Source organism: Butyricimonas synergistica DSM 23225, from assembly GCF_000379665.1.
In the GTDB taxonomy this organism is placed as follows: Bacteria; Bacteroidota; Bacteroidia; order Bacteroidales; family Marinifilaceae; genus Butyricimonas; species Butyricimonas synergistica.
This window is the reverse complement of the sequence record NZ_KB903360.1, coordinates 576,712-634,382: the sequence shown is the minus strand read 5'-3', so window position 1 is coordinate 634,382 and position 57,671 is coordinate 576,712. Positions and strand designations below refer to the sequence as shown.

Sequence of the window (57,671 nt, the reverse complement as noted above, 5' to 3'; positions counted from 1 at the left end):
TACATATTACCATATCGATTCGAAAATGAATTTATAGACACTTGGAGAGATTCTATTCATGCTTCCCAAACGATGAATGATGTTATTGCTCATGCTGATAATATCAAACACGACATTTTAAAAATGTCGCAATACATTGAATACCAAAAGCATGATTTGATTTTTAATCGAAGTTTCATTAATCAGTTTCTTAAAATCGATTTTACAACTAATTGTTACGAATCCTATGCCACACGCCTATTCCAATTTCGCACATTAGGTATTCCTGCAGCATTAGATTACATACCATTTCATCCCAATCGCAACGGTCAACATTACTGGTGTACAATTATTACTTCAAACATTCAAAACGGGAACAAAACTTTATTCGTAAATTACAAAGCAGCTAAAATTTACAGGCTCACGTATTCACGAAATAACGATATCAATTTTTTAGAAAATGAATATATTCCTGAGATATTTCGAAATCCTTTCATCAAAGATGTCACCTCTACTTATCTAAATACCAGCAATATTAAAGTAAAAGTAAGAAAACAGATTCCCCAAAAACCACACTACTGTTACTTAGGTGTATTCAACAATTTATCATGGCAACCAATAGAAATTGCTAAATTTGAAAAGGACGAAATTGAATTTAAAGATATGGGTAAAGATATTGTTTATCTACCTCTATATTATAAAGGAAATATTCAATATGCATTCAATTATCCCTTTATACTAAACTCCCGGGGAGAAATAAAATATTTAGCACCGCACCCCCAAAAAACACAAAATTTGACTCTAACAAGAAAATATCCATCAAACGAATTATTACTCAAGTATTGTAAAAATTTGAATGGTATAATTATCGAAGCATCAAATAATCCTCAATTTAAAAAAGAAACAAGAGATACCATCCTTACGCTAAATTTTACAAACTTAAATTACATAACACAAAACACAAAAAAAAATAAATCATTCCAATTTTATCGAATTCAAGGGAACCCAAAAAAGACATTCGATATTGCAGAAATTAAGTTTATAGATGAGCATGATCATATTCTAAATGGTACATGTAAATCACAATTTCAAAAAGCATTTGACAATGATCCTCTCTCGTATGCATCCATATCAACGGAAGAACTCATCATTGATTTTGGAAAACCAGTTAAAGTTTCTAAAATCATCTGTATTCCAAGAGGAGATGGAAATGGCATATACCCCGGCAATAGATATGAATTATTCTATTATGATATAGATGGATGGCGCTCCTTAGGTTCACAAAGAGCTATCGATTACTTTCTCGAATTCTCCAATGTACCAGAAGGCGGTTTATTATGGCTACGCAACACAACTTCCGGAACAGAGGAAAGACCATTCACTATTGAAAATGGAAAAATTCATTTTTGGTAATTAAAGTACAAAAAACTATCATTCCCTTTGATTCGGCACGATAAACAACACGCAACACGTCCCAATTACCCCTAATGCCATTAATAATATCCGAACGTGGAGATTCTCGAGCACCGCGAAAGCCGAGATACTGATCATCGTCCACATACAAATGATTGAAACCGCTTTCGTTTTCCAGCCTACTCCTTTCTTCTCTTGAAAACGCCGGATGTAAGGTCCCAACCACTTCGAACGATGCAGGGCATCGTGCAAACGCTTGGAACTATTATAGAAAAGCCACGAACTCAATAATAAAAACGGCGTTGTCGGCAAGCCGGGCATGAAAATACCAATGACCCCTAACACCACGGAAATACAACCTATTATGATATATATCGTTTTCTTCATCCGGGATTATTCCTCATCTTGCCCCGCCACGAAAGCCCGCACGAGCGCCTCGTTATACTGGGACAATTTATTACTCTTGTGGATCTTCTTCAATATCTTCCGGTCGGTCAATGGCATAAAATACACCCAAAATGTCTTCATCTTCATCACGAGCTGATGTTCTCCCTGCAAACGCTCGGCGTAAGCGGCAAGCAACTCATCATGGAACAATTTGAATTTCCGGAACCTTTCTCCCGAGGTCAATTTCTTATCTTGAACGTATTCCATCGCCAACGCGGGGTTTGCCAATAATCCCCGACCGACCATCACTCCCTCCAAACGAGGGAAACGAGTTGTCACCCGTTGAATATCTTCCACGGTCAATAAATCCCCGTTGTAAAACAAAGGATGCTTACATTGGTTATAAAACATCTCGAAGGCATCCATGTTGACCTCCCCCTTGTATTCCTGCGTCCCGACACGGGCGTGCAAGATGATCGCTGCCAAGGGCGTTTCATTCAACACGGGAAGCAATGCCAGACATTCTTCCGGGTTCTCCCATCCCAAACGCATCTTCACGGAACAACGGATTTCCGGGTATTCTTTTACCACGTCCATCAATTCCCGCACCCGTTCGGGATAAGGTAATACACCCGCTCCTTTTCCTCTCCTCGCAATCATCGGGAAAGGACACCCCATGTTAACGTCCACCCCGGTATATCCTCTCTCCCCCAGCATCTCCAAGCAAACGTCCAATTCCATCGGATCACCTCCCAAGATTTGCGGGATCAACCGCTGCACGCTATTCAACTCGGGATCGCAGTCTTTCATATCCCGAGAACGAAAACTATCCCCTTTCTCCACACGGATGAACGGGGTGTAATAAGCGTCAATACCTCCAAAATGTTTCTCGTGCAGATTCCGGTACGTCCAATCGGTGTGCCCTTGCACGGGTGCAAAATGTATTTTGTATTTCTTCTGTTCTTCCATATCGATATTCATTGGTGGAAATGTTTTAAAACAACAAATATACCGTATTTCTCCCCGCATACGAAAAGAAATGAATAATTCCGATCATTTTTCCTATCTCACACGTACAATTATCAACAATAATCAGTAACTATGCCTTAAAATTTTAGAATATGCGATTTTTACTCTGTCCACAATGCGGCATACGCCGATTTCACGTGAAAGACGCACAAGGTAATAAATGCCTCGTGCAAGTAACCACGGATTACGTGGTTGTTCCGGTCAACGAGAATGATTCTTTAGAGGGATTCGATACGACAACCCTCTATTGTCTGGGTTGCTCGTGGAGCGGCAGCCCGAAAAGCCTGAAACGATATTAATTTAATTCAATCCAATATGAAACATTTAACTCTGATATTACTATTATTCATGACTTGTTCTTGGGTTCAAGCCCCCGAGGACGACAGGGGATATCTCGTGAAAGTGGGAGATAAAGCACCCGACATTGAATTAATCTTCCCCGACGGCACAAAAAAGCAACTGAAAGACTTGAAAGGGAAAGTCATCATGCTGCAATTCACTGCCAGCTGGTGCGGTGTCTGTCGGAAGGAGATGCCTTTTATCGAAAAGGACATCTGGTTGAAGCATAAAGACAACCCGGATTTCGTGCTATATGGCATTGACCTTAAAGAGCCAAAATACGTCGTAGAGAAATTTGCCAAAGAAACGGGGATCACGTATCCCCTTCTGCTCGATCCGGAAGGGAAAGCCTTTTATTCATTTGCCGCTCAAGGTGCGGGCGTAACTCGCAATATTATCATTGACAAAGAGGGAAAAATCGTTTTCCTTACCCGCTTGTACGAGCCGAAAGAGTTCGAGGAACTGACCAAGGTGATCGATAATTTATTGAAAAAGAAATAAGCCATCGTGGCTTATTTCTTTTTCTTCACGGGTTTCTTGGCTTTTTTCTTTTTCTTCTTGCCCCCGAATTTCTTAATCAAAAAATACACGAGTAAAAACAAGATGACAGCTCCCGCCACGGCGATAATTTGTTCCTTCCGGGTCGGAGGATAGGATTTACCCGGCTGTTTCGGCATATGCTTCAAATGCGAGAGAGTATCCGCTTCCAGTAATTTTTCCAGATCATCCGGCAATTGCGGGAAAAAATCGATACCTGTCATTTTCTCCACCTTCGACACGGGTACAGCAAAACTATTCAACGAACGTTTACTTTCCTCGTTAGGCAACACGTAAGCGATCATCTGTTGTTTTGAGGGGGAATAAAACAGCTTGTAATAATACCCGGGAACGGTCACTTCCCCTTTCCCTATTTTTCCTTTATTGCTTTTAAAAATGGGTCCGGTCACCACGTGCAATACTTCCCGTTTAGCCCGTTCCCGCACGTGTTCTTCCAGCTTCTTCCAAATCCCCCGGTTAAACATCGGCACCTGCGGTGACATATTCGACATATAGAAAGTTTCGCTCATCGCTTTCGAGTTGAACGACATATCGGCGGCAGGGCATAGATGCCCCCGGTCATACCCGCTCCCCTTGTAATCGGCAAGCGTGGCACTCCACTGGCTTAATTTCGGATCGACCCGGAAGTTATCTTTCCGGCTTGCTTTACCCGTGAGATTCTTGGCTCCCAACTCGTAATACACCCAATTCGCTTGTTTGTGTTCTTTGTTAAACCCTAAACAATAATAGGAATACTCAACCAACATCCCTTCGCCAGAGGGAATATAGCGATTTTGAGCAAGACTGCCCAGTGTAAAAAATAGAAACAGGAGACCGATCAGCCTCCCGTGTATCCTGTTCATTCCGGTCATTGTTTTATCGCTTCCTGCAAAGTGTTATCAATTTGACCGATTATCGGGTAAAAACCGATGTCGTCCAATACATGGCGACCGATGAAAGCCTCTATCCGTGTTCTCAATATCTGGTAAGATTCCTTGATCTCCTTGTCATTCCGTTTCAAACCACGGCGAGCGGCATAATTTGCCATGTCGTTCACCAGGTCAAATTTCTTCAAATACCGCTGAATGGCTTTGTAATCTTTCAAGTCCGTCATCTCGTTCCGGTGCTTGTCCATGAAATCAAAGGTGTAATCATACAGGAATTGAGTTCTCGTTACCGCAGCCAGGTAACGGGTAGCCCCGGTAGTATCCGCCGGCACGAAAATATCCGGCATGATTCCACCGCCTCCATACACGGTACGCCCGCCAACAGTCTGGTACTTCAAGTTCTCGTCAAACGTGATACTATCTTTTTGGGAAAATTCGCCATGCAACATACGATTGTATATATCATTATAATATTTCTCTTTTCCTTGGTCATACGGTTTCTGGATAGAACGACCGGAAGGCGTGTAATAACGAGCCACGGTCAACCGTACGGCAGAACCGTCAGACAACATACGTTGTTCTTGAACCAACCCTTTCCCGAATGAACGGCGACCGATAATCAATCCCCGGTCATTATCTTGTATCGCTCCCGCGAAAATCTCACTCGCCGAAGCACTGAACTCGCTAATCAGCACATCGACCCGAATGTCCTTGTAACGTCCTTGACCGTTAGAAGTGAAATCCATGCGGGCACGAGCTTTTCCCTGAGTGTACAGGATCAATTTGTCGGCATCCAAAAACTCGTTAATCATCTTGATTGCCGTTTCCAATACTCCGCCTTCATTCTCCCGCAAGTCGATAATAATCTTCTTCATTCCCGCCTGCTTCAAAGTTTCCAGCGCATTCATAAATTCGATATAAGTAAGCATACCGAAAGTATTGGTTTTCAAATATCCCGTCGTGTCATTTATCATGTAAGCGACATCCACGCTTTTCACGGGGATACTGCCACGGGTAATAGTCTTCTTGATCGGTTGCGGTTCACCCCTTCTCACGATAGTTAAATCGACCTTCGAGCCAAGCTCGCCTCTCATCATTGCCATGATCCGATTCGTGTCCATGTTCACTCCCGCAACAACAGAATCGCCGACCTGGATTATCCGGTCGCCATCCTTCACGCCCGCCTTCTCCGAAGGTCCGCCGGGAACTACTTTTACCACGGTCACCGTGTCCAGATACTTGTAGAATTGTACTCCCACACCCCCGAAATTGCCAACAATCCCCTCGTTCGCCCGCTGCATATCTTTCGCCGGAATATATATCGTGTGAGGATCCAGATCGTTCAGAATGACAGGTATCGAATTCTCTATCAACTCCGTCATATTTACTGTGTCAACATATGAATGTTGAACCATTCCCAGTATCACGTCTAATTTATTACCCACTTGAGGGTAACCACCCACGGGTACGGGAATTCGCGTTCGATCTGGTAAAAACCGGTTTATCATCATCCCGAGCACGATGGCAAGCGCCAACACGATCGGTGTCAATAATGCCCTTAAATTACTCTTGTTCATTACCGTTCAATTTAATCTTTTATCCCTTTATCATCCACTAATTCAATATACTCCACTTCAATACCTGCCTTTTGCAACAACTCGATCCCATCCGTACTCCTGTAATGTTCCGAGTACACCACTCGCCGGATGCCCGCTTGAATGATCAATTTGGAGCACTCGATGCAAGGAGAAGCCGTCACGTACAACGTTGACCCGAAACTACTGTTATTCGATTTCGCCACTTTCGTGATGGCATTCGCCTCAGCGTGCAACACGTAAGGTTTCGTTTTATTATCCTCATCTTCACAGATATTCTCGAACCCGGAAGGAGTCCCGTTATACCCGTCTGAAATAATCGCATCGCCCCGCACGATCAAGGCTCCCACCTGACGCCTCACGCAGTACGAATTTTCTGCCCATATCCGGGCCATCCTCAAATAACGCTCGTCTAGTAACCGTTGTTTAGATTTCTCCATTAACGCATCATTATTATTTCTTCCGATTCCCAATCTCATCCAGCATTTCGTAGAGATCGACTTTTCGTTCCGCCGGAACTTCTATCTTATCCAGAATCTCCCGGCTCTTTGCCAAATATTTCTCAATTGCCGCAAAAGCGACTTCTTTTATTCCCAAACGGTCATATATACGGGTCACAGCCTCCACTTTCTCCTTGTGATCGAAATCTTTCTTCTCGATCCATCCCCACAGTTCCTCTTTCGTTTTCGGGTCAGCTAACTCCAAAGCCTTGATAAGCATATAGGTTTTCTTGTTTGACACGATATCCCCACCTATATTTTTCCCGAATTCGGCAACCTCTCCATACACGTCGAGGTAATCATCCTGCAATTGGAAAGCCAACCCGAGTGATCCCCCGAAATCATACAACGCGTTGTACTCGTGTTCGGGAGCCCCGCCGAGCAATGCCCCGTGACGCAAACTACCGGCAAGCAACACGGCTGTCTTCAAGTAAATCATGTGGATGTATTCCTCCTCGGTCACGTCATTCCTCGTCTCGAATACCATATCGTACTGTTGTCCTTTACACACATCCAACGCTACCTGGTTGAAGAAATCAATCGCCCGACGCAGATATTTATCCTCGCAATGTTCGATACTCTTGTAAGCCGTGATCGCGGCTGCATCACCACTCAAGATCGCCACGTTGCTATTCCATTTCTTGTGCACCGTCGGACGTCCTCTTCTCAAGTCGGCATCATCCATCACGTCATCATGCAAAAGCGTGTAATTGTGAAAGATCTCGATTCCGATAGCAGACTTCAACACATTCTCGACATCATCCCGGTAAAGATTATAAGCCATCAGCGTAAGCATCGGTCGCAACCGTTTCCCGCCATCCTCAAGCATATACAGTATAGGCTCGAACAATGAATATGGCTCTTGCATATACTCTTTTTTCTCCAACTCTTTTCTTATAATCTCTTTTAGTTCATCTAGTGTATACATGTCTTTCACTTTTTACGAATTAGTTCGGCTAAAGTATAAAAAATATTTCTCTTACTCACGAGGTTCGCCCATTTTTATTTCCAACAAGCACTATAGGCGAACAATCAATTTACATCCTGAAGGAATCGTATCCATACCATCTTAATAATCAACAGGGGAAAAACAAGAGATCATCTTTTCTGAAAAAGCCTATAACCAAAAAAGCCTTATCCCCCAAAGAATAAGGCTCTCCACGTACCCCCGGGCAGAATCGAACTGCCATTTAAAGTTTAGGAAACTTCCGTTCTATCCGTTGAACTACAGGGGCGCACCTATTTTGAACCACAAAACTAATTGAAAAAAACATTTCTTCCAAATCTATTCCAAATATATTTCAGCAGGCGCAGAGGCAAGCACTCAACGAGCTTCGGGAACCCTTCCTATGTATTCCCATTTCACAGCATCACCGATTACAATCTGATAATCAGCTGCACCCTTGTCACTTAGCGCAACCTTGCATTTTCCGGGAGTACAGTCAAAAGTACCTAAAGAAATCCACCCGCAAACATCCTTATTGTCTGCCCAAACGACTTTTACATCCCCGCTCGGCAGAGTCACCGTATATTCTTGTTTCCCTACTATTTTAGCATGCCCTGCGGTTTGCAACATGATATTCGTACCTCGAAATTCCGGCAGATACACCAAGATTTCATATTGACCGTTTCTCGTCAGCGTAGCACTCCACTCTAAGGCGGACTGCCCGTTCCCGCTATTCCGAGCCACGAGACTTCGGCAATATTGCCCGTAGGCATTATCTTCCGCCAGTGTTTTCCACTCGTCGTTCAACATGACATAACCATACAAATTCGCGGGTTTCACCTGCTTCGCTGTCACCGTATTTCCGGCAAACCATTGCCGCAAGTTAAAGCGCAGATTCTCAACCACCCGAAAACCATCATCCGTATTATCCACGATAATCTCATTTTCGCCCGGCAAGAATTCCTCCTTTTCCACCGACTTGACATACTCTTCATATCGCTCTATACGCTCGACACTCTCGTCAAAAGCCGACACGATACGAGGGATATTACGAGAAATACCCGTGTTTAAACCCACGTAAGGCAAACTCTCGGGCAAATAGAGGGATACTTTCTTTCCAGTCCTCGCCTTGATAAGGTAGGGTTTCCTAAGCTGTTTCACGCTATATTCTCCTAACGAAGGCGCAATAATACCTCCGGAATAAAAAGGAGACACGGAAGTTTGTAGGCTAATGATACCGTCAACATCACTATCATTAAAAATACTAAACTCCACAAGCATAGCGCATGCGGAATACGGACCATTGTGAAAAACTTTTCGAGCGTGAAAATCCTGAATCAAGTACACGGGAATTCGTGTACCCGTGAAACAAGCAGGAAGCACGCTCTTCCAATCTATCCCGAACTTTTCCCTGAAAGCAGCATTAAAGCGGGAAAAATCCACGCTCTCGAACTGGTGTCTTTTTAAATAACCGGAAATAAACGATTTCAAGTCATCCAGATCTACCCCATGATAGTTAAAATAATTCACTAACTCGAGTGATTTCAATATCAAAACATCCTGCAAGACTTCCGGGGCAAGTGCCCTGTCATCCAACGCCTCCCGCAGGCAATGGCCATCCAAATAATCCAATGCCTCCCAAACCGTCGCTTTCATTCCCCCGATGACATCATAACGAGTGAAAGCACCATCCACGATATATTTATTCATCGCGTTCAAAGCCAGATAATCCTCCGATTGCAAAAAGGCATCATATTCAAAAAACAGGGGATACACGTAATACGGGTTATTCGTGCTTCTCAGGGTGTTCAACAAGAAATCTTTCATGTTCCTTTTAAAAATCATACCATTGATCCAAGAGTTGCAGAGGACTACTTTAGCATTATCAGTCAAAATAGAGGTAAGATTTTTCAAATCTATTGAAGGAGTATATTCAGGCAACTCCTTAAACCTTTCCGGCGAATCGACTTGCCCCGCAAGCCTCTCGGGCAGAAACACCAACTCCGGCTGGACGTATTCACTACTCACCCGTTCTTCCCGGAAATAAGCGGTGAACGACACCGGGGTCTCCACCAAACTGAAAAAGGGGAAAGGATACGATCGTCCTTTGAATTTCCAAAATTCACTTTTTCCTGTATCCAACGAGTTCTCACACGAGTCTATGACATCGAAAAACGAAGAACGTCGACGAAACACGTGCAAGTTACATACCACGGAATCAACCGTCATTGAGCGGGTTTCGTAGTCCCCCATGCAAAGGGAAATGCCCACCATGGGAAGATCGTTACGGAAGGACGTCCTATCCTCACGGATCTCTTTATGCCCCTGGGAGATAACAGTTTTCCCGCCGGGAGTCATCACGTTCAACATATAACGGGTGAAATCCTTGTTTCTCTCGTAAGGTGACGCCCCCACGTTCACGAGAGGCTTCGTCACGGGATACCACAAAACGTCCGGGGTCAGCAAGGTAAAGCGTTCATCCAAGAAAGCGTACCTTTTCCCGAAACGGCAAGTTAGGTATCGCCGCTGCCACGTGTCCCGCGTCACCTCTTCCGGTACATCCAAGTAACAAATCTTCTCGTCAATATTCCCCTCGTATGCTATTTGCAACAGCAGCGAGTCCCCCTGATCAACAGGCTGACTTACCACGATCGCTTGGTGGTCTCGACTAAAAGGCACGTCCTTTTCCTTTGCCCGCACGGAAATGACCTCCAATCCGGGGTTTAAATAAAGCACGATTCCCGGCACCTTCCCTCCTGTTTGATTCTTCACGCACAATCGGCAGCTCACTTCCATCCGGCATCCCGTTTGCTTAAAATCGATATCTTGACTCAACAATGCCAATGGCTTTACACGATTATATTTTTCATACACTTCCCTGAATTTCTGGCGAACAGCATATTCTCCATGATTCACAAGCACGATACCGCACAACATCGCTATTCCCGCTCCCCACGCCACATAGACCGCAATGGTCAACTTGGTCCTTTTCGGCGTGTTAGGTATTCGTTTGAATTTCCTCGCGGACAAAAGGATACACCCCACCCCTATCATCAACCAAGCAAATCGTTGAACCAGATATCGCACAATTCCGGGATGCCCATCAATCTCGGAAAAAGCATTGGGTAGCGTTGTACCCGTGAAGTCGAATATTCCACCCCATTTGTTTCCGACAAAAAATATCGTAATCGTGAAATATAGCATCAAGAGCGTCAGACTCAATACGCGTTGCCTCACGAGGCTTTTTACAAGCAAACAAATCCCAAACGAAAAAACATATGCCGGAAATGTCAACGTGACAAGGTAAAACAAGTAATGCCCAAAGTTGAAAGGGGCATTATTCCCTATTAAATGAATTAACACCCCTAACACTAATGAAGTCATTGCCATTATTATAAATACACACGAATACCCCAATGTTATTCCCCACACGTATTCTACGTTACTTTCCTGGCGATAATACACCGCATCCATTGAATCCAATTTCTCATCGCTTCTCACAAGTGTGGTCACCGAAAAGAGTAGCGGGAGTATTTGAAGCAACGTGAACAAATAGGCATTCATATACGGGATACTACAAGCCAAATTAAATTCCCCGAGGAAAGCATAAAATGCCCATTCGCTTTGCTCCATGACATGAAAAAACGTGATACACACCGTGATAACCAAGAACGACAACTGAAATACTCGATTCCGTAACAACAATTTACTTGAAACACCTGCAATAATCTGTATATTATGCTTTTCCATAAAAAATAGGATTATCAATCACGACAACAAAGCGCACATAAAAAAAACAAAACATCTCCAAAATTTGGATACTTGCAACAACATCCAATCTAAAGTCATGGAATAGAGATGTTTTGAAAATTTTAGTTACCCATTCACAACTATTATTATCAACCTTCAATTACAGCCGGAATTGTAAAAGAAAAAATAGCTTCCCCATTTTCATCTAACAATTCGACTTTAAAAATAAACTGAAGTTCTGGGAGCTCATTTCTAACGTTTAACCTGAACGTGAATTCATGTTCTTGCTGCTCTTGCAATGGTAAAATAAGCCCGTTTGTCACCAAACTTTGATCTACAGGATAAGGGACTGGCACTCCTTTCAAAATACCATACATTCTCAAAGTACATTTTGTACATTTTTTGTTAGAAATAAACTTAACCGTCATATGTTCGTACGTTCCTTTCTTAAAAACAATAGGAGTCGTATTAGAACCTGTCATTGAAACACTAACAATTTTTCCAACTTTAGATCCTGCATCTGAAAAAGGAAGATTTTGAGCCCAAGTACATCCAATACCTATAAAGGCAAATGTCAACAACAATACAATTTTTTTTTCATAACATTTTTCTTTTAAGTTAATAAATAGAATCATATCATGTGCACATATTTTATGATTGTTTCAAAGTTATGAAAAATAAATATAATTACAAAATATTTTTGATCCCAATGGTATAGATACAATGCCCAATAATCTAGTAATTTCATCACCTGCATATTCAAATTATTATCATCTTTCCTTTTTAACACGTTACCACGGCACAACCTAACTTTTCAAGATAACACAAATATACGAATAAAAACCATAAAAGGGAACGCCATCAGGCAAACAGCCGTAAGTCCCCGCAAAAACCTCAATAAATATAGAATTAAATCTGTATAAAACTTGTATCAAACCCATTTACACAATTTTAGTTCACCTTTCATAACCCTTTATGAACACTATTATAAATAGAGTTCATATAAGGTTCATATAAAGTTCATATAGAGTTCATGACGAGTTTAAAACGAAAATAAAATAGGATTCATTTAAAATTCACCATGGTTATCCACGTGATACTCACGCGAAAATCCATCCACTCGCACTCCGGATTATTACTAAAACGACTCAAAAACATCAAAATTGAAAGTTTTGCAATCGATTTTATTAAAAAATTGATATGAAAAATTTTATTTCAAAAACTTATTATTAACTTCGCAACACAAATACATAACAGCGTATATTCACTTTAAAACAGATAAACATGGTTAGCGACTACAAAGAAATTTTATCAGACAGCGCCAAAGGAATGAAGCGCTCTGCTATTAGAGAGTTATTGAAGTTAACTCAAAAACCGGAAATTATCTCTTTCGCCGGGGGACTACCCGCTAAAGAATCTTTCCCTCTGGAACAATTGCAAGAGATTTGCGCAGAAGTTATCGCCACGGATGGTGCTGCCGCTTGCCAGTACGGTTCAACCGAAGGTGTGCCCGAATTACTGGAAATTCTTGCACAACGTTACCGGGATCAAGGTTTAAGCTATGTGACCAAGGAAAATATCACGATCATCACCTCTTCCCAACAAGGTTTGGACACAGTGGGTAAAATTTTCTTGAATCGCGGCGACAAATATATTTGCGAATTGCCTTCTTACCTGGGGGCTCTCGGCGCGTTCAACTCTTACGGCGGCGTGGGTGTAGGTATCCCGCAAGACGAACAAGGGATGAGTGCCGTGGAACTGGAGAAAACTTTGGCTGAAATGAAGGCTAAAGGTGAAAAACCGAAATTCATTTACTTGATCCCGGACTTCCAGAATCCCGCCGGTATGACCATGCCGGAAGAGAGAAGAATCGAGATTTTGGGAATAGCCAAGAAATACGAGATCATGATTATCGAGGACAGCCCTTACCGTGAATTACGTTTCTCCGGTAAACCGCAACGCATGTTGTACGACCTCGATAACGGCGAAGGCAACGTGATTACCCTGGGTACTTTCTCCAAGATTTTCATGCCGGGATTCCGCATGGGTTGGGTATTGGCTCACCCGATGGTAATCGACAACTTCGTGAAAGCAAAACAAAGTACTGACCTTTGTACTTCCGCTTTCTTGCAGAAGATTACCGTGAAATTCTTCCAGAAGAACTACTTTGACGCCAACGTGAAAAAGATCGTTGACATGTATCGCAAGAAACTGGAAGCGATGCTAGGTGCTTTCGAACAATACATGCCAGAAGGTGTTACTTGGACTCGCCCGGAAGGTGGTTTGTTCCTGTTCTTAAACCTGCCGGAAGGATACGACGCAGAAGAGTTGTTCCAGATCGCTATCGAGAAAAACGTGGCTTTCGTTCTCGGAACCGTGTTCTTCGTTAACGGTAAAGGTAAAAACACCATGCGTATCAACTTCTCTTACATGAGCGAAGAAAAGAACATCGAAGGTGTCAAGAGACTTGCCGATTCTATCAAAGAGCTTTACGCAAGACATAAATAATTTAGAATTTAAAATTTAAAATTTAGAGTGGAGTATATAAGCGAAAATGTTTATATATTTCACTCTAATTTTAAAACCTAAATTTCAAATGAAAATCGTTATTCAAAGAGTCACACGGGCAAGTGTTACAATTGAACAAAAAATATTCTCATCTATCAAGAGCGGATTACTCATTTTAGTCGGCATTCAAGCTGATGACACGGACGAAGATATTGCATGGCTAGCTTCCAAGATCGTAAACCTTCGTATTTTCGATGACGAGAATGGAGTGATGAACAAATCTATACTAGAAACCGAGGGTGAAATTCTTGCTGTTAGCCAATTTACTCTAATGGCTCGTACAAAAAAAGGCAATCGCCCCTCTTATATTGATGCCGCACCACCTGCAATTTCTGTTCCTTTATACGAAAAATTCGTATCTACTTTAAACAAAGAACTCCACAAAGAGGTTCAAACCGGACAATTTGGAGCAGATATGAAAGTCGAATTAATAAATGACGGACCTGTAACTATTATAATCGATAGCAAATCTAAAATTTAAATTCTAAATTCAACACCGTGGACATAGCAGAATTACAAACAGCAGTAGACGCTTGGATTAAGACTCATGGAGTCAGATATTTTAGCGAATTAACAAATATGACGATTCTCGTGGAAGAAGTCGGGGAACTAGCCCGGGTGATCGCGAGAAAGTACGGGGAACAATCTTACAAGGAAGGGGAAGTAGACAACCTAGCCGACGAGTTGAGCGACGTGTTGTGGGTACTGGTGTGTTTGGCAAACCAAACGGGAGTGGATTTGAACGAGGCAATAAACAATAATTTTGCAAAAAAAACAGCAAGAGATGCTAATCGGCACAAAAAAAATCCCAAACTCTTAAAAGATTAACCACATTTATCCTACTTTTGCCTACAAATGCGTAAACAATAAAAACATCATGTGGACTAAGATAGCAGGGATTCTTCTTCGTAACCGGATTGCCTTTATTACAGGCATCTTAATCATAACCATCTTCATGGGAATTCAAATTCCCAAGGTGGAAATGTCGTACGAATATGCCAACCTACTACCTGCCACGGATAGTGCTTACCTGGATTATGTCGATTTCCACGAGAAATTCGGACAAGAAGGCAACGTTATGGTTTTTGCCGTCCAGGACAAAGATTTCTACCAATTGGACAAGCTGAACGACTGGATTGCCATGTGCGACAGCTTGAAAACCTTACACGGGGTGATTGCCCTCGTGGATATCACGCATTCGTATAACTTGCAAAAAGATACCGTCAATAAAAAATTCGAGATCCACTCCATCTTCCCGAAACAAATCAAAGACCAACGAGAACTGGATAGCCTAGTCAATATCATTGAAAATTTACCGTTCTACGACGGGACGCTTTTCAATAAATCGAAAGACATCTACGGGATGATGGTTTCGGTTTCTGCCGAGGTGATGAATTCCCCCGCTCGGGTTGGCTTAGTCAAAGAAGTATTAGAAATCACGGAAAATTATTCGGCGAAATACAACATACAGATGCATTACTCGGGAATGCCCTACATACGAGTAATCAATGCCGAAAACATCAAGGGGGAAATGTATATGTTCATCTTCCTGTCCCTGTTGATTACCACGTGCATACTGTATCTATTTTTCCGTTCTTTCAGAATCATCAGTTTCTGTTTGCTGATCGTGTTGATCTGCGTGAGTTGGACGGTCGGTGTCATGTCTATGCTAGGGATTAAGATTACCTTGTTGACTGCTATGCTCCCGCCTTTGTTAATCGTGATCTGTATACCGAATCTGGTGTTCATGATTAATAAGTTCCACGCGGAATACGATCGGCACGGTAACAAAATCAAGGCACTGCAACGCATGATTCAAAGGATTGGAAATGCTTCCTTTTTGAGTAATCTAACCACGGCTGCCGGGTTTGCCACGTTTATCGTGACTTCCAGCCAAATCCTTGTAGAATTTGGAATCACGGCATCGATCGGTATTGCCTTTGTTTACTTCGTATGCCTCATCATGATTCCCTGCGGGTTCAGCTTTATGCCCGATCCGGATAGCAAACAAATCAAACATCTACACAATAAACTGGTAAATAACACTATAGATCGTGTAATTCAGCTTATCCTCAATCGCCGGAATGTCGTGTATGCTATTGCAATTATTGTTGTTATCTTGGGCGGGATAGGGATATCCATGATAAAGTCTACCGGTTACATGGTAGATGACTTGAAAGAAACGGATCCCATTCGTCAGGATCTCTCCTTCTTTGAACAAAACTTTGACGGATTGATGCCCCTTGAGGTTACTGTCGATTTCAAAAAACCAAAGCAAGTTTTAAACCTGCCAAATCTTGAAAAGCTGGACAAGCTCTCCAAGGAACTAGCCAAAGATGAAGATATATCTAAGCCTATTTCTATCGTGGAAGTAATCAAATTTGCCAACCAGGCATTTTATAACGGCAAGCCGACTTATTACAAGCTCCCGACCAACATGACGAAGAACTTTATTCTGAAATATGCTTCGCAATCCACGGGAGAACTTGGCAACCAAGCGAATTCATTTGTTGACTCCTCCCTCCAGCGAACACGACTAAGTTTCCGCATCAAAGACATCGGCACCAAAAAAATGCAGGAGAAAGAGAATAAACTCTACGAGATTGTTGAAAAATATTTTCCTAGCGATCGCTACACGGTGAAAGTCACAGGTTCAAGTATCATTTTCTTTAAAGGTACTCAATATCTTGTATTCAACCTGTTTACCTCGCTCGCCTTGGCAATCTTCCTGATCGCCCTATTCATGGCATGGATGTTCAAGAGCAAACGTATGGTACTCGTGGCTCTCCTTCCTAATATTATTCCACAGATCATTACGGCTGCCATCATGGGATACTTCGGAATCCCGATCAAGGCGTCCACGATTCTGGTATTCAGTATCGCGTTCGGTATCTCGGTGGACGGAACGATCCACTATCTGGCAAAATACCGCCAGGAGTTGCAAGGAACGAACTGGAGTATCCGTTCTTCCGCTGTATTGGCATTGAAAGAAGCCGGGCAAAGCATGATATACAATGCTATCATCCTATTCTTTGGCTTCGGAATCTTCGCCCTTTCCGATTTCGGGGGAACCGTCGCTTTAGGTATTCTGGTATCAATCACGTTGTTAGCCGCCATGCTCTCCAACTTGATACTCCTCCCGTCGCTTTTGCTGACGCTGGACAAGCATACCACGAACAAGACATTCCAAGAACCTAAAATCGATATTTTCGCGGAAGGGGATGTAAAAGAAAAATAAAAAAGCGGAGGCATCATATCAGCTTCCGCTCCTTCAAATCTAGGTAACTATTAATACTATTTACCGTGAGGGCTTCCGGTTTGGAAAGGATCACCCGAATGCCTAATTGGCTCAACTCTCGCACCATTTGCCGTTTCTCCATGGCGAATCCGGTAGCGATCGTTTCAAAATAAACATCCTTGACTCCACGTACGGGGCGTTCCATTGCCTTATTCAGTTCCGAGTTTTCAAATAAAACGACCAATACCAAATGCCGGGTAGCCAACTGCCGTAATGCAGGGAGATGGCGTTTCATCCCGGTCACAGTATCGAAATTGGTAAAGAGGATCAACAAACTACGGGTAGGAATTTGCCGGACAACCGAAACATACAATTTCTCGAAATCCGCTTCCTGATAGTGTGTTTCCAACCGATACAGGGATTCACTAATCTTGTTCAGCTGTCCCATCCGGTTATCTGCCTTCACGCAATTTCGGGAAGTATTCGAGAAAGTGATCAAACCTGCCCGGTCACCCTTCTTCAAGATCACGTTAGACAACGTCAGCACCGTATTTATCGCGTGGTCGAGCATCGTCATACCATTAAAAGGCGATTGCATCGTACGTCCCTTATCCACGAGGCAATAAATCTGCTGAGAGCGTTCCTCCGTGTACGTATTTACCATCAAATGATTATGCTTCGCCGTGGCTTTCCAGTTTACGGTACGGGGATCATCTCCCACCACGTAAGGCTTTATCTGCTCGAATGCCATATTCCCTCCTAACGCACGGGTACGGATAGCCCCATTCTCCGGGTGATAATTCCCGTAAGCCATCAACTCGTAGCGATGCATCATCATAAACGAGGGATAAACAGCGACTTCTTGCTCCAGATCAAAAGAATAACGCCTTTCCACGAGTGACAACCGGGTAGATATAAACGCACGTACTTTGCCAAACCCGTACGCACCTCGTTTAGTCGGGCGCAAAGTATAATTTATCTCTTTTTGTTCTCCCGGGGACACGCTTACATGAAAAGAAATATCCCGATTTTGAAACTCCACGGGAATTTCGTCAATCAAGCGGCAACGCACCCCTACAGGATAACCGTTTCGGATTACCACACGAACGGGATTATCCTCCCCGTTGGAAAATTTGTCCGCAACGACACGGGATGCCTCAAAGCCTTGCTTGTATCGATAAAGAGTTATTAATTCTAACAACAACATCACGCACAACACGCACAAGGCTCCCGTCACCCATATCCATAGCGGGGGGATGATATAAACCATCACCAGTGCAAAAACGCCCAGCAATAAACAGGTGAAAAACCGCCCGGTCAGATATGTTTCTTTAAAGCCTCGCACTATCTTGGTACTTCTATTTTAGACACGATTTGTTGCACGACTTGATCAACCGTCACACCCTCCAATTCCTTCTCGGAAGACAATTGCACCCGATGCCTCAACACGGGAGCTGCCAGCTGTAACACGTCATCCGGCACCACGAAATCCCTTCCTTGGATAGCCGCAAACGCCTTCGCCCCGTTCATCAAGGCTATCGAAGCCCGAGGGGAAGCCCCCAGGTACAACCACCCGCTCTTGCGCGTAGCGTAAACAATATTTACGATAAATGTTTTGATCTTCGGGTCGACAACCACTTGGGACACCGACTTCCGCAATTCCCTCAACATATCCGCACTCAACACGGGTTCCAGCGTATTCCAATCCTTAATCGCCCCCCGGTCATGCAACTCGAGCACCTTGATCTCCTCCTCTACGGACGGGTAAGTCACGTTTATCTTGAACAGGAAACGATCTAACTGGGCTTCCGGCAAACGGTACGTTCCCTCGTGTTCGATCGGGTTCTGCGTTCCCACTACGACAAACGGGTAATCCATCTTGTACTCCGTCCCGTCATTCGTGATCTGCCGTTCCTCCATTACCTCGAACAGCGCCGCCTGTGTCTTTGCCGGAGCACGGTTGATCTCATCCACCAACACGATATTGGAAAATATCGGTCCCTTCCGGTACTCGAAACGTCCTGTTGCCGGGATAAATACCGAAGTCCCCAGAATATCGCTTGGCATCAAATCCGGAGTAAACTGTATCCGGCTGAAACTCACGTCCAGCAACCGTGCCATCACCTTTGCCATAAATGTTTTCGCGATTCCGGGTACTCCCTCGATCAATATATGTCCGTCAGCCAACATCGCCGTAAGCAACAAATCCGCCACTTCCCGCTGCCCGACAATCACTTTGCCCATTTGCTCTCGCATCCGGGCTACCTTCTCGTGCAGACTCGTGAAGTCAATTCTCGACTCGAAATTTATCTGATCTTCCATGCTTCTATCTTTTAGTTTTAAACAACTCTATATATTTCATTAACTCTCGTAACTCCTCCTTATCCACGTGTTCCGCCCCACGAATCGACAGAATCAACTTTACCAACTTTTCCACCTCTCCTTTCGACACGCCCGAACGCTCCGACAGCAATACCATAAACTCCTCGTTCAACTCATCCGTCCGCAATTTATAATAATAACGGACTTCTTCCAGGAAACAATCCACCCGCTTATTAGCTATCGCCACGTGATCCCGGTGTTTGTAATACAAGGAACTCACCACCCCCACGAACTCCAACGTCCTGTTTTCCGGCGGGCGAATCACCGGAATATACCGCTGCTCCCGTTTTGAACGGAACAACACGTATAAAATTCCCCCTAACAACAACAAGATATACGCCCACTTCAACGCCGGATACTGAAGAAGCACCCGGAAAGGGGTCGCTTGCCCCTTACGTTCGTTTTTCATGTATTCATCCCAAACAACATTCAAATCGGGAGGAAGGAATGACAATGCCTTCTGATAATAATCTCCCGCCAAAGAATCCAGCAAATAAAGATTCGTGAAAGCGATCGGATTCGCATGCAGATAAATCATTCCTTCACCATATGGCAGCCGAATAAAATTCGGCATATTCACCGAATCCACGTATCCCAATACCTCTCCGGCAAAAGAATCTTCCAACTTGAAATACTTATGTTTTGTCCGGAAAGGATATGCTTTTTCATTAAATCCGCGGATATAATCCATCCCTCCCCGAGAATCCTGAACTTCCTTCACTCCCGCAACGGTCAGCAAGGTATCCGGTATATATTCGGCAGAAAGGAAAAGCGTGTTCCCTTCCCCCGTGTAATCCAGCAACAATTGTGCCTCCTCGTTCATATTCCCGAAATACATACTCACGAAGAAATACACCTCGGGGAGATCGCTATCCTTCAACCGCCACCTCTCCCACGGGGAAACCCTCGAAACGATCACCTTCCCTCTCGGAAACATATAAGGCAATGCATCCTTCATGATATAAGTCCCGAAAGGTCCTTTCTTATCAACCGAAAAATTCATACTCCAATCCACCGGTTGCGGCTGATTCACCTCGTAAACCGTGTAAATACCCATCAGCGCTACCACGAGAAAAACGATCCACAAATTCTGCCTGCGCTTCATTTCTCCACCTCCTTTCTGAAATCTGCGAAACACTGCTTGATATTCCGGTACACCGCCTCGTCTACCGGAAAATCCCCGTAAGAAACATAATCGAAGATACGGCTCAAATCCTCGAAAGCACGGCTCCATTCCGGATTCCGGATCTCGTACACGTAATCCCGGTTTGTCTTGGAAGCCTCCCAGCGAATCAGCTGTTTTTTATCCAAAGCTTGAAGTAGTCCCGAATAACTTACTCTGACAGCGAGTGTATAATCCTTTTCCTGTTCCGCCTTCTGTAACATCCGCGAGAAAACATCCCCCTCCTGTTCTCCGTTGTATTCCACGGCATCCTCTCCGAAAAGTCCCTCCCCTCGTTTCCTAAACACGAAGCTCTTTCGATGCTTCACGATCAAAAACACCAGCCCCAGCACGAAGAAAATCACAAAGGCATACAACACGCCATCCATCACTTGTGAAGACTTATCAGACCATTTGACACGAAGCAATCGCTCCAAAATCCAGCGTTTGATCCAATCCCACAACCCGGGAGCGGTCGTCATATTCCGTTCATAATCAAAATGAGCATCTTTCCTGTATTTTTCTAGGAAATCAGCATCCGGGGAACGCATCACGTAAGAAGAATCCCGCGGAAGTAATATCCCCGTGGTCTTCCCTTCCACCAGAATCGTCCCCTGGCAAAAAAGCAAGGCAAACAGAATAATATATTTAATCAATCGCCTCATCTGTTCTCTTTTCGGGAGATGTCCCCAATTCCTCTATCCGGCTCAATAAAGTCGTATGCTCCATTTCTTCCGACCGGGAGAAAAACAACATTCCGATACCGAGAAACAAGATTGTGTACAGCGTGTATTGCCCTAGATAAGCAAATAACAAGCTAAATGTCAACTCGTAAACTCCCGGAGCCTCTCCCGTGAAAGCCGTCGTCATCGTCACCGCCATGTATGGAATACTAAACACGTAAGCAACAACACCCACCAACAATTGCAACACCAGGGCATACCCGAAAATCTTCCACCAGTTACCCTTTGCCATCGCCATCGCTTCCGTTATCAACGCCCCCAGCCCCTTATCCTTAATAATAATCAGATATACCCCGAAAGTCAACGCAACACCGAAATAGATACCCGGCACGATAAGGAAAAAACACCCCACCACCACGATAATGAAATAAAAAAACGTCCATCCCAAGTACAGTCCGAATTTTTTCATCATCATGCCAAACACCTCGCCCACCGTGATCCGTTCTTCGATACCACCCCGGTAATGATCCCAATACACCCGGAGATAACAAATCGAAAACAATTGTACCCACGCCACGATAAACATTGAGGCAAATCCCGTCAGAATTGAATTACCCGCAATCTCCATAAAAGAATCCGCCCCGTATTCTTGCGGATTATATGACATCTCTAGCGATCCCAACAGCAAATCTTTTATAAGAAACACCATCAACAATACAACCGGGAACCCGATTATCGCAAAGGCTCGAATAAAAGGCACGAATTCCTGTTTTACAAGATTGATCGTTGCTGTTATCAAATCCGAAAAAGAACGCTCTACACTCAAATTAATCTTTTCCATACAACTCGCTTTTATGTAAATAATAAGGATAAACTATAAAATAACCGACCACTCCTCCCAAGGAAAGCAGTATCGCCACTGCCCCCACGAACGGGTATGCATCGGCATATCTTGTAATAAAACTTTCTATCCATCCGGCAATCACGAAAAAAGGAATCAATCCCGTGACAATCTTTATTCCCCGCAAAGCACCCTCCTTGAAAGAATACATCCGCCGGTAAGTACCCGGGAACAAGAAACTATTCCCCATCACCAATCCTGCCCCGCCGGCAATGATAATGGAAGTAATCTCAAAAGTCCCGTGCGCCCAAACCGAAAGCACCGAGTGCAACAACAACCCATGCTGGAAAAAGAAATACTGGAAAGCCCCGATCATCAAACCGTTCGTGAAAAGCATCCACAACGTTCCAGCGGAAAAAAGGATACCGAAAACAAAAGCGATAAACGAAACCCTTATATTATTCGTCGTAATCATCACAAACATATCCAGTTCGTCCCCGGAAGCGTAAATCCCCATGGGAGTCCCGTCCTCAATATTACGAATAGTCCTTTCCACGTATGCGTCTCCCAGAATAGAACGTACAAAGGTTTCATCATGAGCTGCGGAAAACACCCCAATCAATGCAGAAAACACGAAAAAAAGCAAAGCGAACAACAACGTCCGTCGTTCCCGGTAAAGCAACAGGGGAAACTCATGCCCCCAGAATGCCAGTACGCCTTTTCTCTCTGACACCTGTCCCTTCCCGTATATATTAATCTGATAAACAGAGATTAACTGGTTCAAATACTTCTCCACCTCGCTACCCGGGAAAAAAGTCTTGGCATAAGAAAGATCATCCGACAAAATCACGTAATTCGAGGCGAGCGTGTCCGTGTTCTGGCGACTCACGTTCTCCATCTCTGCCCATTTTGACTTATTCTTGTTTACAAACCTCGACTCTTTCATAGTCCTGTTACCACGCATTTTTCCTGTGCTAAAATTAGTGTATTTCACGAGAAAAGCTATATTTTTGTAAAAATATTTCTACGAATTATGAACATTTCTATCCATACCGCTCACAACGTTGCCATTAATTACACCCCCGCGGGTGTACTCGAACGTGTTTTAGCAACAATCATTGATTTCGCATTCCTATTCGGACTATTTTTCATTGGAGGCATGGCATTGAGTATCATGAATAAATTCACAAGTATGAATCTAGCCTTAATTATTTTCGTGATCTTGTTATCGTTTTACCATTTGGTCTGCGAGTACGCTTTCAACGGGCGTAGCCTCGGTAAATACACCATGCGCCTTCAAGTCGTCAAATTAAACGGTAAAAAACTTACGTTTTGGGATTGTATGCTTCGCTGGATATTCCGTTTAATAGACATCTCGATTTCCAGTGGAGTCGTGGCACTCGTTTCCATCGTTGTTTCCAAGCGTTCTCAACGCCTTGGCGATATGTCAGCCGGCACAACCGTCATCCGCCACGAGAGAAGCGTCACCCTCAAACAAATGAGCCAGTTCGACGCCCCAGAGGAATACGAGGTTGTATTCCAGCAAGCCGCCCTTCTCTCCGACAAGGACATCAATATTATTAAAGACGTATTACGGGAAGTCAATAAAAACAGGAATTACGGGTTGCTTGCCCCTTTGGCAAAAAAAATTAAAGAGGTAACAGGCATAGAAACAAACATGATACCTCTCGATTTCGTAAAGACTATTTTAAAAGATTATACGCACCTGGCAAACGGCTATGACTAAAGATTGCCATCCTTGGCATTGTTCATCGTCACGACCTTCATTTCTTTCAGAACATCTTCCAATAATTGTGAAGTCCCAATTCTGAAATATTTCGGGCTGATCCATGCTTCCCCGAGCACGTGTTTCACGATCGTCAGGTAACGGATAGCGTTTTGCACCTTCGTGATTCCCCCGGCGACCTTTATCCCGACCATCTTACCCGTCTGCGCATGATATTGGCGCAATGCCTCGCAAATCACGTAAACAGCCTCCGGAGTAGCATTCATCGGCACCTTACCCGTGGAGGTCTTGATAAAATCCGCCCCGGCATACGCTCCGATCAAGGAGGCATTAAAAATACTTTCTATCGTCTTCAACTCCCCGGTTTCGAGGATCACCTTCATCACGACTCCGGCACACGCTTCACGGATAGCAACCAATTCATTATATACTTGCTCATAATTACGTTCCAGCACATCACCCACGGAAATCACCACGTCGATCTCGTCCGCACCAGCAGCAATCGCTTCTTTGCATTCAGCCAGCTTCACGTCCAGAAAAGTCTGGGCAGCCGGAAAACAAGCCCCGACCACGGTAGTCTTGATAGGCGTACCAACCAATCCTTTTTTCACAACTGGAGCGAAACGAGGGAAAACACAAACAGAAGCCACGTCCGGCAACGTATTCTTCTTGATTTTCTTTAAAAGTTCTGCCACAAAAGCAGCTACGGACTTCTCTGAATCAGTTACTTTCAACGTCGTATAGTCCATGCAGGAAACGCATAACTCGAAATTCTCGTAACAGTAAGCCGGGGCGATCTCTTTCTCTATCACGCCATCCAACTCAAATTCAATACGATCTTCCAAATTTGAATACCCGTAAGCCGCTAATGTCTCCAATATATTCTCCATATACTTTAATTTATTACTTAGGCTTTTCCCCCATACCTGTTCTTTTCATACGAAAAAATTCATCCCCAGGTTATCACCCTCACACAACTTCGTCTACCCTTAAGCCAATGCAAATTTACACAATGTTTGTGAGGTTTTAAAGCAAATCTCATGCAAAATAATTAATTTTGGGAGGCGGAAATCAACCTAAAATATATAAGCTAAAGATAATAAAACATATGGCACCTAAAGCAGAAGAACAAACAACCCCGTTAATGCAACAATACTATTCGGCAAAAGCGAAATACCCTGATGCCATCCTGCTATACCGGATGGGAGACTTTTACGAAACTTTCGGGGCAGATGCAATACTGACCGCCAAAATTCTGGGAATCACCCTGACCAAACGTTCCCACGGTTCACCGGGAGATGTAGAATTAGCCGGATTCCCTTATCATGCCATCGACAACTACTTGCCGAAACTCGTGCGTGCGGGACAACGTGTTGCCATTTGCGAACAATTGGAAGACCCCAAGAAAACTAAAAAGATCGTCAAAAGAGGCGTGATCGAATTGGTTACCCCCGGTGTTTCCTACAACGAAAACACCATCGACAACAAAAACAACGTCTTCCTCGCCGCCGTCTATTTCACGAAAACCAAAGCCGGGCTCTCCCTCCTGGATCTTTCCACCGGGGAATTTCTCGCCACGGAAGGCACCCCGGCAACCATGGATAAAATACTGAACAGCTTCCAACCCAAGGAAGTGCTTTACCCCAAAGGCTCTGAAGCCCGGTTCAATGAAATCTTCGGGTCTAAATACTACACTTACCCCATAGAAGAATGGTTCTTTGAAACGGAATCCTCTGCCGACCGGTTGAAAAAACATTTCGAGGTCACCACGCTGAAAGGATTCGGGATTGATAAAATGGATTGCGGCATATCTGCCGCCGGAGCAATACTCTATTATCTCGATGCCACCAAGCATGAACTTGTCGGGCACATTACCTCGATTTCCCGCATCGACGAATCCACCTGCGTGCTACTCGACCGCTTCACGCTTCGCAATCTCGAGATTCTCGATACCCTCCACGAGGGAGGATGCTCCCTGGCTGATATTATCGATAGGACAATTACCCCTATGGGAGGTCGTACCCTGCGCCGCTGGTTATGTATGCCCTTGAAAAATCCGACAGAAATCAATGAACGCCTCGATATCGTGGAATGCTTCGTGAACCACGAGAACGAACGCGTCGAGCTGGAACAAATCCTTCGCACGATTGGCGACCTCGAACGCCTCGCTTCCAAGATTGCCGTAGGACGTATCTCCCCCCGGGAAATGGTACAATTGAAAGTTGCCCTGCAAGCTATCAAACCCTTACGGGAACAGGCACTTGCCACGGGCAACGACATCCTCCGCAAATGGGTAGACCAACTCGACGACCGCGAGGAATTATACCGGACAATCGAACGGGAAATCCGGGAAGACGCCCCCGCCCTGATTAGCAAAGGCAACATCATCGCCGAGGGAGTAAACGCCGAACTGGACGAATTGCGGAATATCTCTTCCCACGGGAAAGAACTCTTGCTGAAAATGCAGCAACGGGAAATAGAAAACACCGGAATCCCCACCTTGAAAATCAGCTTTAACAACGTGTTCGGGTACTACATCGAGGTCACGAAAGTCCACACGCACAAAGTCCCCGATACCTGGATTCGCAAACAAACGCTCGTCAATGCGGAACGCTACATCACCCCGGAACTAAAAGAATACGAGGAAAAAATATTAGGCGCAGAGGAACGGATTCAGACCCTGGAAAGCGACATCTACAACGAACTTCTGGCGAAAGCGACCGCCTCCATCCGTCCCATCCAACTTGATGCCCGGATCATCTCGCAAATCGACACGCTGATTTCGTTTGCCAACGTCGCCGTGACCAACAATTACCACCGCCCCGAGATCAACGACTCATTCGTCATTGACATCAAAGCGGGACGCCACCCCGTGATCGAGAAACAACTGCCTCCCGGGGAGAATTACATCGACAACGACCTCTACCTCGACAACGAAAAACAGCAGATCATCATCATCACCGGACCCAACATGGCGGGTAAATCCGCCCTCCTGCGCCAAACGGCACTCATCGTCATCATGGCACAAGCCGGATGTTTCGTCCCTGCCACGTCTGCCAAGATCGGGTACATCGACAAGATATTCACCCGTGTAGGAGCCTCTGACAATATTTCCCTCGGGGAATCCACCTTCATGGTCGAGATGAACGAGGCGGCAAACATATTGAACAACATCTCCGACCGCAGCCTCGTCCTCTTCGACGAGTTAGGACGCGGTACTTCCACGTATGACGGTATATCCATCGCCTGGGCTATCGTCGAATTTCTGCACGAGAATCCCAAGAACAGAGCAAAAACACTGTTCGCCACCCACTACCACGAGTTGAACGAGATGGAAAGCTCTTTCCCGAAAATCAAAAACTTCAACGTATCGGTCAAAGAAATAAACAACAAAATAGTATTCCTCCGCAAACTGGTAAAAGGTGGCTCGAACCACTCTTTCGGTATTCAGGTAGGAAAAATGGCCGGATTGCCTCAATCCGTCATCAAACGTTCCTCCGAAATATTGAAACAACTCGAAAACGACCGCAACACCAACGGCTCCATTCAGAAAAACGTGGCAAACATCGGGAACGAACGGGAAGGCATCCAATTGAGCTTCTTCCAACTGGAAGACCCCGTGTTGCTTCAAATCCGTGACGAAATCGCCGGACTCGACATCAACAGCCTCACGCCCCTCGAAGCGCTGAATAAATTGAATGAAATCAAAAAAATAACAGGAATTTAAAAAGAATAAAAAGCCCCCTGAAAACTAGATTAGGGGGGCTCTTTATTTAATAATTATTTTATTTTCACCCATTTGACAGCATCGGCGACCACCATTTGATAATACGTACTACGATATTTCTCAACCTCAATGGGAGCTATTCCCCGGTCATCCAACACGACACGGGATTCCCCTTCCGGTAGAGTAAATCTACCCAATGATACCCAGGCTTCTTCTTCCGGTAGGGTAAATTTGACCGGCAACCAATCTCCTTCTTGAACTTCGAGGATAATTTCCTCTTTCCCTTCCGGAGTATGAACGGTATAGTAGTTTTTCATCCCAGGGTGATCCGTTGCATAAATCTGACCCTCAACAACTTCACTAAGATGAGGTCTATAGATAAATATCTCATATTTGCCCGCTTCTGGAAGGTTTGCCACCCATTCCGCTTTGAACTTTCCCGTGCCGGCTTTTTTTACAAAAGCACTGCGAATATGATCACCGCAAAATTCTTGTGCTATAACAAGACTCCACTCGTTAGCTCTAACATTACCAAAGTGTATGTATTCCCGCTCATCCTCTTTTTTGACCAGATCGGTCAATCGTTTTCGATTGTCTGCCGAATCGATCAAATGGAAATTTTCGTCCTTATTGTCAACAACGATCTCTCCCGAGGGATAGAATTGATTTCTCTCAAGTAAAGTAATGCCTTCAGCAGGCTCGGCTCCCGATAATGGTGATTCTCCATGATTGAATGAAATGTTTCTTGGGAAACATCCCGAAAAATTAGTGCTCAACTGCAACTCATTTTCTATATCCTCATACATGATAATTCGCTTGCATTCCCCGGGTTTAATCAGGTAGCTTCGACGGTAGCAGATTGTTGCGCCACCGATTCGACCTTCACGTGTAATGAGCGAAACAATACCATCCGCCTCACCGAAATTACCCACTTTGAACTCAATAATTTGCGTATCTTCTATCGTTTTTCGGGTTTGATCTTTTATCGTTAACAATGGAATCTGGTGTCCCGAGTACCACTCGTCCATGTAAGATTTAATATTCTGCCCGAAACGCTGTTCGAAGCCCTCGATAAACGAATCAAAGCTGACTTCCCGGAAGCGAGTACTTGCATTAAATTCCTGCATGAACCGGGTTAGGGCATCCCAGGTGGTTATTGTTGTAAGATAGCCCAGTAAATAAGAAACCTTTAAAGAAATAAGGGAGCTTTGTTCCCTGCTGTATCCTTCCGTGATAATTCCTTCTAATCCCTTCTCGGCAATACGATTTAACATTTTCGGAGTCACGCCACCTCTAATTTCTTTTGGATTCATCATTTGCCTGAATATTTGGTCTATGCCCTGATACGTGTCAGACGTGAGGCTGCTATTGTAATCCGAGAAAATATGCCCTACGCCTATCTGGTCTAAAATGAAAGGAATCTTATAGTTCAGCAGAAAATCTTGCACGCTTATGCCTCTGTCAGGCTGACCGGTAAAAGTACTGGGATGCGTGGTTTCAACCTCGTATAATCTTTCACCGAAAAGTGCTATTTCCGGTTGAACATTATCTCTGAATGAATTTGAGCCTGAAAAGTACAAGGATGCGGGTACTTCGACCAATTTTAAATATTTAAAGGGGTAAGGATTAGGCTTGCCCCCCTCGATAACATCCTTGCATTGCTTCGATATTTCCGTTAACTTTTCCTCTCGGTTTGGATTATCTTTTTTCAGCGCTTCCCACTCATCGAAATACTTCATGTAGAAATCATTTCCCGGGTACGTGTAAAACTCCACGACCACAGAATCGATGGTGATCGCTCTTTTCTCGTATTTCCCCATGCAAAGAGTCAACTTGGTCAAATCTTGTAAATTATTGAATGTAACGTCATCTCCTTCTTTCACAGGTTCTCCTTGCGATAAAACGGTCATTCCTCCCGGATTCTCAACATGAAGGGTGTAACTTGTGAAATTAATCTCTTTAGACGCTTGAAATTCGACGGGAGGAACTGTCGTCGGGTACCACATCACTTCCGGTACAAGTAGCGTGAATCCATCGGAAACGAAAGCCCTGCGTTTGCCATAATTTTCATGGTATGAATAAGGAATGTCGAAGGAGAAGAAATTCTCGTCGGAAACATTTATCTGGTAAACATCCTCGTCAATGCCTCCCTCGTAGTCTATCGCTAATTCGATAGTTTCGCCGGGAACCAAGGGACGTTCGATAATAATGATCTGGTGCTCCCTGCGAAAGGGAACATTTTGTCCGTCGGATTCAATCTTGTTAATCTTCAACCCCGGGTTTAAAAAGAGTAAAAACTGATCCATCTTCACTTTTTTCTGGTTTTGGATACTCATTCGGCTTGTTACCGAGAACTGATCTCCCCCGGGACGATACGCGAGGTCATGCATGAGCACACGTGCCGTGGGGTATTCGTTGTATGCAAGAAACGTTTCGCGATACGCGCTTCTGTTATTCAAGCGGGTTTGAAACTTATTAATATAAATATATCCTAACCCGAGGGAAAACACCAAAAGCAAAGTGGCGGAAACGATAAAATAAGGTTTCCGACGAGGAGCTTCGGGCAACCTCTTCATAAGGGAAACGGAGAAATAAAACAAACTGATCCCCAATAGTAAAAAAACGCCTCGCTGGAGCAAGTAATCCCCTATACCCGAGAACCCAACCATGGTGGAAAAAACATCCGTCTGCAAACTTCCCCGAAAATCCAGCATCCCGTGAAGAGGTGTTGTCAAAAAACTATACGAGAAATAGAGAAAACCAATCAGGATAGACCAACTGATAAAAGGAAGTTTGACCAACCTGTTTACAAACAAAGACAACCCGGTGACAAAAACGAGCGAGGGCAACACGCGTGTGAGAAGATAAAAAAGATATACCCAGAGATTAACAGGCGAATCGGGAATGGCTATATTAATAAGCACGCAGGCAATCATGAAAATCACATCTACTGCCAAAAACGGTATAAGAATACCTAAAAATCCCCCGAGGAGAGATTGTCCGTTGCCGATAGGTCGTGTAGAAAGCACCTCCCGAGTTTCTGCTTTCCTTTGCTTTCTTGTGACATCACAGATAATAAAGGCGACGATTAATGATTGAAATAGATTCAAAAAATAAATTCCACGTAAAGGCATTGAAGACGCAAATACAACGTCCTCCCACGAAATCCAATCCCGTCCCCATGGGACAAGAATACCTAATATGCACAATACCCCGAAAATGAAGAAATAGAACAACCAATTTCTTCTTACCAGCTTCCCTTCGTAATAGATCGCTGTTTTTAAAGCAGTTGTTTTCATGATTGTAAGATTTATTTTTAGTACAAAACAAAGGTATAAATAAAAAATAGTGTTATGCAATACATGACACTGTTAAAAATGAAAAGATTTCTCGTGTACAAAAATTAGAGGCTAGAATATAATGAAACGCCCCTTAAAAGTTAAACACTTTTAGTGGGCGCTTTATTTATGGGAATATCCACAATTTTGTACAAATGATAATTTTAAACTCGGGATATAGTTAAGTGTTATATCCCAATCCTTTGTTCAAATATAGCAACCAATAAATTGGCTTTACAATCTCTTACTCCTTCCTCACACTATAAATCACCACATCCTTCACCGGGCGGTCAGCCCTTCCCGTGTTCACGGCGGCGATCTTATCCAGCACGTCCAATCCCTCGATCACCTCGCCGAAAACGGTATATTGCCCGTCCAGATGCGGTGTACCCCCTACCGTCGTGTAGGCTTTTTTCTGTTCTTCCGTCAGCACGAGTTCCTCGTTCACGAATAGGCTGTCACACGCCTGAGTCAATTTCTCCGACAATGCCGTAATCCCGGCGGTATCATTCGCCTCTTGCAAACGGTTAAACTCATCTACATACTGCATTTTCAAGCTATTATACAACGCCAATTTACGTCTTCCATTAATACTTTGTACCACGGTAGCCAATTCCTCCGGCTCATACACTCGTCCCTGGACAATATAAAACTGAGCTCCGCTCGAAGCCCGTTCCGGGTTTACCTGATCGCCTTCACGGGCGGCAGCCAAAGCCCCCTTCTTGTGAAAATATTTCGGCAATTGGAACTCGGCATCCACCCGGTAGCCGACATCACCTTCTCCCAGCATCACGTCCGGGGCGGCATTCTTGGAAGTCGGGTCGCCGCCTTGAATCATAAAATGATCAATCACCCGATGAAACAACAAGCTATCATAAAAATTCTCTTTAACCAATTTCATGAAATTATCCCGGTGCTTGGGAGTTCCCTCGTACAAACGGATTCGCATATCACCGTAATTCGTCGAGATTTTCACGATAGGTTCCGCCTCCTCCTTACAGGACGCCGCAACAAACAAGAGCAACAAAATGCCAATAATTTTATTCATAACCGATATAGCTAATTAGAAATTCTTACATTCAACACAAAAATAGAGGAAAATACTTTACTAACAATAAATTTGTTCGTATCTTGGCATGATAAATTACAAATATCACTGGATATGAAAGCATATTTATTCCACACGCTTGTTATTCTAGCCACTCTTTTCTCCTCATGCGCGGAGAAAACGGTCAAAAAAGAAACCGTACAAACGGTTCAAAAAGAAACAATTATAGTTAAAGACACCGTTTACGTTAACAAGGAAGAACCAAAGGTTGAGCCCGTAAAGGCAGCTCCCGCCTACTTCCTCATTACCGGGTGTTTTGAATACAAGAATAACGCGGATCGCCTATGTGAAAAACTTCAGAAAGAGGGATACAAAAACGCTTTAGTCATGCCCTATTTTGAAAACCTGTACCTGGTCGCTTATGAAGGGTATGCCACCCACCAGGAAGCCGTCACCGCGGTTCGGAAACTTCACAAAATCCCCGGTAACGAAGAAGCTTGGATACATCCTGTCAAATAATTGAATAACCATGAAATTCGTTTCATTTCTGTCTTTTATCGCTTTGCTATTCCTATCGGGTTGCCAGCGTGATAAAATGAGTCCCAACAACCTGACTACCGTAAATGTAAAACGAGAACTCCCCCCGGCAAACACCGAGGCGACTTCACCTGTCAAGACCCCGACACGGGAAACTACCGCGGAAGTTAAAACGGCTCCCAGCGTGTCACAGACCGTCAAACCCGCAACTCCCGCCAAAAGCTATCATATCATCGTGGCAAGCCATCCCAACGAAAAACTGGCACGGGAAGACGTTGCCCGGCTAAAAGCCCTGGGATACAACGATGCCCGGATCATCACCAAAGACCAACGTTACCGGGTAAGCATCGCGAACAATCCCGACAAACAAGAAGCCACAAAAAAAAGAAATGAACTGGCTATCCAACTAAAACAAGAAGATATCTGGATTACCCTTTATTAAACAACAGGCTGACCACGATCACCCCGTAAATAAACCCGGCATAAATCTGTGCCGGCGTGTGACGTTTCAGATACAGCCTCGAGAATGCCAGCACACCCGCGATCAGGATCAGCAGGGGCAACAAATTAATCACCTCCCCGAAATACTTCATCCCCAGGATAAAAACAAAAGCGCACAACGCCCCGATCGCCGTCATGTGCATGCTCATCTTCCAGCGCATCGTCACGATCATGAACCCGGAAAGCAGAATCACCATAATCAAATACAACTCCCGCACGATATTCGAGAACGGCAAATTCCGGGAAAGGTAAAACACCAGGAAAGCCCCTATCACCGTGGCAAGCACCGGAAAAACCCGATCTTGTTTATGCCTCAACTGATAATCACCGACCAGTCCCAGCCATTTCAACAACGGAAGACTCGCCAGCGGCAACAATGTCACCCCCAGTAATGTCAACAAATAAGACATATTCTGCGTGTAATCCGGGATTCCTGAAAAAATAGTATCGGAATTAAACGTAACAAACAACATATACAACGGCAACAACAACGGGTGAAAGAGCACCGACACACTCCATGCAAATAATTTCATATCAAAAAATCATATTAAACTTCACGACGAAGACGGGCAACCGGAATATCCAACAACTGGCGATACTTCGCTATCGTCCGCCGGGCAATCTGGTAGCCTTTATCCTTCATCAAATCCACCAATTCATCATCCGTGAACGGTTTTCGCTTATCTTCACTTTCCACGATATCCTTCAGCACATTCTTGAGCTCACCCGTGCTCACTTCCTCCCCGCTACTCGTCGGCATACTGCCCGAGAAGAATTGCTTCAAAGAATAAATCCCGAACCACGTCTGAATATATTTTGAATTGGAAACCCGAGAAATAGTAGAAACATCCAATCCCGTGATATCGGCAATATCCCGCAAAATCATCGGTTTCAACTTGCTCTCGTCCCCCGTCATAAAGAATTGTTTCTGAAATTGCACGATAGCCGTCATCGTCAACATCAACGTGTTATTCCGCTGCTGCACGGCATCGATAAACGAACGGGCAGAACTCAATTTATACTTCACGAAAGAAACTACATCCTTCTTCTCCCGTGAATTAGAATTCTTCTGGTAATCCTCCAGCATATTCACGTAGGACTTGTTCAAGCGCAACTCGGGCACATCCCCCGTGTTCAAGCTAAGCTGCAACTCCCCGTCCACGATATCCAGGTTAAAATCCGGGATAATCTTCTCTGCCCCCGGAACCGACGAATCGGATATCTGTCCTCCCGGCTTCGGGTTCAATTTCAGAATCTCGTCCACCGCCACCTTCAACTCCTCGTCCGAAATCTTCATCCGCTTCGAGATCTTCTCGTAATGCTTTTTAGAAAACTCCTCGAAATAATCTTCCAGGATCACACGGGCATTCAGCAACGCGGGAGAAGACGCTTCCGTCAAACGGCGCTTCACCTGCAACAACAGGCACTCGCGCAAATCCCTTGCCCCTACGCCCGGCGGATCAAAGCATTGCACCACCTTCAACAGCGACTCGATCTTCCGGTCGTCCACCTCGACCCCTGCACCGAAAGCCAGGTCATCCACGATATTCTCCACGTCCCGGCGCAAATAACCGTCGTCATCAATATTACCGATAATGTACTCGCAAATCTTACGATCCAAATCGCACAAATGCTGCGTCCCTAGCTGTTCCACGAGATTCTCCCGGAACGAGATTCCTCCCGAAAGCATAAACTCCCGCGCATCATCATCTTTAGACGCGTTCGAAGCCGTCAACCTGTAATCCGGGATATCATCCTCGTCGCTAATATAATCATCCAGCGAAAACTCGTCATCCGCGTGTTCATATTCCTCCTCTTCCGGCGTATTCTCATCGTAATCCACCTCATCCCCGTCCTCCTTGATATCAACCTCCGGCTCGGGCTTCTCCTCGCCCTCCTCCAGGAGGGGATTCGACTCCAACTCCTCTTTTATCCTCTGCTCGAGTTGGTACGTGGGAAGCTCAAGCAGCTTTATCAGCTGGATCTGCAACGGATTGATTTTCAATCCCAATTTCTGTTGTAAATTCTGCTTGAGCATCCTTATCCTATCTAAAAATTAAAATTCAGCATTCTTCGGCGCACGCGGGAATGGAATCACGTCTCGGATATTCCCCATTCCGGTCACGAACAACAACAAACGCTCGAATCCCAAACCGAAACCGCTATGCTCGGCAGAACCGAAACGTCTTGTATCCAGATACCACCACATGCTGGACACCGGAATCCCGACTTCCTGCATACGGGTTACCAGCTTATCGTAATTCTCTTCACGCTGCGACCCTCCGATAATCTCTCCGATCTGCGGGAAAAGCACATCCATCGCCGCCACGGTCTTCCCGTCCGGGTTCTGCTTCATATAGAAAGCCTTGATCTCCTTCGGGTACCCCGTCAGGATCACCGGTTTCTTGAAGTGTTTCTCCACCAGGTAGCGCTCGTGCTCGCTCTGCAAATCCACGCCCCAACCCGTCACCGGGTACTGGAACTTGCCATTCTTATTCGGCTTGCTGTTCATCAAAATATCGATCGCTTCCGTGTAAGTCACCCGCTCGAAATCATGGGTCAACACGAATTGCAACTTCTCTATCAACTCCATGGAACGCTCTTCCGCCTTCTTGTCCTTCTCCTCCTCCTGCAAACGCTTGCTCAGGAACTGCAAATCATCCATGCAATTATCCAAGGCATACCGGATCAAATATTTCAAGAAGTCTTCCGCCAAATCCATGTTATCGTTAATATCATAGAAAGCCACTTCCGGCTCAACCATCCAGAATTCCGACAAATGGCGTGTCGTGTTCGAATTCTCCGCGCGGAAAGTAGGTCCGAAAGTATAAATACGTCCCAAGGACATGGCTCCCAATTCACCTTCCAGCTGACCGCTCACCGTCAAGTTCGTCGACTTCCCGAAGAAATCCTGCCTGAAATCAACGCTCCCGTCTTCCAGCAAAGGCGGATTCACCGCGTCCAACGTCGTCACACGGAACATCTCGCCCGCTCCCTCGCAATCGGAAGCCGTAATTAACGGCGTGTGCAGGTAATAGAACCCGTGGTCGTTAAAATACTTGTGGATAGCGAAAGCCATCGCGTGACGAATACGGAAAACCGCCCCGAAAATATTCGTGCGGAAACGCAAGTGCGCCACCTCCCGCAAGAATTCCAGGCTATGCTTCTTCGGTTGAATCGGGTATTTGTCCGGGTCAGCCTCGCCCAACACGATAACCTCCGAAGCCTGAATCTCGTGAGCCTGCCCGCTTCCCGTGCTTTCCACAAGCAAACCTTTCACGTGAATAGCCGCCCCCGTCGTCACTTTCTTCATCAACTCATCCGGAGTCTTCTCCATATCAACCACCACCTGTATATTATTGATCGTAGAGCCGTCATTCAACGCGATAAAATTTACTTGTTTATTACCGCGTTTGGTTCTTACCCATCCTTTAACCTCAACCTCTTTACCGCAATCCGTTGATTGCAACAGTTCTTTGACTGACATTCTACTTGTTTTCATCTAAAAAACATTTAAATATTAAACTTACACTGCAAAAATAGTATTTTTTCCACTATGCTACAGCCAAAAGCTCATAGATTTTAGATTTTAAATTTTAGATTTTAGATTTTCCCCCTCCATGCGAACATTTTCTCCCGCCTCAAACCCTGCGTTCAACTTTACACCACGAACAAATCACTCAGTATCGCATCGGAAATCACCCACCCCGATTCGCTGATTCGCAATTTCCCGTCCCGCTCCACCAGGTCGCCGGAATCCAGGTATTTCCGCAACGCCCCACCGACCTGTTGCCAAAACATCCCGTATTCCCCCTCGACCTTCGCTGTATCGATCCCCCACATCGTCCGCAAATTCGTCATCACGTATTCGTTATACAAATCCACGTCCGTTAACTCCTCTTTTTCAAAAGACAATATACCATCACCTAAACTCTCTATATAAGTTTTCAAATTCGCCGTATTCCATTGCCGGGAATGCAAATCATACGAGTGCGCCGATGGTCCGAACCCGATATAAGGCTTTTGCTGCCAATACGAAGTATTGTGAAACGAGTATTTCCCCTCACGGGCAAAATTCGAGATCTCGTAATGTTCGAAACCCATATCCTTCAAACATTTACACACTACACCATAACGTCGTGCCATCACCTCCTCATCCTCCAGCTTGAATTTCCCCTGCCGAACCATCACCTCAAAAACCGTATTTGAATCAATACTCAACATATAAACCGATAAATGCTTTATGGGCAAACGATTTACAACAGCCATATCCTCCAGCAACTCCCCCTCCGTCTGTCCCGGCAAACCGATAATTAAATCCACGCTGATATTGTCAAACCCCATATCTGCCGCCAACCGTACCCCCTCCATCGCCTGCCTGCCCGTGTGTGTCCGGTTAATTTGCTTTAAATGATCATCAGAAAACGACTGTACCCCAACACTCAACCGATTAAACCCCATATCCCGGATTCCCGCAAAACGCTCCCGGGTCAAATCCTCCGGGTTCAACTCGATCGTCCGTTCCGCCCCCGGCAAAATATCGTAATGCCGTTCCAGCGCATCGACAATCCGCTGCAGCTCCCCCCGCTCCAAGTACGAGGGAGTGCCCCCGCCGAAGTAAACCGTACTCACCCGCCGCTCCGGCAGATACCCCTCCCGCAAGGCTATTTCCCGCTCAACTGCCCCCAGGTAAGCCTCCTTCAGCTTCAACGAAGCCACCGAATAAAAGCCGCAATAAAAACATTTACTCCGGCAAAAAGGTACGTGTACATATATTCCCATGACATGAGTTTTACTGTTAATCTGCAAAATAACAACATTTATTCACACCCCCGACCATGATTCTACTAATTTGTTTACTACATTTGTAAAGTTTCAGAATCACAATGGTTGCACGTATGGTGAAATGGTTTGTTATCCTGCTCCTATTTATTCCTGTTTCCCTCGACGCCCAGACAATCGTCATGGGGAAAGTCATTGCCAACTCGGGCGAACCCGTGAGCGGGGTAAATATCTATTGCATGGACAACAAAAACGGCACCACCACCGACTCGCTGGGGTATTTCCGCCTGGAATGCGACATCCCCTGCACGCTGGAATTTTCACACATCAACTACAAAAGTGAAACTTACAAGCTGACAAAAAGCGACGCTCCCTTCGTCATCACGTTGCGGAACAAACACAACAACCTGAAAGAAGTCGTCGTCAGAGCTCTGCCGGCAAGCGGGCGTGTCCTCTCGTCCATAAAAAACATCGAACGGATTCCAGCCATACTAGGGGAACAGGACATTCTGAAATACCTCGCCACCATGCCTGGCATCGTGACTACCAACGCACTGAACTCGGGAATTTACGTCCGCGGGGGCAACAGCAACGAGAACGGATTCCTGATTAACAACATGGTCATCGCCTATCCCGACCACCTGACCGGCATCCTTTCCACTTTCGACCCCTACATCCTGGGCAACTCCACCCTCTTCAAGAGCGGATTCCCTGCCCGGTACAACAGCTTCCTCTCCTCCTACATCAATATGCGTCCCGACCCGGGCAACAAGAACAAACACGAGGGCGAAGTCACCATAGGACTCGTGTCCTCCGCCCTCAAAGCCAAAGGTCCCCTGCTGAAAAACCACACTTCTTTTGCCGTTTCCGCCCGCACCTCCTACCTGCAACACATATCTAAGCTATACAATCGTTCCATGAAGGACAACCGGAATCCTAACTATATGCCGGAGTACTCTTTCAGTGATATTACCGCAAGTATAGATTCACGCCTTTCGGACAAGTGGAAAGCCTCCGCATTCGGTCTTTTCTCCATCGATCACATGAAAATGAAAATCAGCGACCACATTCAATACGTGTTCGACTGGCACACGCTCTCCGGCAACATAAACGCATCCTACACCCCCACTTCATGGGAACAATGGGACTTCCAATTCGGTAGCAAAAACACGTACAGCGAGGGCGACGCATCCGGCAGCATCCCCATGGGAGGCGGCAACCGCCATTACGCCTTGCTGGGACAAGTATCCTACGCCCGCAAGCTTTCCGATAACATAAATATAAACACGGGCGGCAAATTCGAGTATTCCCGTTTCGAAACGGCAAACAAATCCAACGAGAGGGAAGACCTGCTAATAAAAAGTTCAGACAAGGACTTCAATTTATATGAAATATACCTGGATATAAACTACCAGTTAAACCACAACTTCATGCTGAATGTCGGGGCAAACTACCAGTATTATCGCGGAGACACCCACACCCACACGTTCTCCCCCCGGGCGAAAATCAGCTACACGTTCAACAAACTCACTTTATGGGCAGACTACGCGAAAACCGTCCAATACCTTAGCCTTTATCCCTATTTCACGGTAAAAACCCCCATCGACATCTGGTACCCATTGGCAAAAGGCACAAAACCCGCTACCTGCCACCAGTATTCCATCGGGATAAATCAAGAAATCGGGCAACTCCTTTCCCTCTACGCCGGGGTATTCTACAAGGATATGCGCCACGTGAAGGACTTCGCTTCTGATATCCAAACCGAATACTCCGCCTTGACTGACAACCTGATACAAGGCAAAGGTTACGCCAAGGGCATGGAATTCGACCTCACGCTAAACCATCACGCCCTATACGTGCGGGCAAACTACACCCTATCGGAATCCAAGCGCAAGTTTGCCGAAATCAACAACGGCAAATCGTTCAATCCCCCGTACGACGTGAAGCACAACGTCGTTCTGAACCTGTCGTACGAGATCTCCCCCCGACTCCTGCTGAACACGCTTTGGACATTTTCCTCCGGGGTATACACCACTTTCCCCAAAGGCATGGTGGTAGCCCAAAACATCACGGAAATCCAAACGGGCGAGAATCCCGTGCTGATCCCCGTCTATACAGACCGCTATAATTACAAATTACCGGACAACCACCGGTTGGACGCCAGTTTGGACTACAAATTCAGCGGCAAGAAGACTTTCTACAAACTGAGCATCGGGGCATACAACGTGTACAACCAGTCGAACCCCTCGTTCGTCTACTTCCAAACGGAAACCAGCCAAAACTTAACAAAAATTATCCCGAAATCTAAGGTAATGTTACCATTTATTCCTTACCTTTCACTGCGCATTAACTGGTAAGCACGTATGAGGAAGATGATCTCCATATTAATACTCGCGAGTTTATTCTCCTGTATGCCCGAAGAAGAACTCCCCATCAAGAACATGGGAGCCATCTCCGGTTACTTTATCGAGTGCTACTGCATCCCAGACAAATCTTACACACTCAATGCGGCAAAAATACTCCCCCTCACCGAAACCATCGACCCGGGAGCCGCAGTCGATCTGGACGTATCGATCAAAGCCGACACCGTGATTCGCCTGGAACCCGTGCCCGGCACCCTCTCCTTCCTAGGCAATTACCAGCACATGACCCGCTTGGCAAACTACGGGATCGATTCTCTATTCCTGAGCATCCTTACCCCCGAGAACGAACATATCACGGCAAAAACGGCAGTCCCGGATGCCATCGAAATCGCCTCATATTCCGTTTCCGGGACAAACAATTCCGCGACAATCACGTTTCAAACTTCCCGCAACCCCAAGCAGAATTACTATATTTTCAGTATGCAAGCCCGAAAAAGCGACCGTGACGACCCGGTATTGAAAAAAGAAACCACCTATCTCGACTTATCCCGCTATTCCCCCGGCGCATCGATCGAAAAAACAATCAGATGCCAGGAAATCGAGGAAGCCGACGGGGTATTCATCACCTTGATGCGCATCACTGAGGACTGCTACAATTATCAAATTTCCCTCTACGAGGCAAACAGCGCCAACCAGGGGAGCATCACGACTCCCGTCCCCCTCGTCGGCAACATACAAGGGGCTATGGGCATCTTCACCTGCTACACGAAATGCAATAAATTCATCCCAAGAGAAAAATTCCAATAACACTACTTTGCAATCCTGTCTTCCCCATAAACCCATTTCACGGCATCCCCAACAATAGATTGTTTTGATCTTCCCTTATTAGTCAAGAAAATATGATGTAGCCCGGAAGAATAATTATATTTCCCTAGAGAGAGCCATCCTTTTTGCCCAGCAATATTCTTTTCTAATCGAATTTCTTTACCATTTTCACAACTAATCAAATATTCTTGTTCTATAACACGATTCTGATCCGACACACTAGCTTTACCATCCTGTATAAAAACAATATTAGGGATATGAACAAACAATTCATAAGTTCCCTCCTTCTCTATACTTGCATACCACTCTATTCGAGATCCCCCGCTTCCAGCCTCACAACATACAGCACTTTTCACGATATCCCCGTACGCATCATAACTAATATATTCCTCCCATGCCTTGGGCGGTTGAACCACCATCACCTCACTTTTGTACTTGGGATAATTCCTATTATTCTCAACAAACAAATCCTTAAGTTTCGGCCAATAAGGATGAACCATGTTAAAACTAGTATCCCTATTATCGACAAGAACCTCATCGGTACTCCCGTAAAATTCTTCCCTATTAACAGTATGTATATATTCAGAATAATCCATGACATCCGCATTCATATCCTCATGAAATGACAATGATACGGGAATATTGTTTGAAAGATTTGTGTTTATGACCAACCGGGTAGAGGCTGTTAAAACAAATGCCACGTCTAATCCCGTTCCCGCCTTGACATAGTAATGTCGGTTAAAAGAAAAATTTGGATCATTTGAAACAGCCTCCGCAAAAATCATAAACATACTGGCGGCGTTGCCTTTAACAGCCTCCACGGAAACAACTCCATCCACATCACTATCATTATACACTTTAAACTGGACATACAAAGGATTGCCGCTACCGCTCTCTCCCGAACTTCTAATCAACCGGACAAAACAATCCCGAACAATCAAATTAGGCAAACCTCTTTGATTAAACCAAAGCTCTAAATAATCCGCTAATTCTACCTGAAAACGCCTATTAAAATGCTTGCAAAAATGCGAAAAAGAACAATTTTCAAACTTGTGTTTATCCATATAACTCCCCACAAAAGAGATTACCGAATCATTAGGCACACCACAAACCGCTGACGCCATATTTATAAACTGCCTGGATTTCAATGCCAATATTTTGAACAACACGGGAGCAGCAAGCCCCTTGTCACTTAAAGCATCACTTAAACTATTCGACGATAAATAATTTAAAGCATCCCGGGTATAAGCGTAATCATTTAACTCATCCATTCCCTTACCTCTCAGTGCCAAATGGGCAATAATATTCATACATGGATATTCATCACTCACCATAAAAGTATGAGGCAGGAATAGCGATGAAAGACGGTATGGATTATGGGGAGTTAAATAATTATCGTAATCGTATTCCTTATAAAAATACGACGCGAAATTCACTTCTTTTTTCCATAGAGAACCAAAAACATTCTCAAACATCCCCAACTCTTTAGAATGATAATCAAAAAAATACTTATCCAACAATGCTGTAAATCCCCGGCTGGACAATTTTCCTTTTTTTGCTCTTATTCCTACCCCCTTTTCCGGCAAAAACACCAATTCTGGTTGTACAAATTCTGTTTTATCATTTCCATTCCTAATATAAGATGCAAATGACACGGGAACCTCCGTCAAAATCAAACGTTCAAACGGGTAAACCCGGTTTAATTCATTCTCCTTCTCATCCATATAATTCCTCAAACAACTGGCAAGAAAACAAGAATCTATATTTGAAAACCAATCTAAAATCGAAATATGCTTTTTAAACAAGTTCAATGTATAAGTTACGGAATCCACTGTCATAGATGTCGTTTTATAATCCCCCATACAAAGAGAAATCCCTTGCATCTTGGAAGAATTACGAAATAACACATGATCTTCCCCCCGCGTTTCCTCCCCTTGTGATATAACTGTTCTATTTCCAGGATTAATCACGTCCAATGTAAAACGCACATAATCTCTAGGCACACTATACGGGGAACTTGGATTCACGGGCGGATGTGCCACCGGATACCATAAAACTTCAGGAATCAATAAAGTAAAATCAGCATTCAGAAAATAATAATTCTTCCCGAAATAGAATGGGAATCGCCCGTTCATCCCAGGATCCTCTATGTCTTTACCCGGAACATCCAAATAACAAACATTTCCATTGATCTTTCCCCCGTATTTTAACTGTAAACCGATTGAATCATTGGGAGCAAGATTTTTTTGAACTCGAATGACTTGCCCCTCTCGCTCAAATGCAACATCCCGACCGTCACTCTTCAACGAAACAACCTCAAGTGCCGGGTTCAAATACAATATGAAACTATCAAGAACCTGCCCTATCTGATTTTGCACGAAAAGACTCGTCAAGATATCCATCTTTGTTCCTTCTTGTTTGTATTGTATGTTCTGTTCAAGCATCGTGACATTCTCCATTCGCGAATACTTATCGTACACACGTGCAAATTGTTGACGTTCCGAGGAAATTTTACAACGCATCAAACAAAAGGCAGCTCCCGTGAAAACACCAATGCCAAGTAGCAAAATAGACCCTAAGATTTTCCGTTTTCTCTTCGGATTATTGGGAATACGATCAAAAAAAATAGTTGTCAAATGAATAAAACCTAACCCCAGAAATAACCAACACACCCGTTGTAAAACGTATTCACTCATATTCGGGAAACCCATTACCTCCGAAAATGTGTTAGGCAATTTAAGGGCTAAAAAATCGAAAACACCATATCTCGTCCCTTCAATACAAAACACCCCTAATCCTAAAAGTAAAAATAACAGCACTATCAATATACTATTCCGCAACAGAACAGAAAGAAACACGAAAAAACCAAGTGCAAAAACCAACGAAGGCAAGAAAAACAACAACAAATAAAATATATACAGCAATATATTTAAATGGGTCAAACTAAAAAAAGATTGTATCACGCCAGAAATAATCGCGAAACCTACTGCGGTCAAAAGAAATGCACGAATAATTCCTAGACACATCCCCCAAACATATTCCGTGTTACTTTCCGAACGACAATAAAAAGTATCTGCAGTATCTAATCCATTCTTCCTATTTAAAACATTTACAGACAAGAAAATAATGGCAATTGTTTGAAAAAGCACCAACAAATAAAAATTCATGAATGGAATAAAAGAATCCAAGGAAAACATTCCCGACATATTTCTACCAAACAAAGAACTCTGGTAATACAATTGGAAAAACAAAATAAAACAACATGACACGAACAGGAAAATTCGGAACAAAATACTCCTTGTCAACAATTTACAACTATACGTTGTAACAATATTCAACCTATAAAGATTCATAAAATACATTTTCTTCAAAAATAAAAAAACTTGATTAAACTATTCTTTTTACATTGATTAATTATGTTTTTTTCGTATTATTTCATCTGTCAATTTTTACTAATTAAAAACATCATGAACGAACCTCCACACTTTAATCTCCCATAGATTTATATCCGAGCATAACTCCCAAATATCACGAATCTAGTTTCTTATTAAAATACCATTATGAAAAAATACATTACCTTACTCTCCATTTTACTTTTAACTGGAACATTTTCTTATAGCTTTCAACCTTGGGCTATAGACAACATCCCTCCATTTGATTATGTCTTTGCACCTGACGGAGTTGACGAACATACTATTGTATCGTACCCAGGAGGATCCACAAGCATTATCGTAGAAATGATCGCCCCACATGAAGTTATATTTCCTTCCGTAAAAGGTATCGCCCATATTTTGGGTGCATCTGTCAATATTCCAATACCCGATGCAGGTCACCTTTCGAGCTTTCCCCACAAAATAGGTGAACGCATCATACTAGAAATAACTTTAAATTTCAACCCAAACATGCCTCCTATAAGTTTCGAGCTAGATCTAATTGTATATGACCAAACAAATTCACCCCTTGGAGGAGGAAAATTTACCATTGACTTACTTGATCTCACTGATTTTTAACATGATAATATACTGATTCATATAACCAAAATGGAGCTTATTCAATGAGCTCCATTTTATTCCTTTTTTATCATCTTAAACTATTTTACAAACATTATTACAAATAACCTGGGATAGAAAATACTACGAAAAGATGCTATTAGCGGAATTTGGTATACGCCCAAAAGCGCAGGAGGGAAAAACAATTCCCGCACTTGGCATCCCTAGTTCCCGAACCTGATGAAAGGTTATCTCGTGAAACTAGCCAACCAGGGGAGCATCACGACTCCCGTCCCCCTCGTCGGCAACATACAAGGGGCTATGGGCATCTTCACCTGCTACACAAAATGCAATAAATTCATCCCCAAAGAGAGATTCAATTAACAACCGCACTCTCTCCGAGAACCCAAGATACCTTTCTTCCCAAAAAGCAACGGGCTAATTTTTCCCTCTTTTATTGTCACCCGCTCAACCCATCTTGGGATATATAAAACAACAATGACAGTTCCAATAAAAACTCAAAACAGTAAGAAATCCTACCGGAATACAATATAATTTTCGTATGAATTCCGGTTCACTTCCGTAATGAACGCTATAGAAACGCTATACGAACCCTATATGAACCCTATTATAAATAGCGTTCATATAGTATTTATAAAGCTGAACTAAAATATTATAAACGGTAGTGAACCGGAATTCATACCCAATTGTTACCGAATTAAAATAGGTACCGGGTAGAACGTCATACAATTTTCAACATAAAACATTTGCCACCGCCCCCACTTCGCCCTCGAATTTTCACGGAATGTTTTGGAGTTCAAAGATTTTTGTGTACTTTTGCCCCTCATTTTGGAGTGGAATGCTCGAAAATTCGCGAGGAATACCTTAGCCATGCTCCCCGTGATGCTTCTGATTCCGTTGAAAACTAATAGTTTGCCCGATAAACCTCGTTGTTTTTAACCGGATGAAAGGACGCGAGAGTAACCACGAAAAAATACAAACAGAAGTTTAATAATAAATTAAAAAAGAAGTGGATCAGATTAGTTACAAAACAACTTACGTCAACAAAGCCACAGCCCAAAAAGAATGGATTGTGATTGACGCTGAGAATCAAGTTGTGGGACGTCTTGCCGCTAAAGTTGCGAAACTGTTGAGAGGCAAGTACAAACCCAGTTACACTCCCCATGTAGATTGCGGAGACAATGTAATCATTATCAACGTGGAGAAAGTAGTCTTCACTGGAAAGAAATTAACCGACAAAGTGTATCGTAGACACACGCAGTATCCCGGAGGACAAAGAACTTCAACTCCCGCACAAGAGATGGTTCGTTTCCCCGAGAGAATACTTGAACATGCCGTGAGAGGTATGCTTCCGAAGAACCGCCTTGGTCGAGCTGTATTCAAAAATATGCACCTGTTCGTGGGACCGGAGCATAAACATGAATCACAACAGCCGAAAGTAATCGATATAAATACACTTAAATAACAAGGTATGGAAGTAGTAAATACAGTAGGTAGAAGAAAAAGCGCGGTAGCCCGTGTTTATCTTAACGAAGGAAAAGGCAATATCACGATCAACAAAAAGAGCTTGGAAGAATATTTCACGTTGCCTACCCTCCAATTTATTGTAAAACAACCGCTTGAATTATTAGGCGTTGCCGGACAATATGACATCAAAGTAAACCTTGTTGGAGGTGGTTTTAACGGACAGGCTGAAGCTTTACGTTTAGGTATCGCCAGAGCATTGGTGAAAATCAACGCCGAGGACAAATCTAAATTGAGAGCGGCAGGCTTCATGACCAGAGACCCGCGCGAAGTTGAGCGTAAGAAACCGGGACGTCCGGGCGCACGTAAGAGATTCCAATTCTCTAAACGTTAATCAGAGTTTAGTATCTAAATTGGCGGGACTTCTCTCGAGAACTACCCGGCAATTGAGCAAATTTAAGAATGTAAACTTAAAAAAAGACACAAATGTCAAAAACGAATTTCGACGAATTATTAAATGCAGGTTGTCACTTTGGACACCTTACCCGTAAATGGAATCCGAAAATGGCTCCGTATATTTTCATGGAGCGTAATGATATCCACATTATTGACCTGAACAAAACCGCTATCATGTTGGACAAGGCAAGTGCAGCCTTGAAACAAATAGCTAAATCAGGCAGAAGAATTCTGTTTGTTGCAACAAAGAAACAGGCTAAGGACATTGTTGCTGAAAAAATTTCAAATATCAATATGCCGTACGTGACTGAAAGATGGCCGGGCGGTATGTTGACCAACTTCCCGACCATCCGGAAAGCCGTGAAGAAAATGACCACCATTGACAAAATGGAAAAAGACGGTACTTTCGCTCACCTTTCAAAACGGGAAAAACTCCAGATCTCTCGTCAAAGAGCAAAATTGGAAAAGAACTTGGGCAGCATCGCTGACCTGACTCGTCTTCCTGCCGCTCTTTTCGTTGTTGACGTGATGAAGGAATATATCGCGGTAAAAGAAGCTAACGCTCTTGGAATACCCGTGTTCGCTATCGTGGACACGAACTCCAGCCCGGAAGGAATCGACTTCGTGATTCCGGCTAATGATGACGCTTCAACTTCTATCTCTTTGATTATCGGGAACGTAGCTGATGCTATTAAAGAAGGATTGAGCGAAAGAAAAGCCGAGAGAGAAAAAGAAGGCGACAAGAAAGGCGCTGAAAAAGAAGAAATTCAAGAGGAAGTAGCAGAAGTAGAGGCAAAAGCTACTACTGAAGAATAAATTAATTGAAATCGAAAGAATATGGAAATAAAAGCAGCAGACGTGATGAAGTTGCGTAAAGCAACAAACGCCGGAATGATGGACTGCAAACACGCTCTTCAAGAAGCCGAGGGTGATTTCGACAAAGCCGTTGATATCATCCGCAAAAGAGGTCTTATTGTTGCCAGCAAACGTGCAGACAGAGATGCAAAAGAAGGTTGCGTTTTAGCCAAGACCGACGGTAAGAACGCAGTAATGGTTTCATTAAATTGCGAAACTGACTTCGTTGCCAAAAACGAAGGATTCATCGGTTTTACCACTCGCATCCTTGACGCCGCTTTAGCCAATATGCCCGCCACCACGGAGGAATTATTAGCTATCCAATTGGACGGTAGAAGCATCGCCGACCAAATTTCAGAACAAACCGGAGTAATCGGTGAAAAACTGGAATTGAGCTACTACGGAAGCTTGAAAGCAGAAGATTGCGTGGTTTATATTCACCCGGGAAATATGTTAGCAACCGTTGTTGGTTTCAACAAAACCGCTGACGCCCAAGTGAAGAAAAATATCGCGATGCAAGTAGCTGCCATGGCTCCTATCGCCGTAGACAAAGACGGGATTCCGCAGAACGTGATCGATCACGAATTTGAAATCGGTCGTGAGAAAGCACGTGAAGAAGGCAAACCGGAAAATATGTTGGAAAAAATTGCTCAAGGTCGCTTGAACAAATTCTTCCAAGAGTCTACCTTGTTGAACCAAACTTACGAGCAGGACAACAAGATGACCGTGAAACAGTACTTACAAAGTGCAGATAAAGATTTGACCGTCACGGGCTTCTTACGTTACACGTTGAACGCTTAATAAACGACAAATCTGTCAACATAAAAAGCAGGCTTAGCGATAAGCCTGTTTTTTTATCCTTTCATACTCACGAAAATATGCAGAAAGATTACAAGTACATTCTTTTAGACCTCGACGGGACCGTCACCGATTCCATGGAAGGAATCACCAAATCGATTCAATACGCCCTGAAGCATTTCGGGATTGAAGTAGACGACTTGAACCAACTTCGCAAATTCGTCGGTCCCCCTTTGAAAGAATCACTCATGGAGTTTTGCCATTTCAATGAAGCACAAGCAGAAGAAGGCATCCGGAAATACCGGGAAAGATTTACCGACATTGGTATATACGAGAATGCCGTTTACCCGGGCATAGAATCCCTCTTGCAAGAATTGAATGCTGCGGGGAAGCAAGTGATGCTGGCAACCGGGAAACCTGCCTATTATGCCGAAAAGATTCTCGACTACTTCCACCTCAGCCCCTATTTCAAGTTTGTCGGGGGCAGCGGGCTCGACGGCTCCCTGTCGCACAAAGACGAAGTTATCCGCCACGTGCTGGAAAGCAATGACATTCACGACCTGAGCCAAGTCGTAATGGTCGGCGACCGCAAGCATGACATTCACGGAGCCAAACAAGTAGGAATAGACAGTATTGGTGTTTTATACGGCTACGGGGACAAAGAGGAGTTAATCGAAGCCGGAGCGGAACTAATGATCAGTTCTGTGGAGGAATTAAAACAAGCATTACTATCATAACAGAATCAATAATCCGCTTTCTTTTCTAAAATCGTCACGTAGCGCACGAATTTCGGGGAGTAGCGTTTCTTATCGGATTTCGGGCGGGTGTTGTTGTCGTAAACGTCAATAAAGTGAAGGTTTACCCGTTCCAACATCGCGGGAGGCAATACTTCCGCGGCAGGTTTGCCGGAAACCAAGACGATCGGAAGCGAATCCAACAGAGTGGTATCCTTCGCTATATCCAAAGGTAAAATGCGACGTCCAGCCTCGTACACCAGCTCGATACGCAATTCTTCTTCCGACGGGTAGTAGAAGGGCAGATGATTCACTTCTTCGATTTTCCTAACGGCACTGATGCTCTTGATCTCCGTGTTGTTGAACATATTGGCAACACGAGGCATAAGCAGGGTTTCCACGAGAATCATCAATAACACGATCCCTGTAAAGACTTTCATTGATTTCATCCTTACCCCACCCGCGAAAATAGAATAAGCCGCAACAAGGAAAAGTATGGAAACAATAATCAGAAGCATCAGCCCGATTTGCCCTTTTGTATAAAACAGGAAGTATATTGCCACTGGCATTCCCAAAGCAATGAGAGCCGGAAGGAACGCATTGATCCGGAAGACCACCCGGTCACTTTTGGTAAGTGCCTTTTCCTTCGTGGCAGTAAAGATATACACCACGTAGTGTGCCACAACCATAGCGGCTGGAATAAGCAACGGCAACAGGTAACGGGTTTTCTTTTCCGGGAAGAACGAGAGAAGTACTAAACTCACTAACGTCCACAACACGGCAAAGGTATATTCTTTTTTCAAGGTCACCTTTCGTTTCAACCAGAACCAACCTACCAACCCGGTCAACAGGAATAACGACCATATCCCGGATTCCGCGAAGAATTGCCAGTAATAATACCACGGACGAACGTTTCGCTCCATCCAAGCTGTCGATTCTTTCGCCCACACGTATGTTGTCATGTCCTTGTGGAATACGTACAAATACAAGTACCACCAAAAGCTAACCGTCGCAAAAATCAAAATCATCACCACGATCTGCAATCCTTTTCTCTTGAAGGAGGGACGGAACACAGCGATATAACTAATCAGGAATGATAGTAACAAGGCATAGAACGCCACCGGACCTTTCCCCAGAAAGGATAACCCGAGAAATATTCCCGCCCATACAAACGAACCCCAGCCTGTCCGCGGGCTGGTAATCCCTTTGTAGAAAAAGAATATAGCGCCCAGCATAAAGCTATGGCAATAAATATCCCAAGTCGCTACACGACCTGCCATAACGACATTGAAACTTGTCGCCAATACCAAAGCGGAGAGCAATCCCAACAACCTGTTCTTGGTTAATGCCGAAGCGAAGAAATAAAGGAAGAACGCCATGAGGGTCGCCATTATTCCGGCTGCCGCCCTTTGCAAAGAGATATTGTCAGGTTGGAGATACTCGATCCCAGCTGCCACCCAAGTAGGCAGAGGCGGTTTTTCCAAACGAAGTTTCCCGTTCATGGTAGGCACCAGCCAATTGTCATATTCTATCATCTCGTGAGCCGTAACCAAATTACGCGACTCCATAATATCCTCATAAACAGCCCCGTTATTCACGAAGAAAGCGAACCAACAAACAATAAGAATAAACAGGTAGTGTATATAATTTCTTTGCATAACCTCTTTAAATTACACTTGCGATTAAGTGGCAAATTTAAAACAATAATATTATTTTTACTTGTATCTCACTCAAATTATCAAGAGAAACGTATTTTAATATTTGATAAAATTTTGCTTAATCGCTTTTTTACACTAAACTTGCAACACTAACACTATTATTGAAAACACAATTATGAAAAAAGTCTTTTTTTGCATCCTGCTAACTAGCATTTTGATTTCATGCGCAAAAGAGGAAGGTAACGATTGGGGAAATCAGAAAATATTAAATTACAATGGTTCTAACCCCGTAGGCAAATTTCTTATTTCTAAAATAATTGAACGAGATCAAGGGATAGAAGAATTAAACCTCACGCTATCACATCCCGCAAGAGAATTGCTATTCGACCACGCTATCTTCGGGCAAGGATTTGGATTTGGAATACATTACGCCATCCCCGTCCGAAACACGAATACAAATATTGTCGAGGGATGTATCATCTATCAAATTAATGAAGAAATTCATGACAATTTTAACCTGAAAGCTAAAATTAAAGCCCCCTTATTCATAGATTCTGAAAAATACAACACACTACCAATTCAACAAAAAAGCTGTCTTGTATTTTTCAAAAGATGGAAAGAACAAGGTTTAGAAATTACAGAGAAATTGTGCATAGCAGAAAAATGTTTTTCAAGAACAAATACAGAAATCGAAAACGAAACATCATTTTATTCAACATCAAATGAGTATTATCATATAGAAATCGAATATTGGATTGATCTTGGAGGTTATTTACCTAACGATGCACATGCTTACGCAATAGGATTAGAAAAACGAAGTAAAATATTTAAAGGGAACTACCAAGCCTTAACAACATCCAACACAGCAGGTCCCCCTGAAATTTGTGTCAATATGGAAAGAATTAATATAATATTAACTTTTTATAATGGCATCAATGGTTCACTTGAAACGCTTTTAACAAATTACATGAATCAATGCGCTAACGATTTTCGCAATTGTCCAGGAGCTCCACGATTAGAATATCACATCATCACGCCAATAGGAAATCAAGGTGGTTCTAGTTCTGGATCAGGAGGAGGCTCTAACTCGGGTTCAACACCGGGAAGCGGCAATGGCTCCTGGAATCCCCAAACACACCACGGCATCCTTGAAGCAATACAATCCCAATGTCGGTTAAACGATACCGACCTAAAAATACTTATTGATGCAAATGACTACTGCGACAATTTACTAGAAGGCAATCAATTCTCCTCCAAAGCATATTACCATGCCATGAAAACATCTGAAAAGATATCAGAACAGGCGGCAAGAGATCGATTCAAACAACATTTAACAGAAAATTTCATCATGTTTTTAACTAAAAAAGAAACGAATCACATAGACGCCATTTATGCATTAGGGATTGCAATTCATGGAATAGTCGATAGCTTTTGCCCCGGGCATAAAGGATTTCAATATTACTCCCTTGCCAACTTTTCTGAACACGCAAAACAAGACAAAGGAGCACTTTCTCCCGAGCAAGTCGGAAATTCTATAAAAGTTACAGTAACTATTTACAGAGAACTAAACCGACCAGAAGCAGATGATCAAACAATAGATAATGTGATTGCCATGTGGGAAGAAGCATATAACAAAAATTTAGAAGAAAATAATTGATATCATGAGAATCATCGTTAAATGTATAAAAATATTCATGATAGGAATAGCAAGCATTATCGTATTATTCCTAATCACAGTAGCCATAAACAGAACATTGGCGAGCAAATGGATGCTAGAACTCCGGAAAAAAGAGTTAAAAACACCCAACCCGACTGCTTACACATTCAACTACCCATTATTGCATGTAAGAAAAGTCATTATAGAAAAATTTAACAAAAAAGAATTTCGAGACATGTTAATACATGGTAAAGGAACATTCTTTGGAAATATTGATTATTGCACTGAAGGTATTATAGATAAAGTAGGCAATGAAAATGATTTCGTTTTAGGAGGAAGCCATGTATTGGAATCTTTCACGTATCGAACAGGGAAAAGGGGACGCTACTGTAACATGAGATTGCAAATTCATTTAGATTCAATTTCTCCCACGGAAACAAGAGTGGAGGTCATCAGCCACGATCGAGAGATCATTTCCGGGTACAAATTAGGCATCGCACACATGTCTTTTATTGTCCCCATATTTCAAACTTTCGATCCAACAACCATTGAAGAGTATCAAGTTTTGTATAACATAGGCAAATACCTAGGGGTGGATATGCCTAAAGTTAATTACCCGGAAGATTTATCCGATCAGCAAATATTCGCAACGTTTTGTAATGGAGTAAAACACCGCATAAATTCAACATATAGACCATCACACTTGATAGGAAACGAGAAATAATCTATTAGATAAATAGTGGCAATCTGCATATAATTCAAAATCTAATATTGCTTTTACGGGAAAGTTAATTTATCTTTGCCGCTCAAAATCAAATTAGTTTATGAGAAAAATATTTGCATTCTTTTTACTCTCTGTATCAGGCATATTGAGTGTGTGTGCGCAAGAAAAGAACAGATTTAATCTGACGGGAGAAGCCCGGGTTGATTACCTGCATAACCTAGGTTCCGCTTCGGCTTCCGATAACGGCTTCCGGGGAAGCATGGTCAATTTAAAAATAAACGGCACGTTCGGGGATGGATTTTCCTACGCTTATCGTCAACGTTTGAATAAAGCAAACACGGAAAGTTCTTTTTTCAATTCCATTGATTACGTGTATCTTAATTACGCAGTCAATAATAACTGGACTCTTTCCGCGGGAAAACAAATCGTTAACATCGGCGGATACGAGTATGATTTAGCCCCTATCGATATTTATACTTTATCCGAGTTTTGCAACAATATCGCTTGTTATCAATTCGGGGCGAGCGCTTCTTATCTCCTCGACGGGGGGAAGGATATGTTCACGTTGCAATTATGCCAATCGCCATTCCAAATCGAGGGCAGCCGGGATATTTACGCTTTGAATTTCGCCTGGAACGGGAGCCACGGTTGCTGGAACACGATTTATTCCGCGAATTTAATTGAATATCAACCACACGATTTTATCGGATACCTCGCTCTCGGTAACCAATTCAAATCAGGAAAGACTGTTTTCAACGTTGATTTTATGCTCCGTTCCACGGGTTCACAAGTGAAGGACGGGGATATGTTCAAAGATTTTTCTATCATCGGAAGTATAACGCAAGAAATCGGGGAACACGTGGTCTTGCGGGTCAACGCTTCGCATGACGCAAATAAAAACAAAAGCGCGGGAGATTTGTGCGTGTTGCCCGGAACAAAAATAACAAATATCGGCGGTGGCGTGGAAGTGTATCCCGCTCGCACGCGAGATGTCCGCCTGCACGCTTATTACAGCTATTATTCAGGAGATAATCATACCGAGGGGACCCTTCAACCCGATGACATGCAACTCAGTGTAGGATTGACCTGGAGAATAAATTTCATTAAAAAATAACTCTAAGTATCACTCATAAAATTCAAGAAGAAAGCATCATGAAGAAATTTATACCCACCGGGATTCCATGCCTAATTATCGTGGTTGGAATTTTCTATTACATCGCTTCCATCATGGGAATCCCGAATATGCTCAATACAATCATGAATACCGCTCATGATTTACTGTTAAATACTGTATTCTATTTAATGGGAATTTGTGTCATCACGGGAGCCCTTGGACGTATATTCGTGGAATTTGGTGTCGTGAAGCTTTTGGAGAAGATTCTGCGCCCGTTGATGAAGCCCCTTTTCAACTTGCCGGGTACGGCTTCGTTGGGTGCGGTGTTGACCTTCCTGTCGGATAACCCTGCTATCATTTCGCTGGCAAAGGATAACCGTTTCGGTAGTTATTTCAAAAAATACCAATTAATATCTCTTACCAATTTCGGTACAGCTTTTGGAATGGGATTACTTGTTATCGTTTTCATGATCGGTCAAGGATATTATTCCGCTCCTTTTATCGGGTTGTTCGGGGCTTTTTGCGGTTGTATCGTATCCACACGATTAATGCAACGTTTTACACTGAAATCGCATCCTCATTTCAAGGAGGAATGCGCTGTAACAGAAGTCGTGGAGATCAAAGAAGATGAAGACAACTCGAACAAATCACTTTTTTTACGCATTTTAGACGCCTTACTTGACGGAGGACGCTCGGGGGTTGACATTGGTATAGCTATTATACCGGGAGTGTTGGTTATATCCACATTCGTGATGATATTAACTTTCGGACCTTCAGCAGAAGGATTTACCGGAGCTGCTTACCAGGGAACGGAACTCCTTCCCTACCTTGCCGGCAAGATAAATATTCTTTTTGAATGGCTGTTTGGCTTTAAAGACCCGCACCTTGTTGCTTTCCCGATCACGGCTCTCGGGGCAGTAGGCGCAGCCCTTGGGCTTGTACCGAATTTCGCCGCACAAGGCTGGATCGATGGCAATGCCATTGCCGTGTTTACCGCTATCGGTATGTGCTGGAGCGGTTATTTAAGCACCCATACCGCCATGTTGGATTCTCTCGGGTTCCGCCAACTAACTTCCAAAGCCATCATCGCCCACTCGATAGGCGGTCTTGTTGCCGGGGTGGTTGCTCATTGGATTTACGTGTTGTTCCAACTATTTTAATACTCCAAAATAAACGGAAAGGTTTTGTAAAACCTTTCCGTTTATTTTTCCGTAACACACATAATTATAGCGAACAATCATGAAAAATATAAAATCATATTCATATTTTTTGCTATTCATTCTAGTTCTGCCCGTGTTATTATTTCGGGATTTTACCCCAAATAACGAATTAAAATACTTGAGCATAGCGGATGAAGCCTTGCGTGACGGACATCTTTTCGCGTTTTACCATCAAGGGGAAGCCTACGCGGATAAACCTCCTTTGTATTTTTGGTTCATTATGCTGAGCAAATGGATCTTTGGCGAATACCACATGATTGTACTTTCCCTGTTCTCCATTATCCCCGCTCTCGTGTCCATCCACATCATGAATAAATGGGTGGAGGAGGAAACTTCCCGTACTTCGCGCTGGAGTGCTACTTTGATGCTCTACACGAGTGCCCTTTATATCGGTTCCGCACTTGTACTGCGCATGGATATGCTGATGTGTATGTTTATCCTACTGGCGTTATACACGTTCTACAAAGAATATTCCGGCAAAGGACGCCCTATAGATAGCATTCTACTGCCGTTCTATATCTTTATGGCAATATTCTCAAAAGGTCCGGTCGGGTTTATCGTCCCCGTGGTTTCGATCCTCGTTTTCTTGATCGTGAAAAAGGAAGCCCACCACTTCGGGCAGTATCTCGGCTGGAAGCAATGGGGCATTCTTCTCGGGTTATGTGCCATATGGTTCGGCTGCGTGTTCGCGGAAGGCGGAACTGCCTACCTAAATAACTTGCTCTTTAATCAAACCGTCAACCGGGCTGTCGATTCGTTCCACCACAAGGAGGCATTCTGGTATTACGGGGTTACCATATGGTATTCGGTTGCCCCATGGTCGCTCCTGTACGCGGCAACCATTATTATTGCACTCCGTAAAAAGCTGCTCACGACGGATAAAGAAAAGTTTTTCTTCACGATCATCGCTTCCACTTTCGTATTGTTATCCGTGTTTAGCGCGAAATTAGATATTTATATGTTGCCGTTATTCCCGTTCTTTACTTATCTGACGATATTGTTATTGCCCAAGATGAAAGAAAAATGGGTAGCGTTCACGGTGTATATCCCGGTAGTCGCTCTCGTGCTTGCCCCTATCGTTGCTTTCGCCATCCGAAACAAAATGGAGTTCCCGTATTCAACATTCATTCCAATTGCCTTGGGACTATTATTCATGTTTTGCCTGTTAGCTTTTGTATTCTTGCTGCGGAAAAAATTATACAAGGCGATTAACTATACTTCGTTGGGAATTTTGTGCATGCTATTCACTGGGGCTTTCGCTTTACCCAAGTTCAACCCAAGTATCGGATTATCCGAAATGGCTGAAAAAGCTTACGAAATTTGCGAGGAAGAGGATATCGACCATTATTACTATTATCGCTTCCGTAGCGGAGAGAATATGGATGTCTATTTGCATGAAGATGCTATAAAGATCTCCGATGAAAATTCTTTGTTCAAGACTTACGAGCAGGGCGACTGTATGATTTTCTTAAAAGAAAAAGATGTATCCCGCTCGGAGAATATCATCAATTGGCTTAAAAATGTACATCACGAGAAAATTGGGACATATTATTTAGTATACCCGCAATCAGGTCACTTAACAACTACTCTTACGGGAGAGATAGATGTTCCTGCCGTAAGCCAATAGCCCGGTGGATTGTCCTAGGATCAGAACCGGATCCCGACGATAGATAGCGTAAGAAACGATAATCAGAGAACCGAACAAGCTGATAATCCAAAAACCGATCGGAAGCAACGATTCGTCTTTCCGCTTGGAATATATCCACTGGTACACAAAACGCAACGTGAAGATAATCTGTCCCATCGAACCGTAAATCAATAACCACAAGGGTATTTTCTCGTTGCGGAAGAACTGGTCGACAAAGGCGCCCACGTCC

At 43.8% G+C, this 57,671-nt stretch carries 49 protein-coding genes and 1 tRNA gene (2 of these 50 only partly in view); 25 read left to right on the top strand and 25 right to left on the bottom strand.

Annotated elements, in window-relative coordinates:
- Positions 1-1,392, top strand: the 3' portion of a protein-coding gene (locus tag A3CY_RS0111020; protein WP_018337980.1) for a discoidin/SUN/FTP domain-containing protein. The gene continues 516 nt to the left of window position 1, outside the view; only the last 1,392 of its 1,908 coding nucleotides appear in the window; the start codon falls outside the window, past its left edge; the stop codon is at positions 1,390-1,392.
- Positions 1,393-1,410: 18 nt separating this feature from the next.
- Here A3CY_RS0111020 and A3CY_RS0111015 read toward each other — a convergent pair whose 3' ends face one another.
- Together A3CY_RS0111015 and A3CY_RS0111010 are read right to left on the bottom strand one after the other, a co-directional pair.
- Complete coding sequence (locus A3CY_RS0111015) at positions 1,411-1,779, bottom strand: YbaN family protein (protein WP_018337979.1); 369 nt, start codon at positions 1,777-1,779, stop codon at positions 1,411-1,413.
- A gap of 6 nt (positions 1,780-1,785) precedes the next feature.
- Positions 1,786-2,760: a tRNA-dihydrouridine synthase family protein gene (locus A3CY_RS0111010; RefSeq protein ID WP_018337978.1), complete on the bottom strand. Its 975-nt coding sequence runs from the start codon at positions 2,758-2,760 to the stop codon at positions 1,786-1,788.
- A gap of 140 nt (positions 2,761-2,900) precedes the next feature.
- Here A3CY_RS0111010 and A3CY_RS22520 point away from each other — a divergent pair, with 140 nt between their 5' ends.
- Positions 2,901-3,107, top strand: coding sequence for a hypothetical protein (locus A3CY_RS22520; RefSeq protein ID WP_071595986.1), 207 nt, complete (start codon positions 2,901-2,903; stop codon positions 3,105-3,107).
- A 16-nt stretch (positions 3,108-3,123) separates the two neighbouring features.
- A complete protein-coding gene (locus A3CY_RS0111005; protein WP_026207568.1) occupies positions 3,124-3,648 on the top strand; it encodes a TlpA family protein disulfide reductase in 525 nt (174 codons plus the stop codon).
- Between the two features lie 11 nt (positions 3,649-3,659).
- Here A3CY_RS0111005 and A3CY_RS20870 read toward each other — a convergent pair whose 3' ends face one another.
- The 7 genes from A3CY_RS20870 to A3CY_RS0110970 all read right to left on the bottom strand — a co-directional run bounded on the left by A3CY_RS20870 (position 3,660) and on the right by A3CY_RS0110970 (position 11,997).
- Positions 3,660-4,547: a DNA/RNA non-specific endonuclease gene (locus A3CY_RS20870; RefSeq protein ID WP_169503622.1), complete on the bottom strand. Its 888-nt coding sequence runs from the start codon at positions 4,545-4,547 to the stop codon at positions 3,660-3,662.
- Positions 4,548-4,552: 5 nt separating this feature from the next.
- On the bottom strand, positions 4,553-6,148 hold the full coding sequence (locus A3CY_RS20865) for a S41 family peptidase (RefSeq protein ID WP_018337975.1): 1,596 nt from the start codon (positions 6,146-6,148) through the stop codon (positions 4,553-4,555).
- Positions 6,149-6,159: 11 nt separating this feature from the next.
- The gene (locus A3CY_RS0110990) at positions 6,160-6,606 is read right to left on the bottom strand and encodes a deoxycytidylate deaminase (protein ID WP_026207567.1); all 447 of its coding nucleotides are present in this window, start codon (positions 6,604-6,606) and stop codon (positions 6,160-6,162) included.
- A gap of 13 nt (positions 6,607-6,619) precedes the next feature.
- Positions 6,620-7,594, bottom strand: coding sequence for a polyprenyl synthetase family protein (locus A3CY_RS0110985; protein WP_018337973.1), 975 nt, complete (start codon positions 7,592-7,594; stop codon positions 6,620-6,622).
- 235 nt (positions 7,595-7,829) lie between these two features.
- Positions 7,830-7,901 (bottom strand) — tRNA-Arg (locus A3CY_RS0110980).
- An 89-nt stretch (positions 7,902-7,990) separates the two neighbouring features.
- Positions 7,991-11,362 carry a golvesin C-terminal-like domain-containing protein gene (locus A3CY_RS0110975; protein ID WP_018337972.1) on the bottom strand — a complete coding sequence of 1,124 codons (3,372 nt, stop codon included), beginning with the start codon at positions 11,360-11,362 and terminating at the stop codon, positions 7,991-7,993.
- Positions 11,363-11,511: 149 nt separating this feature from the next.
- Positions 11,512-11,997 carry an ML domain-containing protein gene (locus A3CY_RS0110970; RefSeq protein WP_018337971.1) on the bottom strand — a complete coding sequence of 162 codons (486 nt, stop codon included), beginning with the start codon at positions 11,995-11,997 and terminating at the stop codon, positions 11,512-11,514.
- 649 nt (positions 11,998-12,646) lie between these two features.
- On the opposite strand from A3CY_RS0110970, the gene A3CY_RS0110960 reads away from it, so the two are divergent.
- From A3CY_RS0110960 to A3CY_RS0110945, 4 genes are all read left to right on the top strand, one after another.
- The gene (locus A3CY_RS0110960; RefSeq protein ID WP_018337967.1) at positions 12,647-13,870 is read left to right on the top strand and encodes an aminotransferase-like domain-containing protein; all 1,224 of its coding nucleotides are present in this window, start codon (positions 12,647-12,649) and stop codon (positions 13,868-13,870) included.
- An 88-nt stretch (positions 13,871-13,958) separates the two neighbouring features.
- The gene (gene dtd, locus A3CY_RS0110955) at positions 13,959-14,411 is read left to right on the top strand and encodes a D-aminoacyl-tRNA deacylase (RefSeq protein ID WP_026207566.1); all 453 of its coding nucleotides are present in this window, start codon (positions 13,959-13,961) and stop codon (positions 14,409-14,411) included.
- A 17-nt stretch (positions 14,412-14,428) separates the two neighbouring features.
- Positions 14,429-14,758 carry a nucleotide pyrophosphohydrolase gene (locus A3CY_RS0110950; protein WP_026207565.1) on the top strand — a complete coding sequence of 110 codons (330 nt, stop codon included), beginning with the start codon at positions 14,429-14,431 and terminating at the stop codon, positions 14,756-14,758.
- 49 nt (positions 14,759-14,807) lie between these two features.
- Positions 14,808-17,168, top strand: a complete 2,361-nt coding sequence (locus A3CY_RS0110945; protein ID WP_018337964.1) for an efflux RND transporter permease subunit — start codon at positions 14,808-14,810, stop codon at positions 17,166-17,168.
- Between the two features lie 13 nt (positions 17,169-17,181).
- Here A3CY_RS0110945 and A3CY_RS0110940 read toward each other — a convergent pair whose 3' ends face one another.
- The 6 genes from A3CY_RS0110940 to A3CY_RS0110915 all read right to left on the bottom strand — a co-directional run bounded on the left by A3CY_RS0110940 (position 17,182) and on the right by A3CY_RS0110915 (position 23,182).
- Positions 17,182-18,438: a DUF58 domain-containing protein gene (locus tag A3CY_RS0110940; RefSeq protein WP_155828272.1), complete on the bottom strand. Its 1,257-nt coding sequence runs from the start codon at positions 18,436-18,438 to the stop codon at positions 17,182-17,184.
- A 74-nt stretch (positions 18,439-18,512) separates the two neighbouring features.
- Positions 18,513-19,490, bottom strand: a complete 978-nt coding sequence (locus tag A3CY_RS0110935; RefSeq protein WP_018337962.1) for an AAA family ATPase — start codon at positions 19,488-19,490, stop codon at positions 18,513-18,515.
- Positions 19,491-19,494: 4 nt separating this feature from the next.
- Entirely contained in the window at positions 19,495-20,655 is a 1,161-nt protein-coding gene (locus tag A3CY_RS0110930) for a DUF4350 domain-containing protein (RefSeq protein ID WP_018337961.1), read from the bottom strand.
- The gene (locus A3CY_RS0110925) at positions 20,652-21,377 is read right to left on the bottom strand and encodes a DUF4129 domain-containing protein (protein ID WP_026207564.1); all 726 of its coding nucleotides are present in this window, start codon (positions 21,375-21,377) and stop codon (positions 20,652-20,654) included. Before A3CY_RS0110925 ends, A3CY_RS0110930 begins: the two co-directional genes overlap by 4 nt.
- Positions 21,361-22,236 (bottom strand): hypothetical protein, encoded by an 876-nt coding sequence (locus tag A3CY_RS0110920; protein ID WP_018337959.1) that lies wholly within the window; start codon positions 22,234-22,236, stop codon positions 21,361-21,363. Before A3CY_RS0110920 ends, A3CY_RS0110925 begins: the two co-directional genes overlap by 17 nt.
- Positions 22,223-23,182, bottom strand: coding sequence for a stage II sporulation protein M (locus A3CY_RS0110915; RefSeq protein WP_018337958.1), 960 nt, complete (start codon positions 23,180-23,182; stop codon positions 22,223-22,225). Before A3CY_RS0110915 ends, A3CY_RS0110920 begins: the two co-directional genes overlap by 14 nt.
- 87 nt (positions 23,183-23,269) lie before the next feature.
- On the opposite strand from A3CY_RS0110915, the gene A3CY_RS0110910 reads away from it, so the two are divergent.
- Positions 23,270-23,983: an RDD family protein gene (locus A3CY_RS0110910; RefSeq protein WP_018337957.1), complete on the top strand. Its 714-nt coding sequence runs from the start codon at positions 23,270-23,272 to the stop codon at positions 23,981-23,983.
- Here A3CY_RS0110910 and deoC read toward each other — a convergent pair.
- Positions 23,980-24,873 (bottom strand): deoxyribose-phosphate aldolase, encoded by an 894-nt coding sequence (deoC, locus tag A3CY_RS0110905; protein ID WP_018337956.1) that lies wholly within the window; start codon positions 24,871-24,873, stop codon positions 23,980-23,982. The two genes, A3CY_RS0110910 and deoC, sit on opposite strands and share 4 nt — an antisense overlap.
- Before the next feature lie 218 nt (positions 24,874-25,091).
- On the opposite strand from deoC, the gene mutS reads away from it, so the two are divergent.
- The gene (gene mutS, locus A3CY_RS0110900) at positions 25,092-27,710 is read left to right on the top strand and encodes a DNA mismatch repair protein MutS (protein ID WP_018337955.1); all 2,619 of its coding nucleotides are present in this window, start codon (positions 25,092-25,094) and stop codon (positions 27,708-27,710) included.
- Positions 27,711-27,763: 53 nt separating this feature from the next.
- Here mutS and A3CY_RS0110895 read toward each other — a convergent pair whose 3' ends face one another.
- Together A3CY_RS0110895 and A3CY_RS0110890 are read right to left on the bottom strand one after the other, a co-directional pair.
- Complete coding sequence (locus A3CY_RS0110895) at positions 27,764-31,009, bottom strand: hypothetical protein (RefSeq protein WP_018337954.1); 3,246 nt, start codon at positions 31,007-31,009, stop codon at positions 27,764-27,766.
- 283 nt (positions 31,010-31,292) lie between these two features.
- The gene (locus tag A3CY_RS0110890) at positions 31,293-32,096 is read right to left on the bottom strand and encodes a peptidylprolyl isomerase (RefSeq protein WP_018337953.1); all 804 of its coding nucleotides are present in this window, start codon (positions 32,094-32,096) and stop codon (positions 31,293-31,295) included.
- A gap of 114 nt (positions 32,097-32,210) precedes the next feature.
- Here A3CY_RS0110890 and A3CY_RS0110885 point away from each other — a divergent pair, with 114 nt between their 5' ends.
- Entirely contained in the window at positions 32,211-32,615 is a 405-nt protein-coding gene (locus tag A3CY_RS0110885; RefSeq protein WP_026207563.1) for an SPOR domain-containing protein, read from the top strand.
- 10 nt (positions 32,616-32,625) lie between these two features.
- Positions 32,626-33,075, top strand: coding sequence for an SPOR domain-containing protein (locus A3CY_RS0110880; protein WP_018337951.1), 450 nt, complete (start codon positions 32,626-32,628; stop codon positions 33,073-33,075).
- Here A3CY_RS0110880 and A3CY_RS0110875 read toward each other — a convergent pair.
- The 4 genes from A3CY_RS0110875 to hemW form a co-directional block, all read right to left on the bottom strand.
- Positions 33,062-33,667 (bottom strand): phosphatase PAP2 family protein, encoded by a 606-nt coding sequence (locus tag A3CY_RS0110875; protein WP_026207562.1) that lies wholly within the window; start codon positions 33,665-33,667, stop codon positions 33,062-33,064. The two genes, A3CY_RS0110880 and A3CY_RS0110875, sit on opposite strands and share 14 nt — an antisense overlap.
- Before the next feature lie 14 nt (positions 33,668-33,681).
- Positions 33,682-35,172: an RNA polymerase factor sigma-54 gene (rpoN, locus tag A3CY_RS0110870; protein WP_018337949.1), complete on the bottom strand. Its 1,491-nt coding sequence runs from the start codon at positions 35,170-35,172 to the stop codon at positions 33,682-33,684.
- A gap of 18 nt (positions 35,173-35,190) precedes the next feature.
- Positions 35,191-36,636: an asparagine--tRNA ligase gene (gene asnS, locus A3CY_RS0110865; RefSeq protein WP_026207561.1), complete on the bottom strand. Its 1,446-nt coding sequence runs from the start codon at positions 36,634-36,636 to the stop codon at positions 35,191-35,193.
- Between the two features lie 158 nt (positions 36,637-36,794).
- Positions 36,795-37,916, bottom strand: a complete 1,122-nt coding sequence (hemW, locus tag A3CY_RS0110860) for a radical SAM family heme chaperone HemW (protein ID WP_018337947.1) — start codon at positions 37,914-37,916, stop codon at positions 36,795-36,797.
- Between the two features lie 104 nt (positions 37,917-38,020).
- Between hemW and A3CY_RS0110855 the strand changes: the two genes are divergently transcribed.
- Together A3CY_RS0110855 and A3CY_RS0110850 are read left to right on the top strand one after the other, a co-directional pair.
- Entirely contained in the window at positions 38,021-40,273 is a 2,253-nt protein-coding gene (locus A3CY_RS0110855; protein WP_018337946.1) for a TonB-dependent receptor, read from the top strand.
- A gap of 6 nt (positions 40,274-40,279) precedes the next feature.
- Positions 40,280-41,086: a DUF4249 family protein gene (locus tag A3CY_RS0110850; RefSeq protein ID WP_071595985.1), complete on the top strand. Its 807-nt coding sequence runs from the start codon at positions 40,280-40,282 to the stop codon at positions 41,084-41,086.
- 2 nt (positions 41,087-41,088) lie between these two features.
- On the opposite strand, the gene A3CY_RS0110845 is transcribed toward A3CY_RS0110850, so the two are convergent.
- Positions 41,089-43,800 carry a M1 aminopeptidase family protein gene (locus tag A3CY_RS0110845; protein ID WP_155828270.1) on the bottom strand — a complete coding sequence of 904 codons (2,712 nt, stop codon included), beginning with the start codon at positions 43,798-43,800 and terminating at the stop codon, positions 41,089-41,091.
- A gap of 864 nt (positions 43,801-44,664) precedes the next feature.
- Here A3CY_RS0110845 and A3CY_RS0110840 point away from each other — a divergent pair.
- The 7 genes from A3CY_RS0110840 (at position 44,665) to A3CY_RS0110815 (ending at position 49,424) form a co-directional block, all read left to right on the top strand.
- The gene (locus tag A3CY_RS0110840) at positions 44,665-45,114 is read left to right on the top strand and encodes a hypothetical protein (protein WP_018337943.1); all 450 of its coding nucleotides are present in this window, start codon (positions 44,665-44,667) and stop codon (positions 45,112-45,114) included.
- 219 nt (positions 45,115-45,333) lie between these two features.
- Positions 45,334-45,477, top strand: a complete 144-nt coding sequence (locus tag A3CY_RS22950; RefSeq protein WP_155828269.1) for a hypothetical protein — start codon at positions 45,334-45,336, stop codon at positions 45,475-45,477.
- Between the two features lie 646 nt (positions 45,478-46,123).
- Positions 46,124-46,579 carry a 50S ribosomal protein L13 gene (gene rplM, locus A3CY_RS0110835; protein WP_018337942.1) on the top strand — a complete coding sequence of 152 codons (456 nt, stop codon included), beginning with the start codon at positions 46,124-46,126 and terminating at the stop codon, positions 46,577-46,579.
- Between the two features lie 6 nt (positions 46,580-46,585).
- Entirely contained in the window at positions 46,586-46,972 is a 387-nt protein-coding gene (rpsI, locus tag A3CY_RS0110830) for a 30S ribosomal protein S9 (protein ID WP_018337941.1), read from the top strand.
- 92 nt (positions 46,973-47,064) lie between these two features.
- A complete protein-coding gene (rpsB, locus tag A3CY_RS20860) occupies positions 47,065-47,850 on the top strand; it encodes a 30S ribosomal protein S2 (RefSeq protein WP_018337940.1) in 786 nt (261 codons plus the stop codon).
- Between the two features lie 21 nt (positions 47,851-47,871).
- Positions 47,872-48,690 (top strand): translation elongation factor Ts, encoded by an 819-nt coding sequence (tsf, locus tag A3CY_RS0110820; RefSeq protein ID WP_018337939.1) that lies wholly within the window; start codon positions 47,872-47,874, stop codon positions 48,688-48,690.
- A 77-nt stretch (positions 48,691-48,767) separates the two neighbouring features.
- The gene (locus A3CY_RS0110815) at positions 48,768-49,424 is read left to right on the top strand and encodes an HAD family hydrolase (protein ID WP_018337938.1); all 657 of its coding nucleotides are present in this window, start codon (positions 48,768-48,770) and stop codon (positions 49,422-49,424) included.
- 5 nt (positions 49,425-49,429) lie between these two features.
- Here the strand turns inward: A3CY_RS0110815 and A3CY_RS0110810 are convergent, their stop codons facing one another.
- Complete coding sequence (locus A3CY_RS0110810; RefSeq protein ID WP_018337937.1) at positions 49,430-51,079, bottom strand: ArnT family glycosyltransferase; 1,650 nt, start codon at positions 51,077-51,079, stop codon at positions 49,430-49,432.
- Between the two features lie 175 nt (positions 51,080-51,254).
- Here A3CY_RS0110810 and A3CY_RS0110805 point away from each other — a divergent pair, with 175 nt between their 5' ends.
- From A3CY_RS0110805 to A3CY_RS20855, 5 genes are all read left to right on the top strand, one after another.
- Positions 51,255-52,736, top strand: a complete 1,482-nt coding sequence (locus tag A3CY_RS0110805; RefSeq protein ID WP_018337936.1) for a hypothetical protein — start codon at positions 51,255-51,257, stop codon at positions 52,734-52,736.
- Between the two features lie 4 nt (positions 52,737-52,740).
- Entirely contained in the window at positions 52,741-53,460 is a 720-nt protein-coding gene (locus A3CY_RS0110800) for a hypothetical protein (RefSeq protein ID WP_018337935.1), read from the top strand.
- 100 nt (positions 53,461-53,560) lie between these two features.
- Entirely contained in the window at positions 53,561-54,574 is a 1,014-nt protein-coding gene (locus A3CY_RS0110795) for a porin (protein ID WP_018337934.1), read from the top strand.
- Between the two features lie 38 nt (positions 54,575-54,612).
- Entirely contained in the window at positions 54,613-55,734 is a 1,122-nt protein-coding gene (locus A3CY_RS0110790) for a nucleoside recognition domain-containing protein (RefSeq protein ID WP_018337933.1), read from the top strand.
- A 79-nt stretch (positions 55,735-55,813) separates the two neighbouring features.
- Positions 55,814-57,421 (top strand): ArnT family glycosyltransferase, encoded by a 1,608-nt coding sequence (locus A3CY_RS20855; protein WP_081619458.1) that lies wholly within the window; start codon positions 55,814-55,816, stop codon positions 57,419-57,421.
- On the opposite strand, the gene A3CY_RS0110775 is transcribed toward A3CY_RS20855, so the two are convergent.
- A protein-coding gene (locus tag A3CY_RS0110775) for a lipid-A-disaccharide synthase N-terminal domain-containing protein (protein ID WP_018337930.1) crosses the window boundary here: on the bottom strand, positions 57,371-57,671 show its end. The gene runs 311 nt beyond the window's last position; 301 of the gene's 612 nt are visible here — the last part of the coding sequence; the start codon falls outside the window, past its right edge — the gene reads right to left on this strand; its stop codon occupies positions 57,371-57,373. The two genes, A3CY_RS20855 and A3CY_RS0110775, sit on opposite strands and share 51 nt — an antisense overlap.

Excerpts from the sequence above, each read along its gene's own strand:
- hemW (WP_018337947.1), bottom strand. The coding sequence starts at position 37,916 with ATGGGAATATATGTACACGTACCTTTTTGCCGGAGTAAATGTTTTTAT.
- A3CY_RS0110845 (WP_155828270.1), bottom strand. The coding sequence starts at position 43,800 with ATGAGTGAATACGTTTTACAACGGGTGTGTTGGTTATTTCTGGGGTTA.
- A3CY_RS0110930 (WP_018337961.1), bottom strand. The coding sequence starts at position 20,655 with ATGAAGCGCAGGCAGAATTTGTGGATCGTTTTTCTCGTGGTAGCGCTG.
- A3CY_RS22520 (WP_071595986.1), top strand. The coding sequence starts at position 2,901 with ATGCGATTTTTACTCTGTCCACAATGCGGCATACGCCGATTTCACGTG.
- A3CY_RS0110840 (WP_018337943.1), top strand. The coding sequence starts at position 44,665 with ATGAAAAAATACATTACCTTACTCTCCATTTTACTTTTAACTGGAACA.
- A3CY_RS0110895 (WP_018337954.1), bottom strand. The coding sequence starts at position 31,009 with ATGAAAACAACTGCTTTAAAAACAGCGATCTATTACGAAGGGAAGCTG.
- A3CY_RS0110915 (WP_018337958.1), bottom strand. The coding sequence starts at position 23,182 with ATGAAAGAGTCGAGGTTTGTAAACAAGAATAAGTCAAAATGGGCAGAG.
- A3CY_RS20855 (WP_081619458.1), top strand. The coding sequence starts at position 55,814 with ATGAAAAATATAAAATCATATTCATATTTTTTGCTATTCATTCTAGTT.
- rpoN (WP_018337949.1), bottom strand. The coding sequence starts at position 35,172 with ATGCTCAAGCAGAATTTACAACAGAAATTGGGATTGAAAATCAATCCG.
- A3CY_RS0110855 (WP_018337946.1), top strand. The coding sequence starts at position 38,021 with ATGGTTGCACGTATGGTGAAATGGTTTGTTATCCTGCTCCTATTTATT.
- A3CY_RS0110925 (WP_026207564.1), bottom strand. The coding sequence starts at position 21,377 with ATGAGGCGATTGATTAAATATATTATTCTGTTTGCCTTGCTTTTTTGC.
- A3CY_RS0110945 (WP_018337964.1), top strand. The coding sequence starts at position 14,808 with ATGTGGACTAAGATAGCAGGGATTCTTCTTCGTAACCGGATTGCCTTT.
- A3CY_RS0110800 (WP_018337935.1), top strand. The coding sequence starts at position 52,741 with ATGAGAATCATCGTTAAATGTATAAAAATATTCATGATAGGAATAGCA.
- A3CY_RS0110795 (WP_018337934.1), top strand. The coding sequence starts at position 53,561 with ATGAGAAAAATATTTGCATTCTTTTTACTCTCTGTATCAGGCATATTG.
- A3CY_RS0110890 (WP_018337953.1), bottom strand. The coding sequence starts at position 32,096 with ATGAATAAAATTATTGGCATTTTGTTGCTCTTGTTTGTTGCGGCGTCC.
- A3CY_RS0110815 (WP_018337938.1), top strand. The coding sequence starts at position 48,768 with ATGCAGAAAGATTACAAGTACATTCTTTTAGACCTCGACGGGACCGTC.
- A3CY_RS0110880 (WP_018337951.1), top strand. The coding sequence starts at position 32,626 with ATGAAATTCGTTTCATTTCTGTCTTTTATCGCTTTGCTATTCCTATCG.
- dtd (WP_026207566.1), top strand. The coding sequence starts at position 13,959 with ATGAAAATCGTTATTCAAAGAGTCACACGGGCAAGTGTTACAATTGAA.
- A3CY_RS0110935 (WP_018337962.1), bottom strand. The coding sequence starts at position 19,490 with ATGGAAGATCAGATAAATTTCGAGTCGAGAATTGACTTCACGAGTCTG.
- A3CY_RS0110960 (WP_018337967.1), top strand. The coding sequence starts at position 12,647 with ATGGTTAGCGACTACAAAGAAATTTTATCAGACAGCGCCAAAGGAATG.
- A3CY_RS0110805 (WP_018337936.1), top strand. The coding sequence starts at position 51,255 with ATGAAAAAAGTCTTTTTTTGCATCCTGCTAACTAGCATTTTGATTTCA.
- A3CY_RS0110875 (WP_026207562.1), bottom strand. The coding sequence starts at position 33,667 with ATGAAATTATTTGCATGGAGTGTGTCGGTGCTCTTTCACCCGTTGTTG.
- A3CY_RS0110790 (WP_018337933.1), top strand. The coding sequence starts at position 54,613 with ATGAAGAAATTTATACCCACCGGGATTCCATGCCTAATTATCGTGGTT.
- A3CY_RS22950 (WP_155828269.1), top strand. The coding sequence starts at position 45,334 with ATGAAAGGTTATCTCGTGAAACTAGCCAACCAGGGGAGCATCACGACT.
- deoC (WP_018337956.1), bottom strand. The coding sequence starts at position 24,873 with ATGGAGAATATATTGGAGACATTAGCGGCTTACGGGTATTCAAATTTG.
- asnS (WP_026207561.1), bottom strand. The coding sequence starts at position 36,636 with ATGAAAACAAGTAGAATGTCAGTCAAAGAACTGTTGCAATCAACGGAT.
- A3CY_RS20870 (WP_169503622.1), bottom strand. The coding sequence starts at position 4,547 with ATGAACAGGATACACGGGAGGCTGATCGGTCTCCTGTTTCTATTTTTT.
- A3CY_RS0110990 (WP_026207567.1), bottom strand. The coding sequence starts at position 6,606 with ATGGAGAAATCTAAACAACGGTTACTAGACGAGCGTTATTTGAGGATG.
- A3CY_RS0110885 (WP_026207563.1), top strand. The coding sequence starts at position 32,211 with ATGAAAGCATATTTATTCCACACGCTTGTTATTCTAGCCACTCTTTTC.
- tsf (WP_018337939.1), top strand. The coding sequence starts at position 47,872 with ATGGAAATAAAAGCAGCAGACGTGATGAAGTTGCGTAAAGCAACAAAC.
- A3CY_RS20865 (WP_018337975.1), bottom strand. The coding sequence starts at position 6,148 with ATGAACAAGAGTAATTTAAGGGCATTATTGACACCGATCGTGTTGGCG.
- A3CY_RS0110810 (WP_018337937.1), bottom strand. The coding sequence starts at position 51,079 with ATGCAAAGAAATTATATACACTACCTGTTTATTCTTATTGTTTGTTGG.
- A3CY_RS0111015 (WP_018337979.1), bottom strand. The coding sequence starts at position 1,779 with ATGAAGAAAACGATATATATCATAATAGGTTGTATTTCCGTGGTGTTA.
- A3CY_RS0110970 (WP_018337971.1), bottom strand. The coding sequence starts at position 11,997 with ATGATTCTATTTATTAACTTAAAAGAAAAATGTTATGAAAAAAAAATT.
- rpsI (WP_018337941.1), top strand. The coding sequence starts at position 46,586 with ATGGAAGTAGTAAATACAGTAGGTAGAAGAAAAAGCGCGGTAGCCCGT.
- A3CY_RS0110920 (WP_018337959.1), bottom strand. The coding sequence starts at position 22,236 with ATGGAAAAGATTAATTTGAGTGTAGAGCGTTCTTTTTCGGATTTGATA.
- rpsB (WP_018337940.1), top strand. The coding sequence starts at position 47,065 with ATGTCAAAAACGAATTTCGACGAATTATTAAATGCAGGTTGTCACTTT.
- A3CY_RS0110850 (WP_071595985.1), top strand. The coding sequence starts at position 40,280 with ATGAGGAAGATGATCTCCATATTAATACTCGCGAGTTTATTCTCCTGT.
- A3CY_RS0110975 (WP_018337972.1), bottom strand. The coding sequence starts at position 11,362 with ATGGAAAAGCATAATATACAGATTATTGCAGGTGTTTCAAGTAAATTG.
- A3CY_RS0110940 (WP_155828272.1), bottom strand. The coding sequence starts at position 18,438 with ATGGTTTATATCATCCCCCCGCTATGGATATGGGTGACGGGAGCCTTG.
- A3CY_RS0111010 (WP_018337978.1), bottom strand. The coding sequence starts at position 2,760 with ATGAATATCGATATGGAAGAACAGAAGAAATACAAAATACATTTTGCA.
- A3CY_RS0110985 (WP_018337973.1), bottom strand. The coding sequence starts at position 7,594 with ATGTATACACTAGATGAACTAAAAGAGATTATAAGAAAAGAGTTGGAG.
- mutS (WP_018337955.1), top strand. The coding sequence starts at position 25,092 with ATGGCACCTAAAGCAGAAGAACAAACAACCCCGTTAATGCAACAATAC.
- A3CY_RS0111005 (WP_026207568.1), top strand. The coding sequence starts at position 3,124 with ATGAAACATTTAACTCTGATATTACTATTATTCATGACTTGTTCTTGG.
- A3CY_RS0110910 (WP_018337957.1), top strand. The coding sequence starts at position 23,270 with ATGAACATTTCTATCCATACCGCTCACAACGTTGCCATTAATTACACC.